Here is a 56737-nt window from a genome sequence, read left to right as displayed (position 1 = left end):
CCGGGAAGCCATCAGCCAGCCTTTTGTCTTTGAGGTGGAGCTGGTCAGTGAGCAGCCGTCGCTGGACCTCGAAACCCTGCTGCACAAACCGGCCTTTCTGCAGCTGTCGCCTGACGGCAGCGGCATCCATGGCCAGATCTACCGCGCCGCGCAAGGCGATTCCGGCAAGCGCCTGACCCGTTATTCGGTGACGCTGCGCCCACAACTGGCGTATCTGGCGCACCGCATCAACCAGCGCATCTTCCAGAACCTCAGCGTGCCGAAGATCATCGGCCAAGTGCTGGAAGAGCACGGCATTCAAGGCAACGCCTACGAATTCAAGACCGGCTCGATCTATCCCGAGCGCATCTACTGCGTGCAATACGACGAGTCTGATCTGCACTTCATCCAGCGCCTGTGTGAGGAAGAAGGCATTCACTTCCACTTCCAGCACAGCGCCAACGCGCACAAGCTGGTGTTCGGCGACGACCAGACGGTGTTCCCGAAGCTCAAGCCGGTGCCCTATCAGCAAGACTCCGGCATGGTCGCCAGCAACCCGGTGATCAAGCGTTTCGACCTGCGCCTGGAAACCCGCACCAGCCGCACCACCCGCCGCGACTACGACTTCGAAAAACCGCGCCTGACCCTGGAAAGCGAAAACCGTGGCGACGCCCTGCCCGACCTCGAAGACTACGATTACCCGGGCCGCTTCATCGACCGCGAGCGCGGCAAGCACCTGGCCAAACGCGCCCTCGAACGCCATCGCAGCGACTTCCAATTGGCCGAAGGCAAGAGTGATCAGCCACTGCTGGTCAGCGGCCATTTCCTCGCCCTGACCGAACACCCGAAAGCCAAGTGGAACGACCTCTGGCTGCTCACCGAAGTCCTGCATGAAGGCAAGCAGCCGCAAGTGCTCGAGGAGTCGGTGACCAGTGACACCACCGCGCTGAAAGACGATTTCCACCAGGGCTACCGCAACCGCTTCCAGGCCACGCCATGGGACGTACCCAACCGCCCGCCGCTGCGCCACCCGAAACCGCGAATCCTCGGCAGCCAGAGCGCGGTGGTCACCGGCCCGAAAGGCGAAGAAATCCACTGCGACGAATACGGCCGGGTCAAAGTCCAGTTCCATTGGGACCGCGAAGGACAGGCCGACGACAAGACCAGTTGCTGGCTGCGCGTCTCCAGCGCCTGGGCCGGCGCCCAGTACGGCGGCATCGCCATCCCGCGCATCGGCATGGAAGTGCTGGTCACCTTCCTTGAGGGCGACCCCGATCAACCGCTGATCAGCGGCTGCCTGTACCACAAGGAAAACACCGTCCCTTATGCGCTGCCAGCGAACAAGACCCGCAGCACCTTCAAGACCCTGAGCTCCATGGGCGGTGGCGGCTACAACGAACTGCGCATCGAAGACAAAAAAGGTCAGGAGCAGATCTACCTGCACGCCCAGCGCGACTGGGACGAAAACATCGAGCACGACCAGAAAATCCGCGTCGGCAACGAACGCCACGACACCGTTGAAAAGAACAGCTACACGGAATTCAAAGCCGAAGAGCACCACACCGTCTACGCCGACCGCAAAGTTGAGGCGCGGGCGAATGATCACCTCACCGTGGGCGTCAATCAGCACATAAAGATTGGGACTGGGCAGTTCATCGATGCGGGGCAGGAAATCCACCTGAGCAGCGGCATGAAAGTCGTGATGGAAGCCGGCGCCGAACTAACGCTGGTCGGTGGCGGCAGCTTCATCAAGATCGACGCCGGCGGCGTGACCATGAGCGGCCCGGTGATCAACATGAACTCCGGCGGCAGCCCGGGTAGCGGCACGGGCGCCGCCCCGCTGATACCCGGCATCCTGAAACAGGCCGACGCCGACAAGGCCGGCCAGGTCCTGACCCCGGCCCAGATCAACACCCTCAAACGTAACGCGCCGTTCTGTGAAGAATGCGAAAAATGCAAGGCAGGTGCCTGTGCCATCTGATCGAATTACGCCCAAGGATTGGCTGGCACAACAGCCGCTGCAGACTGGTGAACGCCTGTACCTGATCATCAGCGCGGCGAGTGATGCCGATGCGCTAAAAACCCTGTACCTCACCGAACCCACCGCCCAGCTCATCCCGATCTGGGGCGGCACGCCCTACTCCACCTGGCAACCGGTGATGCCCTACCTCACCGAACTCAAAGCCAACTCCGCCTTCCTGCCATGGATCGCCGACACCGACGCCCTCGACTGGGGCTGGCTGGCCGTATCGCGCTCAGAGCCAAACGAAGTGTTCGAGCATCTGCGCAGCCTGACGCAGGTGAAAATGCCGGATGGCACCGAGGTGTTTTTCCGGTTTTGGGATGGGCGGCATATTTATCCGATTCTGCGGGGGCTTGGGGAGAAGGCTGGTGAAGTGCTGCCGGTGTTTGAGCGGTATCTGATCAATGGGCAGGCGCTGGAAGTGGGCACGCGGGTGGTGCCGAAGGTGCGGGACTGGCCGTGGTGGGAAGTGCCGAAGCCGTTGCTGGACAGTTTGACCAAGGAAAACCCTTCGACACTGATTGGCAATCTCCTGCAATGGCTCGAAGAAGAACGTCCGGACATTTACAACGCTTGGCCAGAGAACAACCTGAAGCTGAAAGTCAGCCGTTTCGTGCGCCGCCCGGATGCGCCGAAAAACCTTAAAGAAGCACTGTTAAACCACCTGATTCTGGAGCAAGGCTGATGGATCGCGTTGCCACTATCGAAACACAATTGGACTCCTTCAAAAACAGCCTCAAGCTGTACCGCGAGGAAACCAAGAGCTGGTACGCACAGCTTGCTGACAAAGCCAGCCGAGCCGCAGACATGCCCTCCCTGCTTGGAATGGAGCGCGTGATAAAAGCCGGCGACTCTAGCAAGTCTGTCAGCATGACTGATGGTGATTTTTCATACGTCGCCAAGTGCCCGCTTGTAGGGCCGCTGCTGATTGAGAGCAAATTCGAATCGGTTTTCGACATTCCTATCGGCGATATCAAAGTCGATATCATTGCCGTGGATGGAGGCGCCAAGTCGACGATTACCTTGGATAAACAGGGTAAAGGCAGTTTTCAGGGACAGCCTGGAAAATCCTACAAGATCCACGTCCACGATCAGGTGACACCTGCGCAGATCGATACGCTGTTCAAATCCTACGACGGATTAGCTGCCGATCTAGAAGGATTCCTGCGCAAAGAATGGGCAGGCTTCAAACCGCAGTGGTCGAACCAGAGTGCATCAGCCAAAGCGATGGCAATTGGGGTCGGCATTCTCGAAGGCGGATGGGAAGCTATCAAAGGCGTTTGGGATGGCATCTCGAAGGCCTTGGACATCCTTCAAAACCCTAAAAAGTTCGCAGAGGATTTAGGGGCCGGTGCAGAGGAACTGATCAAGCTGGCCAAAGAGGCGCCAGATGTGATGAAACAGGCCATGTTGCTTGCCAGCGACGAGGCCGCGCTGTTCTTGATGGTGCATTGCGCTTCAATCTGGGTTTCAGCATTGCCACCGACGCAGGCGGCTGGCCAAACGGCGAAGATGACATCTGCAGCCGTTATCGGAATTCTCATCGACATCGTGATATCGGTCGTATTGACCGTCGCAGCCGAAGGCGCCGGGCTATTTTATCTGGCCGCACGTTTAGCGAAGTACGGCCAAATCATCGTCAAAGCTGTCACCGGATTCGTGAAGTCGTTATTCAGCATCATCAAGGGCTTCATGGGTTACGTCGGTAAATACGTCGCGGTCGCCGCTCGTGGAGTAGCGACGCGAGTAGAAAAAGGAGTCGCGCAGCTACGTTTTGATGGCAAACGTAACACGACCGTTGAACACGGCAAGCGCCCTGATGACGCCTCGAAACAATCGAAGAATCCTGACGACAAGAGTGCGGCGCCGGTGCAAGACACCTGCACCAATGGCTGCCCGGTCTCGATGGTCACGGGCGAAGAATTACTGACTCTCACCGATGGCCAACTCGATGGCCTGCTACCGTTTGAGTGGACGCGCCTTTATCGCACCAGTGCGGTCGAGATCAACAGCCGCCTTGGGTTTGGATGGAGCCACGCTCTTTCTCATCGACTGGATTTGGATGATGAGGGCGTCCTGTGGACGGATAACGAAAACCGAACCACTCGTTTTCCCATGCCGACGCAGCAACGCCCCGCCATTATCAACAGCCTGTCGAAAGCGGCCATCTACCTGGGATCGACACCAGGCGAACTCATCCTGACGCAGGCCGGGCAGAATCCGCGCTTTTATCATTTCCGTGCGGGCCGCTTGATCACCATCAGTGACGCGTACAACAACCAGTTACAGCTGAGTTACGACTTTGCTGACCGAATCCAACGCATCGACAACAACGCCGGACGCTCCCTTTTAGTCCGCCACGAAGACCGTCATATCGTTGCCGTGGATTATCAGCAGCGCCGTGCTGAGTACACGGATCAGGGTCAACGACAGGAGCCATGGATCACCGTTCAAACGCTGGTGACCTATCGGTACAACGCGCAAGGCCAGCTCATCAGCGCCACCAATGCTGCCGGTGAAACTGAACACTACCGTTACAACGACCATCACGTCATTTTGGAACGACAACTGGCCGGTGGTGCGAGCTTTTTCTGGGAGTGGGAAAACGAAGGCAAATCGTCACGCAGCATCCGTCACTGGGCCAGTTTTTCGCAGATGGACTCGCAGTACGCCTGGGACGATGCCGGCAAGGTTACCGTTACAAACGCTGATGGTAGCGAGCAAGTTTATGTGCATGACGAAAATGCTCGACTCATCAGCGAGACCGCTGCGGACGGCGCTGAGACTCAGAAGGCCTATGACGACAAAGGTCGGCTGATTGCAGAAAAGGATCCTCTCGGAGCAATTACCGAATACCGTTACAACGATGCCGGCCTGCTTGCCGTTGTTATTCCTCCTGAAGATGCGCCGACGTTCTACGAATATCGACATGGCTTTGTGAGTGAGATTCACCGAGGTAAAGCGAGCTGGAAATACCAGCGAAATAGCCAAGGCGATATCACCCGCCAGACAGATCCTGACGGCAACGAAACACACTACAGCTACGATGCCCAAGGTCGTGTGCTAGAGATCGTTCATCCAGACGGCGGACGGCATCAGCTCGCCTGGAATGGACTGGGTCAATTGCTCGAAGAAGCATTGTCCGATGGTGGTCGTCGTAAATACCGCTACGACGCACTGGGTCGTCAAATCACCCGCCAGGACGAACACGGCTCGATCACCCATTACCAATGGGATGCGGCTGGCCGCTTGACGCAGACCACAAAGCCTGGCGGTGCGACCCGCACTTATACCTATAACGCCTACGGCAAGGTCACAGCCGAGCGCGATGAACTAGGCCGTATCACACGCTACGAATACGCCGACAATCTGCAACTTGTCAGCCGCCGCATTAACCCGGACGGCAGTGAGCTGCGCTATCGCTACGACAACTCACGCCTGCTGCTGACTGAGATCGAAAACGAGCGCGGCGAACATTATCAGCTCGACTATTACTCAAACGGGCTCATACAGCAGGAAACTGGATTTGATGGTCGCCGTACTGCCTACGAATACGACCTGAATAGCAACCTGCTGAAGAAAACTGAATACGGCGACGACGGTAGCGAACTGATCACCGAATATCAGCGTGACTCCGCTGGCCGCCTGCTCGTGAAAACACTGGCTGATGGTGAGGAAATACACTACAGCTATGACGCGCTCGGTCGCCTGGTCAATGTCGATGACGGTCACTGGCCACTGGCTTATGAATACGACTCCCAAGATCGGCTGATCACCGAGCATCAGGGTTGGGGGACCCTGCGCTACGAGTACGACAGCGTCGGCCAACTCAAACATTGCCGTCTACCGGACGGTAGCAAGCTCGACTATCGCCGATTGTCCGGAGGTAATCTCAGCAGCATTGACCTCAACGGTTCTCGCCTCACATCTCACCAGTTCAAGGCTGGTCGTGAACAGCAACGTCAACAAGGCTTGTTGTTGAGTGAGTATCAATACGACGATCAGGGGCGCTTGCAGGCTCACAGCGTCAGCCAACGCGACAGCATCGTGCTGCAGCGCCGATATAACTACGACGCGGCAGGTAACCTCGCAGGCATCAATGACAGCCTTAAAGGTGCACGCAACTTTCACTACGATCCACTGGATCGCCTGATCAACGTTCGGGGTGCAACACCGGAGAGCTTCGCGCACGACCCAGCCGGCAATCTGCTGGGCCAGAATAACGAAGGCACCGCCAATCTTGCGAACGTCCAAGGCAACCGGCTGCTCATGCAGGGCGACCGTCACTACGACTACGATGCCTATGGAAATCTGATTCGCGAGCGCCGAGGTACCGGGCAGAAGCTCGTCACTGAATACCGCTATGACTGCCAGCATCGCTTGATCGGCGTCAGCCTACCCGGCGGGAGTATCGCGATCTACAGGTACGATGCCTTCGGTCGCCGTATCGAGAAAACAGTCGATGGCCACACCACCGAATTCCTCTGGCAAGGCGAACGGCTGATTGTAGAGAGTGGTGAAAATCGATATCGCACCTATGTCTATGAGCCGGACAGCTTTCGCCCCTTGGCGATGCTCGACGGTGAAGGCCCACTGAAAGCCACGCCCTTCTATTATCAGCTCGATCACTTGGGCACGCCGCAGGAGCTTACCGATTACAGCGGCGCGATCATGTGGTCGGCCAAATATCGGGCCTATGGAAACCTGGCTGCGCTGGATGTCGCGGAGATCGACAACCCGCTACGGTTTCAAGGCCAGTATTTCGACGCAGAGAGTGGACTTCATTACAACCGCCACCGGTACTACAACCCGAGCACAGGACGGTTTCTAACTCCCGACCCGGTAAAGCTTGCAGGTGGCCTGAACAACTACCAGTACGCCCCCAACCCTACCGGCTGGGTAGACCCGCTCGGCCTAATGTTCAGGGCGATTACTAAAGCGATTTCTGGTGTTGCGAAAAAGGCACCACTGAAGCCCGCTGCGAACTGCCCCAAGCCTGGAGGATCATCTTCTCCGAGCACTACCCCTACCCTTGCAGACTCCAGCGTAAAGACTGGAGACGTCACCCCGCCGACGGTCGTCGAGTCAAAGCCCGATTTTTATGTTGGCCCATCCGGACCGGACTCGACCTTACCTTCGACGGCATATCGATACATGGGATACAAGGACGCAGACGGAACCGTAAATACTCACGCGCAGAATACGATCAACTCAGGCGACGCACGGCTGTCGTATTTCGGGTTCGATAAATTTGAGACTGGAGACGCGGCTACGGAAGCATTGCAAATGAGGGCGCCGAAGCACATCACTCCTGCTGACCCTGACCCTGCATGGAGTGATGGTCGCCTGCGATTAAAGTTCGACACGCTGCAACTCTATAAGGACGGCGTGCCAACCGTTACAGTGCCATATGAGCTTGGTGGTAAAGGTCCGAACCTGGAGCCCTTCACAAAAGCGTACCCTGGCTACGGTACGGGTGGTGCGCGACAACTTATTCCGAAACCGGGTACCACCACCATCATCAAAGCAGATGAAGTCACGATTTTGCCGGAGAAGTAACAGTGCTAACCGATCTAGAGGCGCGCGTAGCGCTCAAAGAACTGATTGAAAAATACCTCAAGGGAAGAGATCCGGATTTCGACCGTCTGATCGAAATCGTTCAGGACCCTTCGCGTCAAGTCCCGATCAGAGGTGTGCTTGAGGACATTAGACGGTACAACAAAGTCCAGTACACACAGCAGGACCTAGAGCTGATCGACGACCTTTTATACATGTATGGGTAAAGCGCGCTCGGCGCTAAGAACTGCCGCGTATGGAGCGGAAGTAGCTATCAAGCAGTGGTGCAGCCTCCAGCAGCCATCCAACAACGGGAGCCTGGCGAGTGTTGATAGCCCTGTCGTCGAGACCTGACCTGTAAAAGCCCAGCCGAAGCTGGGCCTTATTTTTTTACTATCGCAGCGCCCAGTTGGTCTGGCCGCGTGCAATCACGCCAGGAGTACGACCGTAGCGCTGCGCAAGAGAGGGAGCCAATTCAGGAAAAAGCTCTTCCATATACGGGACCATCATGGCCACGTATACCTCGAAGGAAGGGTGCTTACGCCATTGTCCTCCTTCGATAGTATTGTGGTATGAACGATCAAACCATCCGCGCAAAACTAGCAGCGCCCCCTCAATACGATCTTCCAAGAGATCGGCACTGCGCGCCTTGGTGTGGCCTTCCTTTTTCAAGGTTTCTCGCTCCACGTAAGTTCCTGGGCGATAGCCAGTGATCTCGTGAACCTCCATGATCCGCTCATGAATCTCGCGATGCTCCTTTTGATCGCTTCTAAGATCAGCAGCAAATCGGAAGTCACAGTAAAGGCAATGTGCGACAGCATTCGGACCACCTGGTGAATCCAGGTAATGATCGATCACTGCCTGGAACCGGCTGTTCAGCTCTTTATAATTGCGAACACCGAGAAGCTCCGCCGCGGCAAGGTCTAATCGCTTACCGTGAGGCATTTCTGGATGCGCTTGTTTGAGTTGCTTCGCGAGGCGCTTGACGCTTTGTACGTCAGCGAAAGTAAGGGCGTGTTGCATATCAGCCTCCAAGGGCTGGGCCTGTTGTCCACTACGAGAACCCAATACAGGGCTTGTCTGAAACGGGTGAAATCACGATAGCGCTATTGCTTTGCTAAGAGTGGACGGCGGGCACCTACCGAATGTGCCTATTAATAGGTTACTGGAATCCTAACGAACGCCGCAAGGTAACCAAAAAAGAAATTAGTCTCGTGCTCCTACGGAGGTTGTAGAGTCGGCGAGCGACTAAAAGCGCGGGGGCACTGACGATGCGGTTATCGATTTCCCTCAGAAGATTTCACGACACGTTGGGCGAAAGGAGTTTTCTGAATGGAGTTTCATGAGCGTGAGCCGACTATCACCCATAGTTTCAGCGTTAAGTCTGGGCAACCAGACTTAACGCTGCGGTTGAAATTCTCTAGAAAGCTTTATCCCTAAACTCCAACGCAGCACGTTACTCCTCCGGCTGCTCTTGAACTCCGAGATCCCGATACCTTTGCTTACCCCAAACGTTAGGATCGGGTATCACCTCGATCACCTTAGTTGGCGGAGTGTTTATACGAAAGCCTGGCTCCATCTTTTCACGCATTTCGAGGTACTGACCCAGAAAGGCATCGTAAGCCAGGCGAGGCGCGTACTGAACGTTTCCTTTTTGGTCTACCGCTTCTCCATGGTAGAAGAAGTCCACGCCCTGGCTAAGTGGCACTAGAACGCTGGCGGCAGCTTTGTAGTCGCCTTCATAAAGCGTGAGCCGCAACTGGGCTTTTTCGCCGTACAGCAGGCTCATCTGCTCAGCGAACCAATTGACGTATCGGTCGCCGTTGATCCGCATGGGGTTCCCAGGCAATGTGTAAGCAGTATCTATATCTCGGTTCTTACGAATGCGGCTCGCCATCCCATTCAGTTCCAGTCCCTCCGCGAACTCGACATCAACCTGCTCTCCAGGATCGATTTTGATCGGTTTACTCTTCGAAATCACGGGCCACAACAAATTCTTGGAGAAGAACGAGGCGCCGCCCTTCGACAAGTTTCTCGCTTGCACAATCTCCCATTTAGCTGCAGTCAGGAGCATTGGCGCCGCCGTAATGTTTGTGACACGGACTGTAATGTAGACCTGCTCATTCACTTTTTGCCCATCGCTGCTTTGTCCGAACATCACAGTTGGACTGAGCCAAGCCTCTTTAACAACAAGCCCGCGCCCCTTGCTCACGGCTGTGGGTTCGCTAAGACGCTTTAGCACTTCTTCCGGGATGCCAATACACGTGCTGCTAACGGATGCACCCGCACCAGTAACGATCGACGAGCAAGGTCCCGTGGTTTGCATATTCTGGGATTGCGCCAGAGCAAACTGAGGTAATGCAAGCACCGAAATCATCATCACCGCCCAGCGAACTTTGTCCTTCATCATGGTCGTGTATCAACAGTGGATTTAACCACCGCGCCTTCCCCGGTCACAATTGGTGAGGCCGCACCGTGGGTAGACATCCCGCTGTTCGGAGTGGTACCAGTAGCCTGCGACATGTTCGGTCCTTTGGCTTCAGTTACGACATGAGCACCAGGTCCGGTAACGATAGGAGAGGAAGGATTGTAAGTGGACGTAAAGGGGCTAGGTTGCTCTGCTGGTTGCAACGTTAAGCCTATCTGTTTGGGATTCACTTCAACACGAAACCCTCGATTTTGAACGATTGCTGAGACGGCAACCACCGCAATCAAAACAACGAGTGTGAACGTCACTAATGTAATCTTCCGGACACTCTTCCGTCTTGCGGGCGTCTTACGCGAACGTCTATTCAATTTTGAACTCCTGTAATTATTGCTTGGCAATATCCCCACGGCCGCTGCAGACAGTTGCTGATTCATCTAGGCGAGTGCGAGGAGAGTATCCTAGTTCGCACATGAGACGCGACAGGCTCACTACTCATTCGTTTTCATGCACCAAGACCGACGATATCCATACCCTCGCGGCACAGCTCATCCACATCCCCCCTACGCTTCCAACACCGAACAAAGCATCTTCGAATCATGAATGTGGGCCCAGCGCAGGCTCGTACGACAGTCGGAGAGCGGTCATGCGTTTGACTCAGACGGCACTGTTTAATGTGCATAGGTCGTATGCATACCGGACGCACATGTAGACTCAACGTCCGAGGGTAAAAGGACCAGCACATTTGCTTTTATGATCATCAACGGAGCCGAACGCCCAATGGAAAACCTGTCATCAGCGCGGCTAAAGCCCGGCGCGATCTACACAAGAAACGATCTCAGCGAACTTTTCGGAATCAAAGACGCCACCCTCAAAACCGGCATCTTTCGGCCCAAGGGATACGATTCGGTTTGGTTGTTTGTGACTGAGCAGAAGACACCTGACCGAACCCAGTACGTTGATACCCTTACGGATGACACGCTGCGCATGGAAGGTCAATCCAAGGGACGCACTGACCATCTCATTTTCCAGCATAAGCAACTAGGGTTGGAGTTGTTAGTCTTCCATCGTCGGTCGAGAAAAGAGTACTCCGGCGCGGGTTTCCGATACGAAGGAGCTTTTTGCTACGAAGACGCTTCTGGCTCTAAACCTACCTCATTCGTTTTAAAACGCGAAGGCGCAGATAGTTACGACGTCGATCTGAATGAGATGGAAAGGAAGCTTGGCACTCAAGGGGCATTCGATCCTTCAGACGTCACAGACTCACGCGAGCGGACCTTCGCCGCAATCGTGCAGCGTCGTGGCCAGACTCGTTTTAGGGCCATGTTGTTGAAAGCCTACAAGGGAAGGTGTGCCATAACAGGATGCGATGTTGAACCGGCGCTTGAGGCCGCTCACATCCACCCCTACCAGGGTGATCAGACAGATATGATCTCGAACGGACTGCTCCTACGAGCTGACATTCATACGCTGTTCGATCTGGGACTGGTTTGGATCGACCCAAAGAATTTGTCGATTCAGATCTCGGAGCGCATTCGGAAAAGTAGCGAGTATGCTTCGCTGGATCAAAGACTCCTTACTCTTCCCGAAAACGTGTCAGACCATCCAAGTAAAGCAGCTCTGGAATTCAGAATGAGTTCTAAAAAATGAGGCCACTGGCGCACAACCGCGATGTCAATCGAGTGACCTCAAGTCAGCACGCATATCGTTAAACTTCGCTCAATGCGAATCCGAAGTCGTCACTGGACACTTGAGCTGCTTCGTTAAGCCGCTGGCGCAGCGCAGCCGTTAGGTGCCTCTCCACCTCCCACGGATCCGACAGCGCGGCGAGTTGTGGCGCCAATTGCGGCGACAGGCTCATTAGCGAATGATTAAGCGATCGCGCCGTTTCAAAAGCGGCTTTCTGCACAAAGCTGATTTCCACCAGCTCCCCCTGCGCCTTGCGAAACTCCATCTCAGCCATCCGCGCCAAGTAGTGCTCGCGATGTGCACGCGCTTTCTGAAAGTCTGGGGTCTGCCCTTGCGCAGGATCAGCGGGCGGCGGCGCAGCCATGTTAGTCGGTTCAGATTGTGCAGCGACGTGGCTGTACACATCACGCTGAAGCCGCTCCTGTTGGTGGCGAGCAGCGACGGCAGCCTTGCTCGGGTCAGCGGTATCGCGGATCAATGCTTCGGTGGCCAGAACGTCGACCTGCTTGCCATTGGGGGACAGGACCAGTCGACCGTTTTCCTTCAGCCAGGTGATGTAACTCGGCGACCGTCCGATGTGCGCAGCAAAGGCGCTCTTTGACAGGTACGTAGCTGTGCTCATAAGCCCTCCTTTTCAGCGGCTTTTCAATGAATCCTTTCAAGATTTCAGTGGATTGAAATTTCAGTAAGCTGGCGGACCTCCCACTAACACGATCCCGCGGGTTTCCGACCCCGTACTCTTCGAAAGTCCCCAGGGTCCCCGGCGGTTTTCTGCCCGGGCCGGTCGGTCGACTCGACATCCGAGTGCCATGCCATACCCCATCCCTTTGGAAAGACGGACATCCCTGCGAAGGTTTCAGCTAGAGAGATTCCGCGAGTTCGATAACCCGTGTAGGGGGCGGCCCTCAGGGAGGACCCGTAAAAATCGGCGCCCTACCCGGCCTGCCCTGCTCATGCCTTCGGCTCGGCCTCGCTCAGGTCCAGACGCTTGGCCACCCAGCGTTCGTACAAGCCGATGGCGACATCCGCGCCGGCCATTGCGGTCAGGCAACCGAGGGCGCCGGCTGTCCAGATCGACAGGCCTGCACCGAACAGCAACATCATCGCTGACACGCCGCACACGATACAGGCACCGGACCGAAGTGCGAGGCGACGCAATAATGCCCAGCCTCTCGCCCCGTCTTTGTCGGCGCGCCACATCTCGCCGGACACACCGCCCACCAATGACAGGACAATCACCAACCAGATCGGCATCTCTGCCAGTGCCTGTTGCTCGTTCGTCATTGCCCTGCCCCTTAAACAAAAAAACCCGGCGCAATGGCCGGGTCAGGTGGTGGATGGCCTGCCGCGCTTTGCGGTCGCACCCATCGAAGATGGCCCCTTTTTACAGGTCGATTCTGGTGGCAGCAAGACCGTTTTAATGCCATCCGGTGAATGTGTGGGTGACGCCCGGTGAACGGCTGGCGAATGTCGGTGAATATCTATCCCGGCTGTCTTTTGCTTTTACGGCGTCCCATGCGTCCCACCTCTCTAAAACTAGGTGGGACGTCTGAAAGCCCCGTAGATCGGGGCTTTGCCCCACCGTCCTACTTTTATCTCTCTTTTCTCGTGTATAGAAAGAATATTTAAAACACGCGTGCGCGTGAACACGCGCATTGATGCCCGCTACGCATACACGGGCGGGAGGCATGAAAAAGGTGGGACGGTGGGACAGCCCAACAACGACGGGGCCTGCGCCCGTCCCACCACCGCAAAAAGCAGTGGGACGGAGGCAGGCCAGTGGGACGGCGTGAGCCAGAGTAATGCCCACGATCAAGCCGCTTCCCCCAGGAGGAAGTGCTCAACCACGATGTGAGCGTCATGCAGGCGCTGGTAGTAGAGGTTGCGTGTGCAGCCACTCTCGGCCAGACGCGCAGTCAAGGGTGCATCAGGCTGGAAGTAATGCACCTTGACCACCGTCATCAACTCGGGATCGAGGCGTTTCTTGACGATCCGCTCGATGTCCAGTGAGGCTTCCAGCGGCACCCTGCTCCCACGCCTGCCGCGCACGAGCTGGCCACCGCTCTTCATCATCATGGCGACCATGTTGCCGCCCGAGTAACCGGCGGCCACCTCGTCGCTGTGCAGCTCCTGCGCCCATTGTTTGAGAGCCATATCGATCGCTTTAATCATCGAAGCACGGCTCCTCAAACTCCGGTTGTTCCAGCGCAGGCGCCCTGCCCCATCCCTCCGGTTTCTTGTAGGCCCAAGGCCGCTGGCCGCTCTTGCTTAAAGCGCCCAAACGGAACCGTCGCCAGCCCAGTCGATGCAGAATCGCACCAACGCGCATCTGCTCGGGTTTGCCCCAATGACCGGGATCGAGCTTGAGCGCCTGGCTCATCACCTCACTGCCGGTGGTGGTCTCGCCGATCTGCGACTCTTCGAGCCAGGTCAGGATGGGCGTTTCCCATTCGTCCACCACAAAGCGTTCGTCCTGTTCCTCGCTGAACATCGGCGCTTCCTCTCGCGTTACCCACCAGAGATCGCCGGCCTCAAAACAGAACATCGCTTCGGCCCACAGCTGGTCGCGGATCTCGCGCAGCAACGCCACGTCGACCTTGGTACAGGCCACCGGCCAATAGCGACGGTTGCCGGTGGCGTCCTTGAGGTACTCGTCCTGGTTGGTGGTACCGACGAAAACACACTGGCGTGGCACGTCCAACGTTCTGCGGCCATAGCTTTCGCGGTAGGTGTCGGTCGACGCTGAGAAGAACTGCTTGGCCTTGGTGCTCTCGGCCTTGTTGAAGCTGTCCAGCTCGCCGAGCTCAACAATCCACTTGCCACGAATCGCCTGAAAGCCGTCCTTGTCGCCGAGTGCAAACGGCGTGTCCATGAACCACTCACCGCCGAGTACGCTCATGGCGGTCGACTTACCGGCGCCCTGCACGCCTTCGAGGATCATCACCGAGTCAGCCTTGCAGCCGGGCTTCATCACCCGCGCCACGGCCGAGATCATCCAGCGCTTGCCGACCTTGGAGGTGTAATCCGTTGCCTTCACCCCCATGACATCCGTCAGCCAACGCTCCAGGCGCGGCACACGATCCCATTCCAGTTTCTTCAGGTACTCGCGCACCGGGTGAAAGGCGTGGTCGTGGGCCACGACGCTAACGGCCTCAATCACATGTGAGGACTTCACGCGAAGGTTGTACTGCTGCGCGAGCCACTTCATCACCCGCACATCATCAATGTCGGCCCACTCCCCGGTGCCACCGCCATAGGGCGCCGCACGCAGCTTGACGATCTTCGAGCTGAAGGCGCAGTAGCTGATCACCCCGGCCCAGCGTTCATCATGGGCGAGGATCAGTTCGACGTTCTGCATGTGCGCGATCAAGGCTCCGCTTTCACTGCGGGCGAGTTGATCCTTCCAGCCACCAGCCGCCGGTGGACGGACCACGGCCAGCACCTGACGGCGAACCGCGTCGAGGCCTTCGGCGACTTGCAGGTCGTTGAAGTCGGTCCACTTGTTGTGACGCTCAATCGAGAAGATAGGCGAGACCACTTGGGCTCCGACGATCAGAGCGGCGTTGCTCGCTTTCTCCTCACCCGGGTTCCACGCATCGCCGTTGGGCTTGGTGGTCTTCCAGTCGTCATCGCGGCAGATGATCAGCGGGCAACCGGCGAAGCGCTCGCGCATGACCTTGCACACGGCCAACAGGTTGCCCGCATCGAAAGCCACCGCCACAGCGAGCGACGTCGCCATGTGCAGGCTGGCGCCGGTGGCGTAACCCTCACAGACCAGCACCGGTTCGCCCGGTACTGGGTGCGGACCGAGCAGGTGGAAAGTGCCCTCCTTCGCCATCCCGTAAGGCCAGTAGGATTTGTCGCGGCCGGTGTCTTCCTGCTTGTTTGGGAAGATCACCTGAAGGCCCATGATCTGATCACGGGCATTGTTCATCGGCACCAGTACCGCACCGGTGCGCGGCGCGTAACGCACTTTGATACCAACGATCTGCTTACGGTCCAGGTAGTCGCTGCGGCCGGTGGTCGGCATGCGCTCGAACAAACCCTGCGCCCTTTTCGCGGCCCGCCGCGCAGCGTTACTCGCGATTTCGGCAGCGCGGCGCTTGGCTTCCTCCTGGCGGGCGCGCATCACTTCACGCTCTTCAGGCGACATGCGGCCGGCCTTGACCTTGATCTTCTGCGTCTCGCCCGAACGCCAGTCACCGAAGGCGCCAAAGATCAGGGTGTCGCCCTTCTCCGTGCGCTGCTCGTGCACCACGTACCAGCCGTTCTTTTCCTTGCCCTTGTCCTGCGATGTCTTGCAGCGGGTCAGCTTGCCGAACACCAGCGGTTGCGCTGGCTCCAGACCGTAATCGGCGAATTGGCCCAATACCTCATCGAGCATGCTGAATCCCCCGCTCATAGAGTGACTGACAGCTGATGCAGTGCGAGCAACCCGGCTGGGCCAGTCGGCGTGCTTCCGGAATCGGATCGTCACAGGCTTCACAGAACAGCAAAGAATGGGCAGCGCTTTCTGCTTTGGCAGCGCTGCGCGCGGCCATGGCCTGATCGATGCGTTCCTGCACCAGATCATTAGCGAAATCGGCGATGTCAGCCACGGTCAGCACCTCGCGTCGTCTGGTTGACGTAGGTGGCGCGGTTGAACAAACCCAGCAGACCTTGAATACCCCGGAACACCTGCAGACGAATCGCCGCGAGCTCCTGATCAGTCACCACACCGTCGCCGATGCTCTTGGCCCAGGTCTCGGCCAGGTCCGCGACCTGGCGGAAGTATGCGGCGATACCCGTGGTCAGGGTTTCGGGCATGTCGTTGGTGTAGGTGTCCGCCAGCTCCTGCCAGATCGTGTCACCGACCAGCGCATGCACCGCATCGAGAATGCGGCGATCCTTGGTCAGTTCGAGGATCTCACCGAATTCCTGAATGTTGATGGAGTGACTCGGGTGGGTTGGCGACAGCTTGTGCTGCAGCGTGGTCGGGTTGCGGCCCGTAGTCGCGGCGATGGCAGCGGCGCCGCCCGGGTAATCGCGAGCGGCGTGGTACAGCGCTAAATCGAGCGGCAGGATTTCCCGCTGCGCCCGTTCCACAGAACTGAGAGCAATTCGGCTCATGGCATTAATCCTAAAAGTTGCCAGTGCCGCGCGACAGAAGTTGGTGATACATTTGCCGCGTGGCTTGGTATGGCCCAAACGCCGGGAACCCTTGCAGGGGATAACCGGCACCGTGCCGGGGCGAACAATCCGTTGTTCACCCCTGGCGCAACAGCTGCCAGCTCTGTGGTAAGAACGGCAGCAACACCAAGGCTTCCGAGCCTTGGAAACGCGATGAAAGTCGGCGGCATGTGGTGTGCTCGCCTGCTGACATCGCGACCCGATAGCATTGTGGTGATGCTATCGGGAGAAACTGGGCGACCCTTGGGTCGCCTTTTTTCTATGCGGCTTGGGACTCTTCCATTTCCGGAGGAAATACGTCATCAAGACTGCACGGTGCTCCTAACTTATTGAGCGCTCTGACTATGGCTCTGCACTCCGTAAGCCCTGCGATTCGACGTCCTGCTTCGTAATTGCTTATACGTGCCTGAGTCCATCCAAGAGCTACAACGAGTTCCTTTTGCTTGATCCCAGCTTTCTCTCGATGTTCAGCGATCAGATTCATGATGCCCTCCAATTAGCCGGAGCCATCTTAATCACGAATCGTAGATATTTCAACACGCAAAGTGATGATAAATAATTTCAGAGCGTGGTAAAAAAAGCACATGAACACACTCGGCGAACGTATTAAGCAATACCGCAAAGCCAAGGGCATGAGCCAACAAGCCCTCGCTTTCGCTTGCGGTTGGGAATCCCAGTCTCGGATAGGCAATTACGAGAAAGGGGCTCGTCAGCCCAATCTCCACGACTTGCAAAAGATAGCGACAGCACTGGGAGTCTCTTTTCCAGACTTGGTAGCAGGAAAAAATCGTTCCGACGTTGAGTCGTACTCAGACGCCATTCAAGGTCGGATTCGGTCTGAAGACCGTCTTGTGAGGGACTACGGAAGATCGAAAGACAAAGACCAACCTGTTAGCAGCCTTGTAGGCTGGGCTAAGGATGGAAAGGTGCCTGTGCTATCAAACGCGCAGCTGGGGAATGAGGGCTTCTTCGACACGGTAGAACCGCCACCAGGGCAAGGTGACGGCTACCTAAACATACATAGCGATGACCCAGATGCCTATGGCATAAGAGTCATGGGCGATAGCCTGATGCCCCGCATAAAAAATGGCGAGTTCGTTCTAATAGAGCCGAACAAACGCTTCAGTAGCGGTGACGAGGTCATAGTTCGAACGTCCTCCGGCAAAGCGATGATCAGAGAGTTTATTTATCTCCGAGACGGAATGTACCGGTTGGATAGCGTCAATACCGATCACGAAACTCTTCACATTGCAGAACAAGAGGTGGAGGAAATCCATCTCGTAGGCGGAATATTGAAGTCATCACGTTTTCTACACAGTGCCGCGCTATTTTAATCACATTATGTGTTGACACAAACAAGCACATTGCGTGATATTTGCCTCACTCTTTACCACAGAGCGAGGCAACACCAATGCGTACCACCGCAACCTTGCATGTCCATCCGGCATGCGTCAGCAATCGCAAACTGATCGAACAGTTGCAGCTCGCCACGGGCTGTCTGGTCGTCATTCATAACAGCAAACCCAAGCTTGTTGCCAAGTCCTGCCAGCCCTCTCCTATCGATCCAAACGGTGGAGGGCACGCGGCATGACCAAGTACAAAATCGACAACCGCACCCTGCAGTTGCTCAACGCCCAGGTCAACCTGACCGAGACCTTCAACCACGTCCTGCGCACAGCACCGAAGCGTGAATGCCTGGCATTCCGTCTCAAGGCTGAGCGCGGCACAGTGGAAAGCACTTTTGTCGTCGAACTGGGCAGCGAACGCCACACGCTAACCCTGCCAAACGACAAGAAGATGCACCTCAAACTGGCCGATTTCATTGAAGAGATTGCCAACGGTCCGTTCGACGCGAGCAACTCCAGCGACCTGGTGCATCTCCCGCATGCCGATCGTCAATACGGTCGCTTTGAAGTCCAGGACAAGCAGCGCGTGTTCGAACTGGTGCACACCGGCGGCGTGTTGAGCCTCGACATGGGTTTCGAACTTCCCCTGCATGTGGCGCTGCATCGCACTCATACGCGCCGCGGCGTCACCGCCATCTTGAGCATCGGCAACAAGAGTCCGCATACGCGCTGCTTCACCCTGTACGACCCCGATGCCGAGATTTACGCAAGGCTCATTGAGTCCATCAACCACCTTGCTGCAGCGGCCACTCCTGCTGCGCACGCGACATGAGGAGGACGACATGGAACGCACCCTCGCCCAAGCAGCCACACAACTCGGCCTCACTCGCCCCAAACTGATCGCTCTCATGCGGGAAAAAGGTTTGCTCAAGGGAAACCTGCCGGCGGACCCGAAGCGCGACAGAGAGTACCTGCGGGTCAAGGACAGTCCCTGGTATGACGAGAAACACGGAATGCAGTACAGCCAGTCGACTCGGGTGAAGCAGGCCGGTGTCCGTTGGCTAGCCGAGCAGTTGGACATCGATCTTCCTGCCATCCCGGCAGATCGCCGTGACGTGGCCTAGGGAGTACGCCCGCCAGATCGTTGCCATGCGCACACGCGAGGAGCGTAACGCCGCGCTCCTCGATGTGCCCGAACATCTGCGCGAGCTGACCAGACGCCACTGCCTGAACGCCTGGAACCACCCGGCACGACAACAACGCAAGGAGGCTCGACAAGTCCATGAGTAACGCTGCACAGAACCCGCTTCGCCTGCATCCGGCGCCTGAATCGGCCACCGTCGAACTGCTCTATCGAATCTTCGGTGACGTCCTGATCCCGCTGGAAAAAGTCCGCGAGCAGTACTTTCGCAATCTCAACGAACAGTCGTTCGTGACGGAGATCAACAGCGGCCGGATCCAGCTTCCGATCACCACGCTGGACACCAGTCGCAAGGCGCTGAAGTACGCGCACATCCGCCACGTCGCCTCGCTGATCGACATCCGCGCCTACAAGGCTGATCAAGACATGCAGCGGCAGCAGGACGGCCAATGCCGTGTTGCCCCCACACCACTGACGGCCGTCACCACCGGCCAACGACAATTCCAGGAGCACACCACATGATGACCCCAATACAAATCGGTGCACTCGTCATCCTGATAGTTCTGGCCGCCCTGTTGCTTTGGGGCGGTTACATCATGGGCCGCAGTGATGGTCTGGAGACAGGTCTGCGCGAGGGTGAAGACATCCAGCGCGCCGCTAGCGCCAACACCATCCGCGAGCTTCAAGCCTCCCTGCAGTTCATCCGGGCCGATCACACGCGTCTGGCACACACCTGCAAACGACTTGAAGCAGGTCCGCTGTTCGGCCCGGCCGAGCACCAGACGCTAATCGCTATCGGCGAGCTGCTGCGGATCGCCGCTGAAACCTTCAGCGCCTTTCGTACTGGCAAGAAACTGGAGCGTGATGCTTGGTCCCTGCGCGAACAGGTGCTTGCAATGACTGCGCAACCGCAGCCAGAAATCGAAGACAGCCTGGCCGGAAAACCACTCGCCAGCGCCGAGAAAGTGACTGTGGAGGCTGCGTGAATGAGCTGGCTCTTTTCGCAGGCGCTGGTGGCGGAATACTCGGCGGCCACCTCCTCGGCTGGCGCACCGTCTGCGCCGTTGAGCGTGATGCCTACGCCGCACAGATTCTGGCGCAACGACAAACCGATGGACTGCTCCCGCCTTTCCCGATTTGGTCTGACGTGTGCAGTTTTGACGGACGCCCTTGGCGAGACCTTGTTGACGTGGTTTCGGGAGGATTTCCTTGCCAAGACATCTCGGTTGCAGGCAACGGCCTGGGTATCGCCGGCTCCCGCTCCGGACTGTGGAGGCAGATGGCACGAATTATCGATGAGGTACGACCGCGCTATGTCGAACTGGAGAACTCACCACTGCTTGTGGGAAGAGGACTTGCCGTGGTGCTCGGTGACCTTGCCGAAATGGGGTATGACGCGCGACGGGGTGTTATCGGAGCGGCTGACCTCGGCGCACCTCACCAGCGGGACCGGATCTGGCTCATCGCAGAAGACACCCGTCAGACGGTGGCCAACACCGGTGGCGAGCATGGCAAAGGGATCCTCCCCTGCCGCACTAACTCGCCGATCCGGGGCCGACCGCTCGAACGATCGTCTGGATCACGCCGTGATGGCACTGGATGGTGGTCATCTGAACCCGGAATGGGCCGAGTGGCTGATGGGGTGGCCCATCGGGTGGACCGGCTTAAAGCCATTGGCAACGGACAAGTTCCACTCGTGGCAGCAAGAGCATTCGAACAATTGTCAGGAACTGAAAATGTGTGAGGCCGCATGAAAACTTTATTTCTGCTCATGGCCCAATACAACGGGCTGACAATCATTCCACTCAATCAAGTGTGCAAAGACTATTTCACACATCTAACTACTGATATGTTTCAACGCAAAGTAATGGCCGGTCAAATTCGAATCCCCATCACTAGGCTTGAATCCAGCCAGAAAAGTGCGAAAGGTGTACATATCACAGACCTAGCAGCTTACTTAGATTCGCAGCGAGAGGCTGCGGTAAAGGAATGCAACCAGCTCAACGGAATTCGCCGAGCCAGCTAATTCACTGCTTACCCCAAGCGCCCAGCTTCACGGGCGCTTGAATGATCCTCTCTAACCATGGCCATTCGGCATAGTGATCCCCCTTCCCGCGAAGATGGGTATACCTACGCAACGAGTTCCAGTCACGGTGCCCGGAAACGCTGGCCACCCGCGGGATATCCCAATCCATCTCAAACAACCGACTAACTCCGTCGTGTCTCAGATCGTGGAAGTGAAGATCTTCAATCTCCAGAAACTTGCACGCCTTCGCCCAAGCCGTAGAGATCGACGAAGAGTTGTAGGGGAAAATTTCCGCACGCTCTTTTGGCATGCTTTGCAGAATTCTCCAGGCTTCGTCGGGTAGGTGGCACCAAACATCATTGCCAATTTTCTGCCCAGGGTTTTTCATATCTCTCACCAGCACCCGCTGATTCGACTCATCGACGTCGTCCCACACAATTCGACTTATCTCATCCTGCCGACGGGTGGAAAAAATCGCGAAGCCAATCACCTTCAGCATGTTGATCGAACTCGGTCGACGCTGCTGCATACTGACGAAGTGCTCCAAAAGTTTATCTAGCTCGTCTTTGGCTGGACGGCGATCGCGCTCCCGGCTCTTCATGTTGTAGCCGAGCTTCCTTAACACCTTCCGAGCGTCCGGCATCGCGTGAGGGTCGACCTCATACCCCCAAGCGGGACGTGCAATCGAAAGGACAGCCCCAAGGTGCGCCAGATCGTTACCAGCCGTTTGCGGCTGGACGCCGCCGCCCTCTTTACTCATTCGCCAGAGTGCAAAATCCACCAAGCGCTGACTGTTGATAGCCGAATCAACGGTTTGGCCAAACTCCGTCGCCGCGATAGCATTTAGAGTGGCTTCCTTGGTTTTACCCAACGGCCGGACTTTCTCCATTTCATCCAGATACTGCTTGATCATGTCCTGTACGGTGACGCCCTTGCGGTTCGCCCGCTCGATCGCACCAGGCTGATCTAGCTCCGCCTCACGTCGCCGCACCCACGCTTGTGCCGCCTGTTTCCGGGCGAAGGTCTGGCTCTCTTGGTAGACTTGCGCTCCATCGCGAAACAGGCGTATCTGTGCCGTGTAACTGACTGAGCCATCGGTGCGTTTTCGTGCTCTGATCGTTGCCATAGTCGACTGGTACAATTCCGAAAGTGATTGGTACATTGTACCAGCGACATCGGAAAAACGCCTGAAAACGCCTAAAAACACGCTATAAATACGTTGAGCCAAATGGTACAAAATACCCACTCCAGCCCAATAAACTCAAGCCCTGCGCTGTCTCGGCGGTTCTCCGTTGCGCCCATGATGGATTGGACGGACCGCCATTGCCGTTTCTTCCTGCGCCTCCTATCCAAGAACGCCCTGCTCTACACCGAAATGGTCACCACCGGTGCGCTGCTCAACGGCGATCACGAACGTTTCCTCCGTCACAACGACGCCGAGCACCCGCTCGCCCTGCAGCTCGGCGGTAGCGTTCCATTGGATCTGGCTGCCTGCGCCCGCATGGCCCAGGACCACGGTTACGACGAGGTAAACCTAAACGTCGGCTGCCCGAGCGATCGCGTGCAAAACAACATGATCGGCGCCTGCCTGATGGGCCACCCTCAACTGGTGGCGGATTGTGTCAAGGCGATGCGTGATGCGGTGTCGATTCCGGTGACGGTGAAACATCGTATCGGCATCAACGGTCGGGACAGTTATGCGGAGCTGTGTGATTTCGTCGGCACGGTGCGGGATGCCGGGTGTACCAGTTTTACCGTGCATGCGCGGATTGCGATTCTTGAGGGGTTGTCGCCGAAGGAGAATCGCGACATTCCGCCGTTGCGCTATGACGTGGCGGCGCAGTTGAAGGCGGACTTTCCTGAGCTGGAGATTGTGCTGAACGGCGGGATCAAGACGCTGGAGGCTTGCCATGAGCATTTGCAGACGTTTGACGGTGTGATGTTGGGGCGTGAGGCTTATCACAATCCGTATTTGCTGGCGGAGGTGGATCAGCAGTTGTTTGGCAGTGCGGCACCGGTGATCAGTCGGGCTGAGGCGTTGGCGCAGTTGCGTCCTTATATAGCTGAGCATTTGCTGGCCGGTGGTTCGATGCATCACATCACGCGGCATGTGCTGGGCTTGGGCACGGGCTTCCCGGGGGCGCGCAAGTTTCGTCAGTTGCTGTCGGTGGATATTCACAAGGCCAAGGATCCGCTGGCGTTGCTGGATCAGGCGGCTGAGTTGCTTGAAGGGCGTTGATGTCCTTCCCATCACTTTAGCCAGGCGGTAGATCCGCCTGGCTTGTTCTTCAGGCTGCCGCAGCCGCGGTCCAGTTCACCCAGCCAAACCCCCACGTCGCCAGAATTAACAACCCAAAACCGATCCGATACCAGGCGAACGCGGCGTAGCTGTGATTCGCAATAAACTTCAGCAAGCCACGCACGGCTATCATCGCGAAGATGAACGCGGTGACGAAGCCGAGGGCGAAGACTGGCAGGTCGTTGGGCTGGAACAGGTCGCGGTATTTGTAGCCGGAGTACACGGCGGCGCCGACCATGGTGGGCATGGCGAGGAAGAACGAGAATTCGGTGGCGGCTTTGCGCGACAGGCCGAACAGCAGGCCGCCGATGATTGTTGAGCCGGAGCGTGAGGTGCCGGGAATCATCGCCAGGCATTGTACGAAACCTATCTTCAGCGCGTCGGACCAGCGCATGTCGTCGACGTGTTCGACGCTGATCACATGGCTGCGTTGTTCGGCCCACAGCATCACGATGCCACCGACGACCAGTGCCACGGCGACGGTGATCGGGTTGAACAGGTATTCATGGATGGCGTCGGCGAACAGCACGCCCAGGACAACGGCCGGCAAAAACGCGATCAACAAGTTGAGGGTGAAGCGTTGTGCATTGCGTTCGGTGGGGAGGCCTTTGACGATGTCAAAGATTTTCGGCCGAAACTCCCAGACCACAGCGAGGATGGCGCCCAGTTGAATAATGATGTTGAACGCCATTGCGCGCTCACCGCCGAACTCCAGCAAGTCGGCGACGATGATCTGGTGGCCGGTGCTTGAAATCGGCAGGAACTCGGTCAGGCCTTCTACCGCGCCTAATATCAACACCTGGAAAAAAGTCCAGAAATCCATTAATCCTCCATCAGAGCGCTCCTTGAGAGCGACCGGTTAACTGCACTCAGGAATTGAGTATCGGAAATAAGATTGGCACGCCATTACCCATTGCCTGACGCGGCGCCGGCAGAATATGTCTTATCAAAAGCCACACTCAAGTCATGTTAGTAATCGTCGGCCGACGAACTACTCAAGAAAATATTTAGTGCTGGAGTGGAAAAAAGTTGGTGCGCACAATAAAGTGTGATCCAGCGCACATTCTATTGGATGGCAATACAGTGGCAAAGCGACATAAATAAAGCTGTCGCAATACGCTCAAAATAGTGGCACCATTGCATATCGCCATCATCTAAGCCGTAGTTCACTCTCTCGAGAAAATCAACTAAAAGCCTGAAAACCTTACTTATTGTTAGAAATCTCGCGAGACACGTCTAAAATCCGCGCAAATGTTACCAATTGTCAGTCACAGATGAGAACCGGTGCTTTAACATCCCGATGTCAGCACCTAATTCGAGTCAATGCACGATGCTCTCAGCGAACTTGGCGACTAGAAGCCCGCGCCCGACAAATGACGAACCCGGTGTTCTTACTCTGGGTCGTACCCGTGGCGTGGCCGAACATCTTAGAACGCTAATCGCCCAGCATGTCCGCAGCGATTTGGTGCTTGAAGCCAGTGCTTACGCTAGTTCACATAACTTTAATGAACACGTGGGATCGTACCGGGCAATATTCTTGATTATCGATAGCCCACAGGCTCTCGAGGACAATCTTGCGCTTGTGGAAAATCTACGCAGCGATAACTTGAAGCCAATTATTTGCGCGGTTATCACCGGTCGCGGCGCCTTCAACAAGATCAAGTACTATCTGGCGGGTGCTGATATTTGTATCAAACTCAACACGCTTTCCGACGACGGTACCGAGTTACTGGCGGAGTTCTTCACCAGTGAAGAATGGCAGCGCAACATCAGTCTTACGCTTGATCCGACGCGCATTTGCCTGATGGACAAGAGCAAGAAACTCGATATCTCGTTTGCAGAGATGAAGATTCTCGAAGCCTTTGCGCAAACCGGCAATCACATCCTGAGCCATGACGAAATCGCCGGCATCATGGGTCTCAATACCAATTTCTACGACCCTCGGGCGCTGGAAAAATCAATCAGTCGCTTGCGTGGAAAAATCAAGGACATGTATGGTACAAACGCGATTCAGAGCATTCGCGGTTATGGCTATCGCCTGCTGCGGGGTCTGATATCGACTGCCTGAGTCTCAGGCAGCCAATCCCTTTTGCAACGTACGAAGGATCGTCCAATGCAGCCATACAGCTCCTTTTCTGCTCCGCTTCTGTTTGAAATCAAGCAATTGAATGAGCGCGTCAACACGACCCATAACAATAAAACTCCATAACATAGCAGCAGTTCGAGTGGAATTTATCGAGGGCCAATCTTGGGCCCAGACCCTGCCTATCGATTACTTCCGAGGAAGCTATTGCTCGCCTGCCGATTTTCTTTTAGCCAATTTTGGTATGTATTCAGGAGAGAGACATGGAAACCAGTACAACCCTCCCAAGGAAATATTTTGTTGTCGTGACTCACAGTACAACGTCGCAACGTGAACTGGAGAGCATCCTGTCCAGTGAGCGCTTCAACTCGTTTGGCACGTCGCAGGCACAAATGTTTGTTGAAGGTGTTGCTTCGCCCTCCTCCGCGCCAATGGTGATGGAGTTCACATATCCGCACATCAGTCGAAAAAATGTCGCACGCAGTATCGAGCATGATACTCAGCGAATTCTGGCCACACTTGAATCGGAATGGCTGGCGGCGCAATCGGCAAATACGTTCCAGCACAACTCTGTCATCACCGGCGATATCAGTAACATGCCCCCTGCCGTTCAAAGCGATATGCCGGATAGCGCAACCTGGCATCTTGACCCTGATCAAGGCGCGCTGATCAAAGAAGACATAGAGATCAGTCTGACCGGGCTGGAAACAGCACTGGTGCGCAAAATGCTCAGCCATGAAGAGCGTGTTGTCAGCCGTGATGACTTGATCATCAGCATCGGTCGCGAACCGGAACAATACCGTGGCCTGGAAATGTGCCTGAGTCGTCTGCAAGACAAATTCAAAAGCGCCAGCAACGGTGAGCGTCTGTTTCGTGCGGTAAGAAATCGCGGTTATTGCCTTATCCAGGACATCGTCGCGTAAATAACGCCGACCTCCGTCAATAAAACAAACAGAACAAGTGCGATTACAAAAACAACAAGAGCACTCTGTTTGGCTTTATCCCTCCCTGAGCTGTACTTTCCTGCCTCCAACAGTAACAAAACCCACACCCTATAATCACCCCCCGCTCTACGACCTTTTCTAACACACTACTATTTAAATATTAAAATAGTTGGCACTGTGCCATCTTGTTAGAACTCGTCAGACACCATCCCCGGCAATAACTTAGTCTATTGACTGACGACAGTTCGGCATATCGACGTTGTTACCTCAGGACACTCGTTACAACAAAAACAATAAGTCTGCATAACAACTCGGATTTCAACTGTTGAAACCTGAATGGACGTCTTTTGGGGATATTCGTATGGATCTTTCTCTCAGTATCAATCGAAACACCGGCCTCAAGGGACTGACCTTTTGGGGCCAATGGGCACTCGCTCAGGCGTTCGTGGTAACGCTGCTGTTTATCCTGGCCGAGCAGCACACCGGTACGGTCGCGTTCTATTACCGGATGTGCGCAACGCTGGCGGTACTGGCCTCGGTTCCGGCCTACACGTTCAGCGGCGTGTATCGCAAACGCGACAACTACCTGACCGGGCTGGGCCGGCTGTTCATGGGCTGGACGATGACTATGGCGGCGCTGGCGTGCATTGCGTTTGTGTGCCAGGCCGATGAGCTGTTTTCGCGTCAGGTGATTCTGAGCTGGGCGGTGTATGGCTTCCTTGGTCAGGCGTTTCTCTACGCACCGTTGCATGCGTTTTCCAAGTACTACCAACGTTCGCGCAAGAGTGAACACAAGACGTTGATCGTCGGTACCGGTGAGCTGGCGCTGGGTCTGGCGAAGAAGCTCAGCCATCTGGAAAACCTGCCATTGGTGGGTCTGGTCAGCAACGGCGATGTGACCACGCTGGGTTCCGATGCGCCGAGAGTCGTCGGCGCACAGGAGCAACTGCTGGACCTGATCGCTGCCCACGACATTCGCCGTTTGTACATCACCCTGCCGCTGTGCGAAGCGGCGAAGATCGAAGCGATGTATGTCGATCTGCTGGGTGCCAACGTCGACGTGGTGTGGGTGCCGGATCTGAACAGCCTGACGCTGCTCAACCACTCGGTGAAAGTCGTGGACGGTCTGCCGGCGATCTACCTGAACGAAAGCCCGCTGACCAGCCGCCCTACCGCCGCACTGAGCAAGAGTCTGGTGGAAAAAGCTGTGGCGTTTCTGGCGATCATCGCACTGAGCCCGATCCTGCTGATCATTGCACTGGCGGTGAAGCTCAACTCCCCAGGTCCGGTGTTTTTCAAGCAGGATCGCCATGGCTGGAACGGCAAGGTGATCAAGGTCTGGAAATTCCGCTCGATGCGTGTTCACGATGATCGTGATGTGAAGCAGGCCAGCCGTAACGACTCGCGCATTACCGCCGTCGGCCGCTTTATCCGTCGCACCTCGCTGGACGAATTGCCGCAACTGTTCAACGTCCTGCAAGGGCACATGGCCCTGGTCGGCCCACGCCCGCATGCGGTCGCGCACAACAACTATTATTCGGGGAAAATCCTCGCGTACATGGCGCGCCACCGAATCAAACCGGGCATCACCGGCCTCGCCCAGATCAGCGGTTGCCGGGGTGAGACCGACACGATCGACAAAATGCAGAAACGTGTGGAGATCGACCTGCAGTACATCAACAGCTGGTCGTTGTGGCTGGATCTGAAGATTCTGGTGAAGACACCGTTTACGTTGCTGTCGAAGGATATTTATTGAGGTTCAGGGTTGTACATGCAAGGGGACGAAAGTCCCCTTTTTTGTGGGCGGGATTTGGGGACAGGTCGGGATTGTGGCCTGACGAATATCCCATTGCAGGAGTGAGCCTGCTCGCGATAGCGGTGTGTCAGGCGACATGAATGTTGGCCGCACTGACGCCTTCGCGAGCAAGCTCGCTCCCACAGGGATTTGGGGATGAGTCGGGATTTGTGGCTTGGCAAATACCCAAATGTAGGAGTTAGCCTGCTCGCGAAGGCGGTGTGTCAGTCAACATCAATGTTGACTGGGCTGACGCTATCGCGAGCAGGCTCGCTCCAGGGTATCTATGTTGTACCGCAGATCAGCGGCTACTCGGTTATCTTCTCAAAATTGCGATAGAACATATCCCCTTCCCGGCTATCGGTCATCGAATGCAATTGATAGCTGCGATTGAGTCTCGCGCCGCCGTCTCGGGTCAGGGGGGCCCAGACCAGGTTGGCGCGGCGCATGGTCGACATGCTCATCATTTCGTCGAACGGGATCGACAGGTACAGACCCTTGTCGAAGCTACCTTCGCCATATTCGGCGCTGCTGGCGGTGGTGATCGTCGCCCAGGCACCCACGCGCACACCGTTGAAAAACTCCCGCGAGATATCCACCGTCGTGCCCCAGTCGCCGGCCAGATAGCGACCGACACTGACCGCCGCCAGCGTGTCGAACGGCAGGTCGGTGTAGCCGGTGATGTGCCCGGTCACCACCGAATAATCGCGCAGGGCAAAACCCTGATCAAAATCGCGCTGACGCACCCAGTTCAGGTCCGCCCCCAGTGACCAGCGCTCGCCCGTCGGGCGGAACAGCACCTCGGCGCCGACACCGGCGAACATCGACTCCAGATAACCGCCGTAAACCATGCCATACAGGTCTTTGTCGAGTTGCTCGGCATGGCTGACCTGGAACAGCGGCATGGTCGTATTGGAGGTAGTCAGGTACTGACGCAAATCGGTTCGCACACGCGGCAATCCGCTTGGCGCGTCGTAGCTGAACTTGTCGAAGTTGTTCGCCAGGTTGGCGCTGAGCAAGCCGCTCCACCAGGTGTTGCGGTTGAAGCGATATTCAGCATCGGCATCGGCGCTGAATTGATAGAGCAAGCCATCCGGGCCACCGACGTTCTGTTTGAAACCCAGGCCCACGCCATAACTGAAATGCTGCGGCGCCTCGGTGTAGAGGGTGGTCTCGTTGTGCGGCATCGCCGGGTTGATTTCGGTGGTGCGGTGCAGCGACTCCAACGGCTCTTCGTTGTTGATCACTTCGCGGAAGGTCTGACGCGGCAGGCTGGTTTCTTCCAGCGGCAGGTCGTAGCGCTTGTTGACCACGGTGAACCAGTCGATGTCGTCGTTGACACTGTTATCGAGAATCCGGCTCGCCCGCCCTACAGCCTTGGACGAGTGAAAATAACGCTGCTGTTCGCCGTAGACGATCAGCTCGGAATCACGTTGGGCAATGCGCTCGACCTTGTAGCCGGCATTCTGCTGCAAACGCCTCGATACGTCGGCCCAGTTGACCTGTTCCATCGCCATCGGGGCTTTCGCCGGCAACGGTTCGGGAGTCGGGTCGTAGGTTTTCGCCGGGGCTTTGCGGCTGACGAAATTGGTGTGAAAGGTCACGCCGAACATCGCTGTGTTGCCGCGCTCCCACGCCGCGCTGACGTCGATCGAATCGGTGACCTTGAACACCGCACCGAAGTTGATCGGCGAGTCCTGCTTGATCTCGTTGTCCTTCGGTTCGTTTTTGTAGTCGTTGCCTTCGAACTCGAGTTTCAGGCTGAGGCGATCCCACGGCGTCTGATAGCTCACGCCACCGAACAACGAAGGCCGGCCACGGAAATACGAACCCGAGTTGACGTCACCGGTGCCCTCGAGCGCCGGCCGGGTATCGAAGCGACTGCTGGCATAGCCCAGCGGGTTATCGAAGTCGCCGCGATTGCCAATGTAGCCCCAAGCGATGCCGGCGCTGAAATCGAAATTGTCGAAGCGTTTGTTAGCGACGAAAAATTCACTGGAGAACAAACCGGTACCACCGATATCTCGGAAGCCCAGCGCCACTTCCGGCGCCCAATGGCTTTCCTGCCACAGCCGGACTTTGGCGTCGACCGCCTTGTCCTTGTAGCTTTGGCTGCCGCTCAGGGCCTCCGAGCCGTACGGCCGGTTGGTGATCGCGGTGTAGCGAAACGAGCCTTCGAGCCAGTCCAGCGGCTGCAACGACACGCTGTAGCGGCTGTACGGGTCGGTGCGGTTGGCGTTGACGCTCAACTCACCGGCCGGGGCCATGCGCGCGGTCGGCGTCTGCCACAGGCCGGTGCCACCGAAGTCATTCTGGGTGATGCGCGGCTCGGCGTGAGCCAGACCGCAGGGCAATAACAACACAGCTGCAAAACGTAACTTCAACGAACCACCTCGGCCAGCTGCGTGGCAATGAATTCGGCCAACTGCTGATTCAGTTCAGGAAGAGGCGGATCAAGATCATCATTTTTCAGCGGCACCAGAATCTTGCTGCCGGCCACCGGGAATTGCCCGGACTCGCGATTCCAGTGGGCAATGCCGACACGCCGCGATACGCCATTGGGCTGGATCAGCCACAGGTAATCGGCGTCGGCATCGTCGAGAATCGAACAGCCTTGCAGGTACTCACGCGCCTCCTGCAAGGGTTGATAAGGCAACTGGCACGGCGCGGCGACGGCGCCCAGCACTTGCACTTCATCGACCCGTTTCGGATAGACCAGACGATCACCATCCTCGAGACGGATGTTGCGCGCGAAGCCGGTTTCCACCGCGACCGGGTCGAGATCAGCGATCTGCCGACCGGTCACCGGCATCTGCCGCACGTCTTCAGCGACACGCTGTGCCAGCGCCACACGGCTCGGTTTGTCGAACAGCACGGCCATGCGCTGCAGCACGTCGAGATCGAACAGCACACCGACCTTGAGCCGGGTCTGCTGTTCGATCAGCGACTGACGCAGCAAGCCGCCGGCGAGCCAGTACCCTTCGGCATTCGGCACGGCCTCGCTGATCACATCGAGCAAGCGCCCGCCGGGCGGCAGCGGGATCGGCCCGGGATTGGCGACATCGCCCGATACGGTAACCGCTGCTTGGCTGACGCCGGTCATCAGGATCAGGCACGCGGACCACAATCTCAGGCGCTTCACGGCAAGTGCCTGCGAGCAGGCGTCAGCTGCACGACCTTGACGCGCAATTGCGTCGTCAGTTGCTGCTCGCTCTGCAGAATGAAACCGTCGCGCGGATCGACCCAATAATGATTGGTTGCGCGCAAGCCGATGGCCGGCGCGTCAATCTGCTCATCGACCCGCAGCACGGCGTATTCCTTGTCGAGAATATTCAGGGTTGTATCCGAGCGCCGGCTGAAGCGACTGTTGACGATCACCCCGACTTCCTGGCCCTTGTACAGATCGATCCAGCGGCGTGTGGTGAAACCATCAGCGACCTGATGCAGGCCGCGCTTGAACGGCGAGTCATCGGCCAGGCGCGTGCCGTCCAGATCCCCTTCCAGGCCCAGGCCGATGCTGCGCACGGCGAGGCCGTCGCGCAGTAGCAGGACTTGCTTGCCGGAGGCGACCCAGAACTGCAGGTCTTCGCGCTCGCGCATCAGCGCCAGCACGCCGGAGCCGGACGGCGTGGTCAGCTTCAGTTGCGGGTAATTGACCGCGGCCACTTCAGCGGCCGTCACGTCCACTTCGTCCGGGCCGACCACTGCGGCCTTGAGGTTGTTCAGCGACGCGCTCATCAGCGGATTACAGCCACTGAGCAACACCGCCGCGCACAGGCAGACGCCAACTTTCAACGTATTCACAGTCGGCGACCTTATTTGCTGTTGTTACTGTATTCGCTCCAGTTCTTCGCCGCGGAAGCCCCGGTGCCGACAATCGATGCCGACGGCACCAACTGGCTGATGAAGCGGTTCCAGCGCGTGACGTTGGCCGGGCCGACGTAGACCACGTCCTGCGGGCGCACCTGGAAATGCGAGGCCAGCGCCATGGCGGTCGGCGATTCGGCTTCCAGCTGATAGATCTTCGCGGGCTCGACATCGAGGTTTTCCACGCCACGAATCACGTACACCGCGTTGCCGTTGGAGCTGGTCTGGCTAAGGCCACCGACCGAACCGAGCACGTCGGAGAGGTTCATCGTCGCCGTCTTGAAGCTCAACGCGCGCGGCTGGTTGACCTCGCCCATCACGTAGATGCGCTTGTTGTCGTTGTACGGCAGATACAACTGGTCGCCGCCCTTGAGGAAGACGTTCTGCAACTCGGAATCCTGCTGGTTGAGCGCGTCGAGATTGAGCGGATACGTGCGCCCGTTGCGCGTTAGCAACAGCCCGGACAGATCGGCGTTGTTGGTGTCGATACCGGCCGAGCCGAGGGCTTCGACCACGCTCAGCGGATTGGTGGAAATCGCTTGCGGGCCGGCCTTGGTGACCGCGCCGGTGACCACGACTTTCTGACTGGCAAAACGCAGCACCGCGACGTCAACCTGCGGCTCGGCAATGAACGCCGACAAGCGCTGCTCAATGTCCGCGCGCAGTTGCTGGATGGTGCGGCCGGCGGCCTGCACTTCCTTGATGAACGGGTAATACAGCGTGCCATCGGAGCGCACCAGACGGCCGTTGGCATCGATCTGTTGCTGCGCGCCGGACGGGGCCGTCAGCTCCGGGTGATCCCACACTGTGATGTACAGCACGTCGTTGTTGCCGATGCGGTATTCGGCCGGGGTCGCCAACAGCTCGGCCGGCAGTGACTCGTGCTTTTGCGTCGCGCGGTTCATGGCGATCAGCTTCGGCGTGATCGGAATCAGCTCGACCCGGCTGCTTTCACTCGCGCCCTGGCGGGTGATGTCGCTGGTGCTGAGGTATTGACCGGGGGAAAACATGCAACCTTGCAAAGCGAGACTTGCCAACATTAAAAGATAAACACTACGAGTCATAATGGCACTACGCTATTCAAGGGCGAATCCAAAAACAAAGTCACCCGACTTGCGTCGGGCGACCCTGTACTGCACTAACAGAACTTCCTGTTAGTTATGCGTGCCGGTTGTACCGGTGGTACCCGTCGTACCGGTGGTACCGCCGTTGGCACTGCCACCGCTGTTGGACGCCGCTACAGCACTGGCAACCATTGCAGTACTGGCTGCTGGCGCTTGAGAAGCCGCCACACTGCCACCTACATTGGTTACCGCTGTCAACGGCGCTTCAGCGGCGGCAGCCCAGTTGCTCAACATCGTCAACAGGGCAACTGCCATCACTTTTTTCATATCAACTCCTTTCTAACATTCGGCCTGTTAAAAAACCGGCCTGTGTTAGCGGTGGTAGAGTTCAAGTCCGCAAAAAGCGCGAACAAGATCCGTTGTTCTTTCACAGTCAAACGCAACTGATAAAAGTCGAACGGCAGGCTTATATCTACGGACTTGCAAAAGGCATTGCCAGTGTAATTTCCCGACGTTATCTAACAACCTGACTGAAAATAACATTGGACTAATTGGCCATCATCCTGAGTATCCATTGGGATGATTGGATTGCCAGCGCCAGGTGTCGGCGACCATGTCCTGCAAGCTGCGTGTGGCTTTCCAGCCAAGTTCTTTCGCCGCTTTCGAAGCGTCGGCAAAACTTTCGGCAATATCACCGGCGCGACGCGGCATCATCCGGTACGGCACCGGGCGCCCACAGGCTTGTTCGAACGCCTGCAGCACTTGCAGCACGCTGTAGCCATCGCCGGTGCCGAGATTCCAGGTGTGAATGCCGGTGCGTTCGCCGATCGACTGCAACGCTTTCAAATGCCCGTCCGCCAGATCAACCACATGGATGTAATCGCGCACCCCAGTGCCGTCGACCGTGGGGTAGTCGTTGCCGAAGATCGACAATTCTTGCAGGCTGCCGACCGCGACCTGGCTGATGTACGGCACCAGATTGTTGGGGATGCCGTTGGGGTCTTCGCCCATGTGGCCGCTCTGGTGCGCGCCGATCGGGTTGAAGTAGCGCAGCAAGGCGATGCTCCAGCGCGGCTCGGCCCGGCTCAGATCGCGCAATACGTTTTCCACGATCAGCTTGGACTGGCCGTAGGGATTGGTCGGCGTGCCGGTCGGAAAATCTTCGCTGATCGGCATCTGCTCAGGCTCGCCATACACCGTGGCCGAGGAGCTGAACACCAACCGGAACACCCCCGCCGCCGCCATCGCCTGACACAGCGTGACGCTGCCGCCGACGTTGGTTTCGTAGTATTCGAGCGGCTTGCGCACGCTTTCGCCCACCGCTTTGAGCCCGGCGAAATGCAGCACCGCTTCGATCTTATGCTCTCGGAAGATCCGGTCGAGCAGCGCGCGGTCGCAGACATCGCCGCGAATCATCCAGGCACTCTTGCCGCAAATCGCTTCCACGGCGTGAAGTGCCGCATCGCTGCTGTTGCAAAGATTATCCAGAACCACAACTTCATAACCTGCTTCAAGCAATGCAAGTGTGGTATGCGAGCCGATATAGCCGGCGCCACCCGTTACCAGAATCTTCATAGCGCGGTCCGTCTTTTGGATAAGTGACAAGTAACGTGTCAAGCCTCATGTATCGAACCTGTGTCACAGTCGACACAAACAAGGCGACAACAACCGAAAACAAATTCAGTTCAATGACTGGCAATAAATATTTTTGCAGGTCACACTGTATTGCCGTTACTTATTAGCACTCCCCGCACATTCATCACTATCAACAGATGCCGACTAAAAATAACTAACAAGGCACTTACCGACATCCTCTAACATTGTCGGCTTTTAGCTGCCTGATCAATTGCAATGAATAACCTGACTCGGGTATTAAAGTAAGCCTTCAATCCTTATTGAAACTTGCCGCCTGCTCAGGTGCGCAACCGTCGCCTGTGTTCCATGACTGTCCAGGATACTTTTATGATTCGTAAATGTTTGTTCCCCGCTGCCGGTTATGGCACGCGTTTTCTGCCGGCCACCAAAGCCATGCCGAAAGAAATGCTGCCGATCGTCAACAAGCCGTTGATCGAATACGCCGTCGAGGAAGCGCGGGACGCCGGGCTGCAACACATGGCCATCGTTACCGGTCGCGGCAAGCGTGCGCTGGAAGACCATTTCGATATCAGCTACGAACTCGAACATCAGATTCGCGGCACTGAAAAAGAGAAATTTCTTGCTGGCACACGCGAGCTGATCGACACGTGCACCTTCTCCTACACCCGTCAGGTGGAAATGAAAGGCCTTGGCCACGCGATCCTCAGCGGCCGCCCGTTGATTGGCGACGAGCCGTTCGCCGTGGTGCTGGCCGATGACTTGTGCCTGAACCTGGAAGGCGACGGCGTGCTGTCGCAGATGATCCAGCTGTACAAGAAATTCCGCTGCTCGATCGTCGCCATCCAGGAAGTCCCGGCCGACCAGACCCACAAGTACGGGGTGATTGCCGGCGAGCTGATTTCCGACGGCATCTACCGGGTGAATAACATGGTGGAAAAACCGGCACCGCAAGACGCGCCGTCGAACCTGGCGATCATCGGTCGCTACATCCTCACACCGGACATTTTCGACCTGATCGCCGACACCCAACCGGGCAAGGGCGGCGAAATCCAGATCACCGACGCGCTGATGAAACAAGCGCAGAACGGCTGCGTGCTGGCCTACAAATTCAAAGGCCTGCGCTTCGACTGTGGTGACGCCGAGGGTTATTTGCAGGCAACCAACTTCTGCTACGAAAACGTTTACCTCAAGGGCCGCTGAGACGGCTCCAGCACCGCGGATTCGCTCATTATTTCAGGCAGGCAACCATGAACATTGCACACTATTCAGCAGAGATTGAACGTGAGGTGGACAACCTTGGAATGATGAGCTGGCTGTCGCGCCATCAGCCGTTGCCCAGCGCCAACGAAACCTGGCTGGGCACGATTCTGCTGGTGGAGCGGATCGGCGTGTTTCCGGCGTCCGGCGATATTCGCAGGCTAATGCGCGATCCTTATCCCCTGCTCGCGCATTTGAAAACGCTGTACGGCGAGCAGGCGCTGGAAATGGATGACCGCGATGGCCTGAAAGTGATCTTCAGCGACTGGCGCTTTCGCGTGCGGATCTGTTGCAACGACCCGGCGATCATCATTAACGTGGAAACCCGTTGTGATGCGCGGTTGATGCCGCAAAAACTCGATGAGTTACTGGGTATTATCGATTCCTTCAAGCAGCACCCCTGACCCTTTGTGGGAGCGAGCCTGCTCGCTCCCACACTCAGTTCTTCGCAGCAGCGTTGCAGTCAGTCTTGCCTCCCATGATCCAGCCATAAAAATAATCGGCAATCACCTTCCCGCCCGTGGCCGGCAGCGGATGAATCTTGTCCGGGCCGATCATCGCCGCGGCGTAGCGTTTGACGTCGGGGCCGAAGGCGCATTGCAGGTTGGCGAACCCCAGATGCTGCTCTCGCGCCCAAGGCTCGAGCACTTGCGCATACGCCGCCATCGGATAAGCGCTGGAACGCGTGGTGTCCTGACGCATGATCAAGTTGATGCTCGCCTCAGGCTGAATCTCACGAAGCATGCCGACCAGACCCTGCACGTTATGCAAATACTGCTCGGGCTTCACACCGAAACCCTGGTCGTTGCCGCCGAGCATGATCAGATAAACGTCGGCGGGGATTTTCGCTACCGCCGCTTTCCACTGCGCCTGCCATTGTCGGTCGGCGTGATAAAAATCCGCCGACGCCGCACCCGATGCCGCCAGTTTCGACACGCGAATGCCGGGCTGATCGTTGCGCATCCACAGCCCGAACAAAGTCGGCGCGCCTTTCTGCACTTCGAGCCTGAACGACCAGTCTTTCGCCGTCGACAGGCCGGCAAGCGGCACTTCCTGCACGCCTGAACCGGCCAGCCTCAACGGCTGCCAGTCTTGCGCTGGCGACCAGCGATAACGCAGTTCGCTCGGTTCGCCGTTGCCCAGGTAGAACAGTTTCGCCTGAGTCACCGCCGTATCGATGCGCGGCGTCGGGTTGGCATCCACCTGCAGCCATGCGCCGGCGCGACCAGTGACGGTGCGACTGTCGGGACTGGCCTGGCCCAGCTCGGAGACTTTCCAGCCGCCACCAAAGTATTTATCGCTGCTGCGGGTGTATTTGAAATGCGTACCGCCGAGCGCCGCACCGTGGTTGAAACCGACATAACCGGGGCCAGCGAAACCAACCTCGCCGGCCACCCGTTGCACTAGTTTGTTCAGGTAGAAATCCTGCCCGGCGGTGTAGCTGTCGCCGATCACCGAGACCGACAACACCTTGCCGGCCTTGCCCTCGCGCCACTGGGCAAAGCGCTCGCGAGCGTCGCCGACCTGAATCACCGATGCAGAAACGGGTTGGGCATTATCAACTGCCACCATGCAAAATTTCCTTCAATCTGGAATGGCCCCTTCGCGAGCAAGCTCGCTCCCACAGGGTTCTGAGTCATCCACAACATGTATCCATTTCATGAAACCTGTGGGAGCGAGCCTGCTCGCGAAGCTTTTAGCTGCTCTGGGTTTGCACCACTGGGGCGATGACCGCCGGCGGTTTCTTCCTGCCCGCCTTCTCACCGAGGAACAACACCGAGGTGAAATTGAACCGGCTGAAAACCATCGCCAACACCACCGGCCCGAGCAAGCCGACGCTCAACCCGCCCAGTACCAGCAGGCTCTCGTCCTTCACGCCGAGACGCCCCAGCACAAACCGCGACGTCGCCGCGAACAGCACATGAAACAGAAAAATCGCATAGGAATAGCCGCCCAGCCAGGTCAGCGCTTTCGAACGCATGTCGCTGGACAACAACGCTATGCACGATACACATCCCACCGCCAGGCCGATCAGGCTGCGCCGATCAACGATCAACTCGCGATCGATCGCCGCGACGTACAGCAGCGTCAGCGAGATCAGCACAAACAGCAGCGGCCCGATCACTTTGAAACGTTGTTTGAGAACATCGACATTCTCCTGCCCGATCATCCCCGCAACAAAAAACGGCAGCAGATAAATCGCACCGTTGATGCCGAACGCATCGAGCGGCAACGGTGGCAGCAGAAACAGCAGCGCGGCGAAGGCAAACAGGCCATACAGGCGCGTCGCCGAACGCAGCAGACCGCGCCACTCCAGCAGGCCGACGAAGATGAAAATGATGAACACCGCCTGCAAAAACCAGAAGTGGTTGATCGGCACCCAGAACGACAGTAACGCATCAATCACGCCGACATCCTTGTTCACCCCCGGCCCCACCGCTTGCAGCACCGAAAACGGCACGCCGACGCAAAACAGCGGCACGATCAAGCGGCGCACCTTGCCGCTGAAGAAGGCGGAAAAGTCATTGCCACGGATTTTGTAGATCGAATAGATATACCCGGAGATGAAGGTGAACAGCGGCATGCGCACGTACACCATCGAGTCGGCGATAACCCGGAACGGCGAGCCGATATCGATCTTCAAGCCGCCGCCCAATGGCCCGATGACGTGGTACAGCACCAGCAGCAGGCACGCCAGGCCACGCAGGGTTTCGATCTCCAGGGACTTTTTCTTGCTCGACATACAGCACCTGCCTCAATTCAGAATTCGGGATTCAACCTGCACCGGCTTGTTCGCGCGCAGCATCAAGCCGAGGCCGACGAACAACACCGGCACCACCATCGAAAAATGCCGGGCGAAGGAACCGAAGTCCGGCTCGAACAAGCCTTGCACCAGCAGGAACGCCAACGGAATCGCGATCAGTTCCTTGGGTTTGGTCTGGATCGGCGCGCCCTTGTAATCGGTCGAGGTGATGACTTTGAACAGCAGCAGCGCGGTCATGATCATCAGCGCAACGAAGATCACCTGACCCGGCCCGGACAGCAGGATCAGTTCCACCGGGAACGACAGCCGGAAGAAAATGATCATCGAGTCCAGCGCCTGCGAGACGAAATCACTGCCGCTGAGCCACGAGACGATCAACGACTTCGAGCCCTCCTCCCCCGCCGTGCGCAGTTCGTTGTTGCTGGCGCGAATCGACGACACCGGAAAGCCCAGCGCAACCTGAATGGCCATGGCTACCGCCAGATAAAACAGAAACAGCATCAGGAAGAAGGTGAAGCGCGACACGTACTTTTTCATCACGCAGACGCCGACCCACGACAGCGAAAACAGAATCCAGTACGGCCGGATCAGCACGCCGTAGATCACCGCCGAGAGGAAAAAACCGCCGCGATATTTGCGTGTCAACGAGCTGAGCAGAATGCTCAACACCGCCACCGAGACGATGATTTCCTTGGTCAGGTTCTCGAGGAAAAACGAACGCACGATGCCCCACAGACACAAGGTGCCGAAGATCGTCAACGGCATGCGCCGAAACACCACCACCGGAATCGCCGTGAGGAAAAAATTGCAGAACATGCCGTAGGCCCAGGCATTGGTCAGGTTGATCCCGGTGGGCCGCAGCAGGAACGCCGAGCACTCGTAGGACGAGCGATCGGGCGAGAACGGGTTCCAGAAATTGCAGTTGTCGGCGCGCGCGTAGGACGACCACAAGGTCATCGCATCCGGCCCCGGATCACGCGGGACCAACAGCGGCATTGCCACCGACAAAAACAGCCCGGTAAACAGGATCAGAAACGAAAGCGAAGAATCGAGTCGCTTGCCGCGAAACTCGATGCACGGCAACTTCAGGCCCATGACAACGCAGCCTTCTTCGCCGCGGTGACACGGGTCAACAGCGCAATCACTGCAAGCTGCACGACGATGGCGAAGACGTTGCCCCACGCCGCGCCGTAAATCGAGTAATGCTTGATCAGCACATAGCTGACCGGTACCGAGACCAGCAGGCAGATCGCCGCGCTGGCCAGCGACACCCGGCTGTTTTTCGAAGCAATCAAACCGCCCCAGACGATGTCGCCGATGGCCCGCAGCGCGAAGGAAAATATCAGCACACCAAGGATCGCGTTGTCGGGGCGCGGCACGCTGGTGGCGACGTAATCGAGCACCAGATTGAAAAACACATAGATCGCCACGGCGACAACGGCGGACACCACCAGCGAGCGCATCACCCACTTGTTCACGAACAGTTGCTTGACCGTGAACGCCTGTTGATCGGCCTGAAAGCGCTTGGCCAACACCGGAATCCCGACCACCGCCACCACTGCATACGACAACGCCTGCAAGGTGTTCGCCGCCGACCACGCGTACACGTATTTACCAAGGCTGGCGTAGGGCTCCAGATCGATGATCAGAAAGCGCTCGGCGTACTGACTCAGGGCGATCAAGCCCGTGCCGAGGTAGAACGGCAAACCGGCCTTCCACACGGTGGCGGTATCGAGCACCGCAGCCTCACGCCCCGTGTGTACCCGTGCGACGATCAGGTAACCGGCGACGATCACCAGCACGTTGGCAACGACCCACAGCCACAACACACTGGCGATGCCCGCGACCCAGCCGAGCATCATCCCGGCCACGGCCAACACTGCCCACAAACCGGTCTTGATGAAAAACAGCAAGGCCCCGGCGGTGGCTTTCTGTGCAGAAAACACGAACGAGTTGATCTCGAACGACAGGTGTTCTGTGAGCAATACCAACGTCACGCAAAGCACCAGCGCAGCGGTCGCTTCGACCTGCTGAAACAGCGAATAGATCAGCACCGTGACCACCGACAACAGCAGCCCTACTGCCAGATATAACAGCAGGACTTTGTCGACCACCCGGCGCGAACTGCCGCCCACACTGATCAAGCGATTGATCTCGGAACTGAAACCGACGCTGTAGAACTTCGAGGCAATCAGCGACGCTGCCACCGCCACGCCGTAAAAACCCAGTGCTTCATAGCCCAGGTAATGGGTAATCGCGAGCACCAGCAGAAACTTCGCGCCCAATGCCCCGCCGCGAAGCAACAGGCGAAATATCATCGAACGACACCCTTGATGATCTCGTCCATGGCCACGGTTTTTGCCTCGATCTCGCGGCAGGTGTCGGTCAGGCGTTTGCCGAAATCCGCCAAGGCATTCGGCGCGTACACCGTGTTGATGATGGTGTCGACGTCGATGTCACCGCCGTTGATCACCCAGTCTTCTACGCCCATGTCCTGATAAGCGCCAAAACCTTTGCGCTCGTAGCTGATGTGGTACGCCGGCACGCCGGACAGCAGCGATTCGATGGCGCCGTGCAAACGCACGGAAATCACCAGGTCCGGTTGATATTTGGCGATCGTGGCTTTCAGCGACAGCAGGTCTTCAGTGATGCCCAGTTCGCGATAGAACGCGCCGTCATCGTTGCCACGAACCGCGCTTTGCACGGCGCAGACCACTTTGCTTTTGTTCTTCAGCCGCTGCAGGAGCAATTTCAGGTTGGCGACGTAAGCGACTTTCTTCTCTTTGCTCCACTGCGGCGGCTTGCGCAGCACCACGCACACCGTGGCTGGCGACGCGGCGCAACGGGTGAACTTGGGCTGCTGGAGAATCTTGCTGGCCAGCGACTGCACCGCCAGATCCGGCGCGCGGTAGACGTTTTCGCAAGCGTCGAAAATCGCCGAGGAGCGATTGTCGCGGACGAACACCGCGTCGGCGCTGGCGTAGTGCTCGACGATCTTGCTGCTTTCGCCATGGAACGGGCCGATGCTCTGCGGCAGGTACACCGACGGCACCTTGCTGAGGATCGCGGTTTCCAGTTGCTTGGCGTGGCCGATTTTCAACTTGATGTGTTCGAAGGCACTTTTCGAGCGCATGTAACCGCCACCGACGCCAACGATCAGGTCGGTCTTTTTCAACAGATCCGCGAGCCCGGCGTAGGACTGGTTGAGAAACACCGCCTGCTTGACCCGGCCCAGGCCTTTGGCGGCCATCACCGGCGCGTCGAAACGCGGGTGCGGCAGGTAGTTGAAGGAGTCCGGGTCGGAGGCGACGACGCTGATCGCAGTGTCTTCACCAAAGTTGCGCTGCACCAGGGCAATCGCCAGGTCGACCAGCAAACCGTCACCGGAGTTGGAGGCACTGTAGCCGTGCAAAATCGTTACGTTCATAGCGTGAGTTCTACTTAATAAGTGGGAGCGCGATACAGGTCGTAGGTCTGGCGAATCATCAACGCGGCGCTGAAACGCTCGCGGACGATGCTCCGGCCTTCGTTGCCGAGGTCGAGCAGGCGCGGTTTCTGGATGATCGTCAGCACATCGGCGAGTGCCTGGTGATCGCCGCTGGGGAAGACGTAGCCGGACACTTCGTTGGTGACCAGTTCTGGCAGCGAGGTGCAGTTGCTGGCAATCACCGGCAAGCCCATGGCCATGCCTTCCAGCGGCACCATGGCAAACCCTTCCCAGCGACTGGGCACGATCAGCGCATCGGCTTTCTGATACAGCGCCTGCACTTCACTGGGCGTTACCCACGGCAGGTATTCGACCGAGTCCATCGGCGGGCAATCCACCGAATCTTCGTTCACCGCACTGCCGACCACCGTCAGCTTGAGGTCCTTGCGCTGGACTTTGGCGAAGGCCTTGAGCAGCACGTCGAAGCCTTTCTGATAATCGAGACGGCCGACGAACAGCAAATGGATCGGCTCGGTACCCGCGGCTTTCGGCGCGTCATCCTTGTGGTGGATGCCGTTGTAGATCAGTTTCATGCGCTTGCGCTCGATGCCGAACCGCGCGGCTTTGTCGAGCTCGTACTGGCTGACGCAGATGATCACATCGGTGACTTTTTGCAGCACCCGCTCGATCCACGCATAGACCTTCTGCTTGGTCGGCGAGCTTTCCATCAGGAACGAAAACGCGTGCGGGCAATAGACGATCTGCGGCTTGCGCCACGGTCGCAACAGCACGCACACACAGCGGCCGATCACCCCGGAAAACGTGCTGTGCAGATGCACCACATCGGGTTTTTCCTTGATCAGCACCTGGCTCAGGCGCCAGGCGAAACGCAACAACGACGGCACATTGCGGCCGGTGCGGGCGAAGGTGCGAATCTGCGGCGGCGCGATGCCGTGCAGTTCCTTTTCCTGATCCTCGGGGACCAGGTACACCAGTTCGTAGTTTGCCGCGTCGCCTTCGGGGGAAGCCGAAATCGTGCGGATGACCGTCGCGACGCCACCTTTGATCGTCTCTGCCACGTGCAGTATTTTCTTCACAACTCACCCACTTCAAACAGGAAAGGACAATCGCCAGATTTCAGGATTTGTCGGACGCGTATTCGTAGTTGTAATAGCCGTAGCCACCGTTGCCGTAGTAGCTGGCGGCACGCTTCTCGACGCCGTTGAACACCGCACCTTTGAGCTCGATGCCGTTCTGCGCGAAACGGCGGATGGTCAGTTCGATTTCCTTCGCCGGGTTCACCCCGAAGCGCGTGACGATCAGGCTGATCCCGGCTTCACGGCCGACAATCGCCGCGTCGGTGACCGCCAGCAGCGGCGGCGTATCGATGATCACCAGGTCGTAGCGCTCGCTCAGTTCCGCCAGCAAGTCGCGGAAATTGGCGTGCATCAACAGTTCGGAAGGATTCGGCGGCACTTGGCCGCGACTGATGAAATGCAGGTTGTCGACTTCGACGGTGTGGATCGCCTCATCGAGGCTGCAGCGCTTGACCAGCAGGTCGGACAAGCCGTTGCTGATCGGCGTGTTGAGGGTCTTGTGCAGGTGACCTTTGCGCATGTCGGCATCGATCAGCACCACGCGCTGGCCGCTCAAGGCCATGACCGCGGCGAGGTTGGACGAGACGAAGGTCTTGCCGACCTGCGGGCTTGGCCCGGAAATCATGATGCGGTTGTTGGTCGAATCGAGCCCGGCGAAGTGCAGGCAGGTGCGCAGGCTGCGTATCGATTCGATCGACAGGTCAGTCGGATTGCGCAGCGCCAGTAGATACGCCGGTTTGTCGACGCCGTCGCGGGCACGCCCTTTTCTGCCGTCTTCTTCCTCTTGCAGCGCGCTGTAGGGAATCGACGCGTACACCGGCAAACCCAATTGCTCGATCGCCTCAGGACCTTCAAGGCCTCGGCTCAGGGATTTGCGCAGCAGCACCAGCGCCACGCCGACGAAGGCGCCAAGGAATGTGGCGATCAGCACGATCAGTGGCTTCTTCGGTTTGACCGGGCTGGTCAGATCGACGTCGGCGGTGTCGACCAGGCGCACGTTACCTACCGCACCAGCGCGGACGATGTCCAGCTCCTGGGATTTGTTCAGCAACTGCGTGTAGATCTGCGAAGCGACTTCGACGTCGCGGGTCAGGTTGAGCAGTTCCTGCTGGGTCGCCGGCAAGTCCTGGACTTTGCCTTCCAGCGACTTCTGTTGCTGGGTCAACTCGCCGATCTGGCTCATCAAGGCGCGATAGGCCGGATGCTGTTTGGTGAACTTGCGATCCAGTTCCGCCTGCTGCATTTTCAGTTCGGAGATGCGCGTTTCCAGCGCCACCGACTGGCCCAGCACCGATTGGGTTTCCAGGGAGATGTTCACGGTCTTGCCGTGGGTCTGGTAAGCGTTAAGCGCATCGCTGGCCTTGGCCAGATCACGCTTGACCTGCGGCAACTGACTCTGCAGAAACGCCAGACTTTGCGCCGCCTCCGCCGAAGTACGCCGCACGTTTTGCTCGACGTAGAGCGCGGCGATCTTGTTGAGAATCTTCACCGCTTCAGCCGCATCGGAACTGGCCAGCGCCAGACGGATGATCCCCGACTCCTTGCCCTGCTCGGAAATATCCAGCGCGTCCTGATAGCCCTGAATCGTCACGATCCGCGGATTGCGCACCACTTCGAAGTTCGTACCGGGGTTGGCCGACAATTGTGTGATCAGGCCTTCGACGTCATCCTGAGCGAACGCTTCGCCGGCGCGACCTTCAACCAGCAGATTGTCGTTGTCATCGAACAGCTGGAAGCGTTGCTGCTCGCCGGCAATCAGCGTGAGTTTCTTGCCGAGCAATTCCTTGGGCAGATTGAGCCGGGCGAATTCCAGGCGCTCACCGCCCCAGGCGTAGCTGTTCAGGCCGAAGCGTGGCGCGGCGACGCGGGTCTCGGTTTCGCCGCGATAACGGCGGGCGAGAAAGCCGCCAATCATCGGGAAGGTTTTCGGCGTGACGTCGATGTCCAGACGCAGGTCGTCGACCGTTTTGCCGATCACCGCGCGGGATTTGATGATGCCGATTTCGGTCACCGACGGCGATTGCCCGCCGAGCATGCTGTTGAGGTCGGAGAAACCGAGCATGTCGTTCTTTTTCGGCTCGACCTGCACCAGCGCATTCGCCAGGTACACCGGCGTGGCCAACACTGCATAAGCCACGCCGGCGACCATGAAGGCGCCGGTCAATGCGCCGATCAACCACTTCTGATCGATCAGGCTGCCGAATATGCCGAGCAGATCAATACTGTCTTGATCATTGTCACGGGTGCCGATTACTGACGGTAACTGCATAAGTCTGTTCTTACCATTGACTGTTCTGAAGAATATGGGTCATTGCCCGAGGCGCTTTGCCCATGAACTAACTGCGTCTTCAATCAATGCGTGAGCATGAATAAAAGCGGCCTTGCCTTGACGATACGGATCCTGTATTTCGCGCTCGCTCTGCCACTTGCCAAGCAAAAACACTTTGCCTCGGGCGTGGGAGGCAATCTTCAGTACTTGATTGACGTGCTGTTTTTCCATGACCAGGATCAGGTCCGAGTCATTGACGATATCCGCAGTCAATTGCCGCGCCTTGAAACTCTCGGCGCTGTGCCCGTGCTCTTCCAGAACCTGCCGCGCAGACGCCTCGACGCCCTCGCCAACCCGTGCCGAGAGGCCTGCGGAGGCCACGCTGATGGCCGAGGAGCCCAGCGCATTGCGCAACAAAAGTTCTGCCGTCGGACTCCGGCAAATATTGCCCACGCAGACAACGAGGATCTTTTTGAACAAGGTTTTACTTTCCTGTGTAATGTCAAACGGCCAATATCCCGAGAGCATTGGATTGAACCCTCAAGAACTTCCTGCACTCGGAAATAGATTCGCCCTGTTAGTCCCGAAGTATTAAGTACCACAGCGTTTAAAAGCGCCCCAACCACAATTAGCGGACTAAAAATAACTGTGATTTTCGAGCGTTTGTTTTCTGACAAAAAATAACATTCGTGCACTAAGTGCCAGCACTCCGTTCGAAAATTCAGTAACACGCTGATTAATTCGCAGTTGTCATTTCTCTTCGGGAGAGCAGACATGAAACCGACCCATTTCCAACGCGCCGGCGCCTTGACCCTGATGCTGCTGGGCGCGACTACTCAGGCCCAGGCCAGCGAACTGTTTCCCAACCTGCCCACGAGGACCATTGGTGTTCAGGTAAAAATCCAGAGTTTCACCGCGGCAGACGCTGAGCAGATCAAAGCCGCCGGTTTCAGCTTCGTGCGCTTCGGCGTCTGGAGCGACAGCCTCAGCGCCAAGGCTTATCAGCAACAAGTCAGCAATGCCTTCGCTGCCGCCAAGTCAGCCGGGCTGCCGGTGCTGCTGACCGTGCGCGCGATCAAGGCGCTGCCGGCCACCACGCCCGCCGAGCTGACAAGCGCCGGCGAGACCTTCGCCAAAGCCGTCAACGGCCTGCAACAGTCGTACAGCAGCCAACTGGTGGCGATCGAGCTGTGGAACGAGCCGGACCTGGAAACCTATTGGCCGACGCGCAATTTCTCCACGACCTTTGTGCCGTTCATGAGCGGCGTGTGCAAAACCCTGCAGGCACAACCACAGCTGACCCCAGTGGTCGGTTTCGGCTTCGCCCGGCCACCGAGCGCCGGTTCGGCGTCGACCACGGCCCTGAGCCGCATCGTCAGTGACTACCCGCAGTGCCTCGACGCGGTGTCCTATCACCCTTACGGCATGACTGCGACGCAGATCAGCAACGCACAAACGTTCATTCAACAGAATTTCAATCTGCCGGGCGTGATCAGTGAATGGGGGGTTTCGGCGCTCGCCTCGAACGGGGGCGCGGAAGGCCAAGCGAGCAAGATCAGCGCGTTTATCACGGACGTAAAACGCCTCAATATCCCGCTGAGCTCCATTTATGAATGGCGAAACAGTGACACCGGCAGTAATGATCGCGAGAAGAACTTCGGCCTGCTGACGTCGGACGGTCAGGCCAAACCGGCGCGGCTGTCGGTGGAAACCCAGCTCAACGCCGAGTAGACCATGGGCGACCGATCTGTTCGCAGGTCGGTTGCTTTGAACCTGTGCGCGGTTTTGGCATCGTATTCATCGGTACCACGCCCCGCCATTCAAACAATCGTTTTCAGGTTGTTGCCGCAGGGGCCATCGAGACACGCAACCGCCCTTGAGTGGCTGTCAGCGCTCGGGTAATGTCACCAGACCCACAGGACAGAGCACGCCCATGACTTCCAAGCTGGAACAACTCAAACAATTCACCACCGTGGTTGCCGACACCGGCGACTTCGAAGCGATCGCCCGGGTCAAACCGGTCGACGCCACCACCAACCCTTCCCTGCTGCTCAAAGCGGCGGCCATTCCGGCCTACGCCGAGCTGCTCAACGCCTGCGTCAGCGACTGCAAGGGCGATGTCGGCCTGGCCAGCGACCGCTTCGGCGTTGCCGTAGGCCAGGAAATCCTCAAGGTCATTCCGGGCCGTATTTCCACCGAAGTGGATGCGCGCCTGTCGTTCGACAAGGATGCCGTACTCAAACGCGCCCATCGCCTGATCGAGCTGTACGACAAGGCCGGCATCGGCCGTGACCGCGTGCTGATCAAGATCGCCTCGACCTGGGAAGGTATCCGCGCCGCTGAAGTGCTGGAAAAAGAAGGCATTCAGACCAACCTGACCCTGCTGTTCTCCTTCGCCCAGGCCGCCGCCTGCGCCGACGCAGGGGTATTCCTGATTTCGCCGTTCGTGGGCCGCATCTACGACTGGTACAAGAAAGCCAACGGCAACGACTACACTGGCGCCGATGATCCGGGCGTGCAGTCGGTCACCCGCATCTACAACTACTACAAGGCCAATGACTACAAGACCGTGGTCATGGGCGCGAGCTTCCGCAACCTCAGCCAGATCGAACAACTGGCCGGTTGCGACCGCCTGACCATCAGCCCGGACCTGATCGACAAGCTGGCCGCCGACACCGGCAAGCTGGAGCGCAAACTGGCCCCAGGCAATGCCGGCGAAGCCCGTCTGAGCCTCAACGAAGCGCAGTTCCGCTGGTTGTCCAACGAGGACGCCATGGCCACCGAAAAACTGGCTGAAGGCATTCGTCAGTTCGCCCGCGATCAGGAGAAGCTCGAGGCGCTGTTGCAGGCCAAGCTGTGAACTGAGTTGGCGTAATGCAAAAAGGGCGAACCCTCACGGGTTCGCCCTTTTTGTGTCTGCCGGAAAATTTCAGTTTTCTTGAGGGAGCTATCGCGAGCAGGCTCACTCCTACAGGGGATCTGTGGTTTTATCGCGAATATGTGTCGAGTAGAGAACCTGTAGGAGTGAGCCTGCTCGCGATAGGGCCAGCAGACCTTACCCTTAATCTCAAACCATCAATGCCGCTCGAGGGCATTCACCAGGTCATGAAACGCTTCCCGATTGGAATCGTTCAGGCCCATGAGGATCTTGTGCGCTTCGAGCACCTTGATCCGCACCACTTCTTCGGACTGGTCCTGATCTGGCAGGTCGTCCAGGCACTCCGGGCATGGCACCGGGTGGTTGACGATGTTGAACACCTGCTCGAAACCCATCGACTGCAGCAGCCGGGTGATGTCTTCGTGGGTGGTAACGACAGTCGGCAACAGGCCAACCTTTTGCCGCGACAGGATCGACAGTTTGGCCAACAGGCCAAGGGTCGTGCTGTCGATGCTGCGGGTTTCGGTCAAATCGATCACGATCGCGTTGAAATTCAACGCCGTGAAGATTTTCTCAATAGTCGCATCCAACGCCGAACACAGGGTCAGGCGAACTTCACCGACGAACTTCAGGACGAAGGTGCCGTCCTGCTCGGCGAACTGGATTCTACCGGTACTCATTGAAGATTCCTGCTCAACACCAACAGGGCGATATCATCCGGCATCTCCCCTAGCGTGGCCAATCCAAACACTTGCCGCAGACCATCCAGGCTGCCGCCCGCCGACTTCACCCGTTGAGGCAAAGCGGCTTCTTTTTCTTTGAGCGTCGGTTCTGGCAAAAGGTCCAGAATGCCATCCGACATCAGCGTCAGGCTGAATGTCGGCGGCAGCTCAAGCACGTGGTCTTCGTAGGTGGCTTCATTGAACAGCCCCACCGGCAGACCACGGCCTTCGAGATAACGAACACTGTCAGGCGTGTACAACACAGGCAACGGCAGATGGCCGCCGATGCTATAGGTCAACAAACCGGTCTCCTCGTCGATGACTCCACCGACCATTGTGACGTGTTTACCCAGCTTACAACTGATCAACCCCCGGTTGATATGACCGAGCACTTCCGAAGGCTTGAATTCCGGCAACGTGCCGTTGCGCTTGGATTCGAACAGCAAGCGCGTGGTCATGAACTTCAACAGCACGGTGACGAACGCTGAAGACGCGCCATGCCCGGAAACGTCCGCCAGATAAAACGCAACGCGGCGCTCGTCGACGCGGAAATAGTCGACAAAATCACCCGACAGGTACAACGACGGAATGATCTGGTGGGCAAACTGGAACTCGTCAATGCTCCACGGGCTTTCCGGCAGCATGTTCATCTGCACCTGGCGACCGGCGTTCTGGTCTTCCTGGAGCAGATTGAGGCTGGCCTCAAGCTCGCGGTTGGCCTTTTCCAGCTTCTCGCGGTAGCGCTGGTTTTCCAGCAGCAGGCGCGCACGATCCAGGGCTCGACGCACGGAATGCTCGAGCACCGCCAGATCTTCGAGAGGCTTGATCAGGTAATCCGCCGCGCCCAGGCGCAGGGCTTCGACCGCGTCGTTCATCACGCCTGCACCCGAGACGACAATCACCGGCGTTTGCGGTGAACGCTCGGTAACCTGACGAATCAGTTCGAGACCGCCCATCTGCGGCATGCGCAGATCGCAGATGACCAGGTCGGGCGTTTCTTGCTCGAATACCTGAAGACCCTGTTGACCGTTGCCGGCCTGCAGGACGCTGAAACCACTGTCTTCCAAATAGGCCGCGAGACTCGCGCGTACTACTTCGTCATCATCGATTATCAGCAGCGTGGCACTGGTTTTTGGCATGTGGGCAAACGGCGCCAGAATTAGGTTGGCGTAGGTGGCGAGGCCTCGGGCCTGGCACAGACTACTGGATTCGCTTTCTAGCCTCTCTGCAGCAGCGGTTTCAAGCATTTGCTTTGCACGCGATTTTGAACAGAGGTGCCCTTCTAAGGCGCAGACGGTACTCCCATCCGCAGAGCGTTTCAAGCGTGCGCCGATGGTCGCTTGACGACTTTGTTTGTCAAAGCACCGAGAGTTATAAGAACGGCCGGAAGCGTAACCGGATGGAAGGTCGCCTGCCGGGCCGCCCCTGCTCCACAGACAAAAAAGGCGACCCTGAGGTCGCCTTCCTGTTTAGCGATCGAAATCAGAAATCGTCTTCGACCTGGCCATCCTTCACCTTGAACTCGCGGTTCTGCAAGTAGGCGTTGCGGATGAACGTGTACTTGTCGCCGCTGATCAGCTTCTCGCTCGACAGCAAGCTGGCGCGGGTGTCGACGATGTTCAGGCCGAAGATCGAGTTGCGGGTCGGCACATGGTCGATGTAGCGGTACATGCCGGTGTAGCTGTCGACGTACTTGGACGGCGCATCACGCAGGGTGCTCGGGCCCATCAGCGGCAGCATCACGTACGGACCGCTGCCCACGCCCCAGTAACCGAGGGTCTGACCGAAGTCTTCGTCGCTGCGGTTCAGGCCCATTTTGGTGCCGACGTCGAAGAAGCCGAGCAGACCGAAAGTGGTGTTGAAGATCAGCCTTGCCGTATCGACGCCAGCGGCCGCCGGCTTGGCCTGCAGAATGTTGTTGGCCAGGTTGGTCACGTCGCCGACGTTGCGAAACATATTGTGAATGCCGTCTTCGAGAAACTGCGGCGTGACGAATTCATAACCCTGTGCCAGCGGCTTGAGCGCGTAGGTGTCAACGAAATCGTTGAACTGGAAAATCGGACGGTTGACGCTTTCCCAAGGATCTTCTTCCGTGGCCGCCTGGCTGGCCAACGGCGCCAGCGACAGGCCGGCATAGACACAAAGCTGAGCGAGCGGATGGCTCAAGCGCATAGAAAAAACTCCTTGGATTGTAGCGTCGCGGACGTCGGAGTCCGGGCATTAAGGCCGCTAGTATAAGCGTAAACGCCGGTTTGGACAGTCTGGCCGATGCAGCAGTCTGTAGGATTTTTCCGCGCAGGTCGTTCACGTCGCTGTCATCCAACTGTCACCGACGCGCCCTAGCCTGAGCGTTATTTCAGGGATGTTGCCATGACTCACGCCGAAACCTTGCCCCTCGCCGCCTCGAGCCTGACTGCCGTGCTGTTTGGCCTGAGCGGTTGCCTGGTGGATTTCGGCGCTCGCGCACGACAACAGACCAACGCCCTGCCCGAGCACGCCGAGGCCACGCCGGGTGCGCTCGACAGTTTGCGCAGCTTGCAGCGCGAGCAGATTCCCTGCGCCTGGCTGGATGAACTGCCAGCCGCCCTGACGCAATCCTTGTCAGCCGCGCTGCCATCCTGGATAAAACCGGCGCAACATTCGGCAACAACAATTCCATGGCCAGCGCCCAATGCTTGTTGGCAGGCGCTGATGGCGTTGAACGTCGGCAGCCTTGATGGATGCGTACTGGTCAGTGGCGAACCTCGATTGCTGCAATCAGGCCTCAACGCCGGTCTCTGGACCATCGGCCTCGCCTCCTGCGGTTCACTCTGCGGGCTGACGCCAGTGGAATGGCAGGCCCTGGGCCAAAAAGAGCGCGAACTGTTGCGTGGCAAGGCGACGATGCAACTGTTCGCACTGGGCGTGCATTCGGTGATCGATCATCTGGGCGAGCTCGACACGTGTCTGGCGGACATCAACCTGCGCCGCCTCAAAGGCGAAAAGCCCTGATCGGGATCATGCAGGTTTGGCGGGAGTGGATTAATCTAAAGGTCAGTCACCGACCTTTGGCGCGCGGCTGCGGTCAATGCCAGTGCCTATTGATAAAAGGAAACCACCATGCCCGCCCGCGAATTGCAAGATCAACTCAACACCCTGCGCGAGCAACTGGACCAGAATCCTCCGCTCTCTGAAGAAGAACGCACACATCTGCATGAACTGATGGTGCAGATCGAATCGGAAATCCAATTGGAAACTGCCACACAGGACGCGAGTATCGCCGATGGCGTGAATCTGGCGGTCGAGCGCTTCGAAGTCGAACACCCCGCCATCGCCGGCACCCTGCGCAACATCATGAACACCCTGGGCAGCATGGGCATCTGAATCCCTGCCGCACAAAAAAGCCCTGCCAGCGATGGCAGGGCTTTTTCATGTCTACGATTTGCAACGCAGCCCTTTGTGGGAGCGAGCCTGCTCGCGAAGGCGTCGTGTCAGTCGACATCGTCGTTGAATGACACACCGCATTCGCGAGCAGGCTCGCTCCCACATTGGATCTGTTACATCCTGACGTTATTGCCGCACCAGCCGATGGTTCGGCAACTGCGCCGCTTCAGTGCTGCGATACGGATTGATATCCAGACCACCACGACGCACATACCGCGCAAACACTGTCAGCTTCTGCGGCTTCAACAACCGCTGCAGGTCGAGGAAAATCCGCTCGACACACTGCTCATGAAAATCCGAATGCTGGCGGAAGCTGACGATGTACTCGAGCAGGCTGGCGTGATCCAGCGCCGAGCCACGGTACTCCACCACCACGCTGCCCCAGTCCGGCTGGCTGGTCACCGGGCAGTTCGACTTGAGCAGATGGCTGTGCACGCTCTCCTCGACGACGCGCGAATCATCGCAACGCAGCAGTTCCGGGCGCGGATGTTCATAGTTGCTGACGCTGATATCCAGATCATCGATGCACACGCCCGGCAACGCCACGACGCCCTCCGTTTCAACCTCTTTGAGACTGCGAACACGCACGCCCACCGGTTTGCCGGCCGCGGCGGACAAGTCCTTGACCAGCGTTGCCTCGAGCGTGGCGATGTCAGCGAACGGCGTCTGGTTCAGCGAATTCAGATACAGCTTGAATGACTTCGATTCGATGATGTTCGACGAATCGGCCGGGATGCTGAATTCACCGATCGCTACCACCGGTTTGCCCGAAGGCAGCAGCCACGACAGTTCGAAGCAGTTCCAGAAATCCACGCCTTTATACGGCAGGGTTTCGGCGGTCAAACCCAGCTCGGCCCATTTCGCGGTGCGCGGGATCGGGAACAGCAGGGACGGCGTGTACGTGGCGATGTATTCGCTGGACTTGCCCAGCGGCGAATGTTCGGCTGCGGGATGCATGGCGGAAACCTGACTGAAGAATCAGCGGATTCTACCAGCCTTTGCCCGCGCCTTTGAGTGCTTACTGACTGACAGCCAATTTGCCGACCATGCCAGCCTGATAATGCCCGGGAATGTTGCAGGCAAACTCCAGACTTGTCGCTTTGTTAAAGGTCCAGGTCAGTTCGGCAGTCTTGCCCGGCTCGACCAGCACGCTGTTGGGATCGTCGTGCTTCATGCCGTGGCCCATTGCTGCGTGGTCCATGCCGGTCATGTCGTGGGACATGTCTTTGATGCCGGTAGGCGTGAGCATGCCGCTTTGCTGCATCTGCAACATTTCCTGCTGGTGGCTGGCATGCATCGCGGCGTCACCGAGGTTGAATTCATGCAGCAACTGGCCCTTGTTCACCAGCACAAAACGAACCGTCTCACCGGGCTTGATCTGGATAGTCTCGGGATCGAACGACATATCACCCATGACCACCTCAACGCTGCGAGAAGCCTGGGCGGCCGACGCGGGTTGGCCGAAATCGTACGTGTGCGCTGGCGCCGCCCACACCGGTGCGCTCAGCGCCAGCAGACCGGCGGCCAACATCAGGGTTTTACGCAAAAACATGCTCATGCTCCAACAAGATAAGGTTCAGCCTGTGGGACACTCTAGCCGCCGTGCGCTGGCACTCACCTGACAGGCAGATTACAACTTTGTCAGGTTGGCGCCTGCCGCGTGCGCCCAAGGTATAACGCTATCGTTCGAACACCGGAAAACACCCGAGCCGCCATGAAACTGTTGATCGTCGAAGACCAAGCGAAAACCGGCCAATACCTGCGCCAGGGCCTGACCGAGGCCGGGTTCAACACGGAGCTGGTGGCTGACGGCAACAGCGGTCAGCAATTGGCGCTGAGCGGTGAATACGCCTTGCTGATCCTCGACGTGATGCTGCCGGGGCGCAGTGGCTGGCAGATTGTCCAGGCGGTGCGCAGTGCCGGACTGGATACGCCGGTACTTTTTCTGACCGCCAAAGACGCCGTAGAGGACCGGGTACACGGCCTTGAGCTCGGCGCCGATGATTATCTGGTCAAGCCCTTCGCCTTTTCCGAACTGCTCGCGCGGGTGCGCAGCCTGTTGCGCCGCGGCAGCGCTGCACCACAGGAAACCAGCCTGCAACTGGCCGATCTGCGTCTGGACCTGATCCGCCGCCGCGTCGAGCGCAACGGCCAGCGCATCGACTTGACCGCCAAGGAGTTCGCCCTGCTGGAAATGCTCCTGCGCCGTCAGGGCGAAGTGTTGCCGAAATCGCTGATCGCTTCGCAGGTCTGGGACATGAATTTCGACAGCGACACCAATGTCATCGAAGTGGCGATCCGCCGTTTGCGCCTGAAGATCGACGACGACTTCCCAGACAAGCTGATCCACACCGTGCGCGGCATGGGCTATGTGCTCGAAGAGCGCGGCGCCTGATGCGCAGGCTGTCGTTGAGTTCGCGTCTGGCCCTGCTGTTTGCTGCCTGCACTGCGGTGGTATCGCTGTTCGCCGGGGTGCTGTTCGATCGCGCCAGCGAGGCGCATTTTATTGAACTCGACCAGCAGCAACTGGAGACGAAATTGGTCGCTCTGCGTCGCGCCTTGCAGGATATTCAGCCCGCTCAACGCGACGCGCGCCTGGCCGATGAACTGAGCCGGCAGGTCGATCTCTCGCTGCGGATCACCAGCGGCGATGGTCAGCATTGGTATGACAGCTCGGCACAAATTCCGAAAAACCTGCCGCTGCAACCGGGCCTGTCGACGATCAGCGCTGACGGCACCGATTACCGCGTCCTGCGCGCGCCGCTCTACCCGGACACAGCGGATTCAGCGCAATTGACCCTGCTGCTGGACATCACCCACCACCAGCATTTTCTGCAACGCATGCAGCGCCTGATCTGGCTGACCATGGGTTTGTCGGCGCTGGCCACCGCGCTGCTTGGCGCCTGGGCGGCACGCAGTGGCTTGCGCCCGTTACGGCGCATGAGCGTGGTGGCTCGGGGGATTTCCGCACAGTCGCTCGATGCCCGCCTGCCGGAAACGCAAATGCCGCCCGAGCTTGCCGAAATGGCCCACAGCTTCAACGCCATGCTCGTACGCCTCGACGACTCGTTTCAGCGGCTCTCGGCGTTCTCGGCCGACATCGCCCATGAGCTGCGCACGCCGCTGTCGAACCTGCTGACCCACACCCAGGTCACCCTCACCCGCCCTCGCCCGCTCGAGGACTATCGCGAAGCGCTGCACAGCAACCTCGAAGAACTGCAATGGATGGCGCAACTGGTCAACGACATGTTGTACCTGGCTAAAGCCGATCACGGCTTGCTGGTGCCCAAACGTGAAGCGCTGGAATTGGCAGATGAAAGCGATGCGCTGCTGGAGTTTTTTGCGCCGTTGGCAGAGGACGCCGGGATTGAATTGAGCCGAGAAGGCCAAGCGCGAATCGACGGTGATCGCGGCATGTTGCGCCGAGCGTTGTCGAACCTGCTGGACAACGCGCTGCGGTTTACCCCGACTGAAGGTTATGTGCGTTTGAGCATTGTCGATCAGGCGAAGACTGTCCGCGTATGCGTCGAGAACAGTGGCGAGGGCATTTCAGCGCAGTTGCTGCCACGTTTGTTTGATCGCTTCTACCGGGCTGATCCGGCGCGGCAGGAAGGCAGCAGTGAACATGCGGGGTTGGGATTGTCGATTACCCAATCGATCGTTCGCGCCCATGGCGGGCAGATACATTGCGAATCGGAAGCCGGGGAGACGCGGTTCGTGATCGAGTTGCCTCGAACCTGAGGGCAGCAGGTCAGGCCCCTTCGTGAGCAGGCTCGCTTGTATGGTAGGACTTGAAGGGAGGAGGAGGGACAAGGCTCGATTCTGACTGTTAGCGCAGTGCAGACCGTGGGAGATTTTCACCCTCCTCCTTTCACCCAAGCGCCGATAAAGAATGCAT

The 56737-nt window shown here is 57.8% G+C and carries 54 protein-coding genes (1 of these 54 cut by a window edge); 24 read left to right on the top strand and 30 right to left on the bottom strand.

Annotation, left to right across the window (positions count from 1 at the left end):
* The 3 genes in view from tssI to V6F91_RS24575 are tightly spaced (each overlapping or abutting the next) and all read left to right on the top strand, a layout consistent with a single transcriptional unit that may run on beyond the window.
* Positions 1-1960, top strand: partial view of a type VI secretion system tip protein TssI/VgrG gene (tssI, locus tag V6F91_RS24585; RefSeq protein WP_332769051.1) — the 3' portion only. Its footprint begins 83 nt before the window's first position; 1960 of the gene's 2043 nt are visible here — the last part of the coding sequence; its start codon lies beyond the left edge, outside the window; the stop codon is at positions 1958-1960.
* Positions 1950-2687, top strand: coding sequence for a DUF4123 domain-containing protein (locus V6F91_RS24580; RefSeq protein WP_332769049.1), 738 nt, complete (start codon positions 1950-1952; stop codon positions 2685-2687). The genes tssI and V6F91_RS24580 overlap by 11 nt, the downstream gene beginning before the upstream one ends.
* On the top strand, positions 2687-7561 hold the full coding sequence (locus V6F91_RS24575) for an RHS repeat-associated core domain-containing protein (protein ID WP_332769046.1): 4875 nt from the start codon (positions 2687-2689) through the stop codon (positions 7559-7561). The genes V6F91_RS24580 and V6F91_RS24575 overlap by 1 nt, the downstream gene beginning before the upstream one ends.
* A gap of 390 nt (positions 7562-7951) precedes the next feature.
* Here the strand turns inward: V6F91_RS24575 and V6F91_RS24570 are convergent, their stop codons facing one another.
* Positions 7952-8581, bottom strand: a complete 630-nt coding sequence (locus V6F91_RS24570) for a hypothetical protein (protein WP_223027017.1) — start codon at positions 8579-8581, stop codon at positions 7952-7954.
* A 433-nt stretch (positions 8582-9014) separates the two neighbouring features.
* Entirely contained in the window at positions 9015-9968 is a 954-nt protein-coding gene (locus V6F91_RS24565; protein WP_332769024.1) for a hypothetical protein, read from the bottom strand.
* 768 nt (positions 9969-10736) lie between these two features.
* Between V6F91_RS24565 and V6F91_RS24560 the strand changes: the two genes are divergently transcribed.
* Complete coding sequence (locus tag V6F91_RS24560; RefSeq protein ID WP_332769022.1) at positions 10737-11633, top strand: HNH endonuclease signature motif containing protein; 897 nt, start codon at positions 10737-10739, stop codon at positions 11631-11633.
* A 58-nt stretch (positions 11634-11691) separates the two neighbouring features.
* Here the strand turns inward: V6F91_RS24560 and V6F91_RS24555 are convergent, their stop codons facing one another.
* The 7 genes from V6F91_RS24555 to V6F91_RS24525 form a co-directional block, all read right to left on the bottom strand.
* Entirely contained in the window at positions 11692-12294 is a 603-nt protein-coding gene (locus tag V6F91_RS24555) for a terminase small subunit (RefSeq protein WP_332769020.1), read from the bottom strand.
* 329 nt (positions 12295-12623) lie between these two features.
* Positions 12624-12956, bottom strand: a complete 333-nt coding sequence (locus V6F91_RS24550) for a phage holin family protein (RefSeq protein WP_098963871.1) — start codon at positions 12954-12956, stop codon at positions 12624-12626.
* A gap of 528 nt (positions 12957-13484) precedes the next feature.
* Entirely contained in the window at positions 13485-13844 is a 360-nt protein-coding gene (locus V6F91_RS24545; RefSeq protein WP_332769017.1) for a hypothetical protein, read from the bottom strand.
* Entirely contained in the window at positions 13837-16056 is a 2220-nt protein-coding gene (locus V6F91_RS24540) for a VapE domain-containing protein (protein ID WP_332769015.1), read from the bottom strand. Before V6F91_RS24540 ends, V6F91_RS24545 begins: the two co-directional genes overlap by 8 nt.
* Positions 16046-16270 (bottom strand): TraR/DksA family transcriptional regulator, encoded by a 225-nt coding sequence (locus V6F91_RS24535; RefSeq protein WP_332769013.1) that lies wholly within the window; start codon positions 16268-16270, stop codon positions 16046-16048. The genes V6F91_RS24540 and V6F91_RS24535 overlap by 11 nt, the downstream gene beginning before the upstream one ends.
* A complete protein-coding gene (locus V6F91_RS24530) occupies positions 16263-16781 on the bottom strand; it encodes a phage regulatory CII family protein (protein ID WP_332769011.1) in 519 nt (172 codons plus the stop codon). The genes V6F91_RS24535 and V6F91_RS24530 overlap by 8 nt, the downstream gene beginning before the upstream one ends.
* A gap of 319 nt (positions 16782-17100) precedes the next feature.
* Positions 17101-17325, bottom strand: coding sequence for a helix-turn-helix transcriptional regulator (locus tag V6F91_RS24525; protein ID WP_045123078.1), 225 nt, complete (start codon positions 17323-17325; stop codon positions 17101-17103).
* A 100-nt stretch (positions 17326-17425) separates the two neighbouring features.
* Here V6F91_RS24525 and V6F91_RS24520 point away from each other — a divergent pair, with 100 nt between their 5' ends.
* From V6F91_RS24520 to V6F91_RS24485, 8 genes are all read left to right on the top strand, one after another.
* Positions 17426-18175 carry an XRE family transcriptional regulator gene (locus tag V6F91_RS24520; protein WP_056785489.1) on the top strand — a complete coding sequence of 250 codons (750 nt, stop codon included), beginning with the start codon at positions 17426-17428 and terminating at the stop codon, positions 18173-18175.
* 77 nt (positions 18176-18252) lie between these two features.
* Positions 18253-18432, top strand: coding sequence for a hypothetical protein (locus V6F91_RS24515; RefSeq protein ID WP_134827538.1), 180 nt, complete (start codon positions 18253-18255; stop codon positions 18430-18432).
* A complete protein-coding gene (locus V6F91_RS24510; protein ID WP_332769007.1) occupies positions 18429-19019 on the top strand; it encodes a hypothetical protein in 591 nt (196 codons plus the stop codon). The genes V6F91_RS24515 and V6F91_RS24510 overlap by 4 nt, the downstream gene beginning before the upstream one ends.
* 10 nt (positions 19020-19029) lie before the next feature.
* A complete protein-coding gene (locus tag V6F91_RS24505) occupies positions 19030-19311 on the top strand; it encodes a phage antirepressor KilAC domain-containing protein (protein ID WP_332769005.1) in 282 nt (93 codons plus the stop codon).
* 158 nt (positions 19312-19469) lie between these two features.
* A complete protein-coding gene (locus V6F91_RS24500; RefSeq protein WP_332769003.1) occupies positions 19470-19850 on the top strand; it encodes a pyocin activator PrtN family protein in 381 nt (126 codons plus the stop codon).
* Positions 19847-20314 carry a hypothetical protein gene (locus V6F91_RS24495; RefSeq protein ID WP_332769001.1) on the top strand — a complete coding sequence of 156 codons (468 nt, stop codon included), beginning with the start codon at positions 19847-19849 and terminating at the stop codon, positions 20312-20314. The genes V6F91_RS24500 and V6F91_RS24495 overlap by 4 nt, the downstream gene beginning before the upstream one ends.
* Positions 20311-21072, top strand: a complete 762-nt coding sequence (locus V6F91_RS24490) for a DNA cytosine methyltransferase (RefSeq protein ID WP_332769000.1) — start codon at positions 20311-20313, stop codon at positions 21070-21072. Before V6F91_RS24495 ends, V6F91_RS24490 begins: the two co-directional genes overlap by 4 nt.
* A gap of 6 nt (positions 21073-21078) precedes the next feature.
* A complete protein-coding gene (locus V6F91_RS24485) occupies positions 21079-21354 on the top strand; it encodes a pyocin activator PrtN family protein (RefSeq protein ID WP_134827544.1) in 276 nt (91 codons plus the stop codon).
* 1 nt (position 21355) lies between these two features.
* On the opposite strand, the gene V6F91_RS24480 is transcribed toward V6F91_RS24485, so the two are convergent.
* Positions 21356-22480, bottom strand: a complete 1125-nt coding sequence (locus V6F91_RS24480; RefSeq protein WP_201193149.1) for a site-specific integrase — start codon at positions 22478-22480, stop codon at positions 21356-21358.
* A 102-nt stretch (positions 22481-22582) separates the two neighbouring features.
* On the opposite strand from V6F91_RS24480, the gene dusA reads away from it, so the two are divergent.
* Positions 22583-23593, top strand: a complete 1011-nt coding sequence (gene dusA, locus V6F91_RS24475; RefSeq protein ID WP_332768996.1) for a tRNA dihydrouridine(20/20a) synthase DusA — start codon at positions 22583-22585, stop codon at positions 23591-23593.
* Between the two features lie 49 nt (positions 23594-23642).
* Here the strand turns inward: dusA and V6F91_RS24470 are convergent, their stop codons facing one another.
* Positions 23643-24476, bottom strand: a complete 834-nt coding sequence (locus tag V6F91_RS24470) for an undecaprenyl-diphosphate phosphatase (RefSeq protein WP_332768994.1) — start codon at positions 24474-24476, stop codon at positions 23643-23645.
* A gap of 507 nt (positions 24477-24983) precedes the next feature.
* Between V6F91_RS24470 and V6F91_RS24465 the strand changes: the two genes are divergently transcribed.
* From V6F91_RS24465 to V6F91_RS24455, 3 genes are all read left to right on the top strand, one after another.
* A complete protein-coding gene (locus V6F91_RS24465; RefSeq protein WP_332768992.1) occupies positions 24984-25721 on the top strand; it encodes a winged helix-turn-helix domain-containing protein in 738 nt (245 codons plus the stop codon).
* Positions 25722-25999: 278 nt separating this feature from the next.
* Entirely contained in the window at positions 26000-26659 is a 660-nt protein-coding gene (locus tag V6F91_RS24460; protein WP_258448558.1) for a winged helix-turn-helix domain-containing protein, read from the top strand.
* Positions 26660-27041: 382 nt separating this feature from the next.
* Entirely contained in the window at positions 27042-28436 is a 1395-nt protein-coding gene (locus tag V6F91_RS24455) for an undecaprenyl-phosphate glucose phosphotransferase (protein WP_332768989.1), read from the top strand.
* A gap of 347 nt (positions 28437-28783) precedes the next feature.
* Here the strand turns inward: V6F91_RS24455 and V6F91_RS24450 are convergent, their stop codons facing one another.
* The 6 genes from V6F91_RS24450 to galE all read right to left on the bottom strand — a co-directional run bounded on the left by V6F91_RS24450 (position 28784) and on the right by galE (position 34981).
* On the bottom strand, positions 28784-30859 hold the full coding sequence (locus V6F91_RS24450) for a YjbH domain-containing protein (RefSeq protein WP_332768987.1): 2076 nt from the start codon (positions 30857-30859) through the stop codon (positions 28784-28786).
* Entirely contained in the window at positions 30856-31578 is a 723-nt protein-coding gene (locus V6F91_RS24445; protein WP_332769145.1) for a capsule biosynthesis GfcC family protein, read from the bottom strand. The genes V6F91_RS24450 and V6F91_RS24445 overlap by 4 nt, the downstream gene beginning before the upstream one ends.
* Positions 31579-31613: 35 nt before the next feature.
* On the bottom strand, positions 31614-32279 hold the full coding sequence (locus tag V6F91_RS24440; protein ID WP_332768985.1) for a YjbF family lipoprotein: 666 nt from the start codon (positions 32277-32279) through the stop codon (positions 31614-31616).
* An 11-nt stretch (positions 32280-32290) separates the two neighbouring features.
* Positions 32291-33352 (bottom strand): polysaccharide biosynthesis/export family protein, encoded by a 1062-nt coding sequence (locus V6F91_RS24435; protein ID WP_093099929.1) that lies wholly within the window; start codon positions 33350-33352, stop codon positions 32291-32293.
* Positions 33353-33496: 144 nt separating this feature from the next.
* Positions 33497-33733 (bottom strand): hypothetical protein, encoded by a 237-nt coding sequence (locus V6F91_RS24430; protein ID WP_016775457.1) that lies wholly within the window; start codon positions 33731-33733, stop codon positions 33497-33499.
* A 231-nt stretch (positions 33734-33964) separates the two neighbouring features.
* Complete coding sequence (gene galE, locus V6F91_RS24425) at positions 33965-34981, bottom strand: UDP-glucose 4-epimerase GalE (protein ID WP_332768981.1); 1017 nt, start codon at positions 34979-34981, stop codon at positions 33965-33967.
* 387 nt (positions 34982-35368) lie between these two features.
* Here galE and galU point away from each other — a divergent pair, with 387 nt between their 5' ends.
* On the top strand, positions 35369-36202 hold the full coding sequence (gene galU / locus V6F91_RS24420; protein ID WP_126364920.1) for a UTP--glucose-1-phosphate uridylyltransferase GalU: 834 nt from the start codon (positions 35369-35371) through the stop codon (positions 36200-36202).
* Between the two features lie 47 nt (positions 36203-36249).
* A complete protein-coding gene (locus V6F91_RS24415; RefSeq protein ID WP_332768974.1) occupies positions 36250-36663 on the top strand; it encodes a mannose-1-phosphate guanylyltransferase in 414 nt (137 codons plus the stop codon).
* 34 nt (positions 36664-36697) lie between these two features.
* Here the strand turns inward: V6F91_RS24415 and V6F91_RS24410 are convergent, their stop codons facing one another.
* From V6F91_RS24410 to V6F91_RS24375, 8 genes are all read right to left on the bottom strand, one after another.
* Complete coding sequence (locus tag V6F91_RS24410; RefSeq protein ID WP_332768972.1) at positions 36698-37831, bottom strand: SGNH/GDSL hydrolase family protein; 1134 nt, start codon at positions 37829-37831, stop codon at positions 36698-36700.
* A 124-nt stretch (positions 37832-37955) separates the two neighbouring features.
* A complete protein-coding gene (locus tag V6F91_RS24405; RefSeq protein WP_332768970.1) occupies positions 37956-39002 on the bottom strand; it encodes an acyltransferase in 1047 nt (348 codons plus the stop codon).
* A gap of 12 nt (positions 39003-39014) precedes the next feature.
* Positions 39015-40118: a hypothetical protein gene (locus V6F91_RS24400; protein WP_332768968.1), complete on the bottom strand. Its 1104-nt coding sequence runs from the start codon at positions 40116-40118 to the stop codon at positions 39015-39017.
* On the bottom strand, positions 40109-41341 hold the full coding sequence (locus V6F91_RS24395; protein ID WP_332768966.1) for a phosphoribosylaminoimidazole carboxylase: 1233 nt from the start codon (positions 41339-41341) through the stop codon (positions 40109-40111). The genes V6F91_RS24400 and V6F91_RS24395 overlap by 10 nt, the downstream gene beginning before the upstream one ends.
* Complete coding sequence (locus V6F91_RS24390; RefSeq protein ID WP_332768964.1) at positions 41338-42450, bottom strand: polysaccharide pyruvyl transferase family protein; 1113 nt, start codon at positions 42448-42450, stop codon at positions 41338-41340. Before V6F91_RS24390 ends, V6F91_RS24395 begins: the two co-directional genes overlap by 4 nt.
* Positions 42451-42464: 14 nt before the next feature.
* Positions 42465-43547: a glycosyltransferase gene (locus V6F91_RS24385; protein ID WP_090284689.1), complete on the bottom strand. Its 1083-nt coding sequence runs from the start codon at positions 43545-43547 to the stop codon at positions 42465-42467.
* A gap of 40 nt (positions 43548-43587) precedes the next feature.
* Positions 43588-45816, bottom strand: a complete 2229-nt coding sequence (locus tag V6F91_RS24380; protein WP_332768960.1) for a polysaccharide biosynthesis tyrosine autokinase — start codon at positions 45814-45816, stop codon at positions 43588-43590.
* Positions 45817-45855: 39 nt separating this feature from the next.
* Positions 45856-46296, bottom strand: coding sequence for a low molecular weight protein-tyrosine-phosphatase (locus V6F91_RS24375; RefSeq protein ID WP_208940419.1), 441 nt, complete (start codon positions 46294-46296; stop codon positions 45856-45858).
* A 294-nt stretch (positions 46297-46590) separates the two neighbouring features.
* Here V6F91_RS24375 and V6F91_RS24370 point away from each other — a divergent pair, with 294 nt between their 5' ends.
* Complete coding sequence (locus tag V6F91_RS24370; RefSeq protein ID WP_332768958.1) at positions 46591-47547, top strand: cellulase family glycosylhydrolase; 957 nt, start codon at positions 46591-46593, stop codon at positions 47545-47547.
* 202 nt (positions 47548-47749) lie between these two features.
* Positions 47750-48676 (top strand): transaldolase, encoded by a 927-nt coding sequence (gene tal, locus V6F91_RS24365; RefSeq protein WP_093099902.1) that lies wholly within the window; start codon positions 47750-47752, stop codon positions 48674-48676.
* A gap of 215 nt (positions 48677-48891) precedes the next feature.
* On the opposite strand, the gene rssC is transcribed toward tal, so the two are convergent.
* The 3 genes from rssC to V6F91_RS24350 all read right to left on the bottom strand — a co-directional run bounded on the left by rssC (position 48892) and on the right by V6F91_RS24350 (position 51588).
* Complete coding sequence (rssC, locus tag V6F91_RS24360) at positions 48892-49374, bottom strand: anti-sigma factor antagonist RssC (protein ID WP_003226553.1); 483 nt, start codon at positions 49372-49374, stop codon at positions 48892-48894.
* Entirely contained in the window at positions 49371-50555 is a 1185-nt protein-coding gene (rssB, locus tag V6F91_RS24355) for a two-component system response regulator RssB (protein WP_332768953.1), read from the bottom strand. Before rssB ends, rssC begins: the two co-directional genes overlap by 4 nt.
* A 343-nt stretch (positions 50556-50898) precedes the next feature.
* A complete protein-coding gene (locus V6F91_RS24350; protein ID WP_208940416.1) occupies positions 50899-51588 on the bottom strand; it encodes an MlaA family lipoprotein in 690 nt (229 codons plus the stop codon).
* Between the two features lie 198 nt (positions 51589-51786).
* On the opposite strand from V6F91_RS24350, the gene V6F91_RS24345 reads away from it, so the two are divergent.
* Both V6F91_RS24345 and V6F91_RS24340 read left to right on the top strand, forming a co-directional pair.
* Positions 51787-52407 carry an HAD family phosphatase gene (locus tag V6F91_RS24345; RefSeq protein WP_332768951.1) on the top strand — a complete coding sequence of 207 codons (621 nt, stop codon included), beginning with the start codon at positions 51787-51789 and terminating at the stop codon, positions 52405-52407.
* A gap of 108 nt (positions 52408-52515) precedes the next feature.
* Positions 52516-52779: a DUF4404 family protein gene (locus V6F91_RS24340; protein ID WP_332768949.1), complete on the top strand. Its 264-nt coding sequence runs from the start codon at positions 52516-52518 to the stop codon at positions 52777-52779.
* Positions 52780-52965: 186 nt separating this feature from the next.
* Here V6F91_RS24340 and queF read toward each other — a convergent pair whose 3' ends face one another.
* Positions 52966-53796 (bottom strand): NADPH-dependent 7-cyano-7-deazaguanine reductase QueF, encoded by an 831-nt coding sequence (gene queF / locus V6F91_RS24330; protein ID WP_332768947.1) that lies wholly within the window; start codon positions 53794-53796, stop codon positions 52966-52968.
* Between the two features lie 61 nt (positions 53797-53857).
* A complete protein-coding gene (locus V6F91_RS24325; protein ID WP_332768945.1) occupies positions 53858-54391 on the bottom strand; it encodes a cupredoxin family protein in 534 nt (177 codons plus the stop codon).
* Positions 54392-54553: 162 nt separating this feature from the next.
* On the opposite strand from V6F91_RS24325, the gene V6F91_RS24320 reads away from it, so the two are divergent.
* Positions 54554-55234, top strand: a complete 681-nt coding sequence (locus V6F91_RS24320; RefSeq protein WP_332768943.1) for a heavy metal response regulator transcription factor — start codon at positions 54554-54556, stop codon at positions 55232-55234.
* Positions 55234-56580 carry a heavy metal sensor histidine kinase gene (locus tag V6F91_RS24315; protein WP_332768941.1) on the top strand — a complete coding sequence of 449 codons (1347 nt, stop codon included), beginning with the start codon at positions 55234-55236 and terminating at the stop codon, positions 56578-56580. The genes V6F91_RS24320 and V6F91_RS24315 overlap by 1 nt, the downstream gene beginning before the upstream one ends.
* Positions 56581-56737: the final 157 nt, after the last annotated feature.

Origin of the sequence: Pseudomonas koreensis (assembly GCF_036668835.1) — a bacterium.
In the GTDB taxonomy this organism is placed as follows: Bacteria; Pseudomonadota; Gammaproteobacteria; order Pseudomonadales; family Pseudomonadaceae; genus Aquipseudomonas; species Aquipseudomonas koreensis_I.
The sequence above is the reverse complement of the archived record's forward strand: the minus strand, read 5'-3'. Positions and strand labels throughout refer to the sequence as shown.

Excerpts from the sequence above, each read along its gene's own strand:
- V6F91_RS24495 (WP_332769001.1), top strand. The coding sequence starts at position 19,847 with ATGATGACCCCAATACAAATCGGTGCACTCGTCATCCTGATAGTTCTG.
- V6F91_RS24480 (WP_201193149.1), bottom strand. The coding sequence starts at position 22,480 with ATGGCAACGATCAGAGCACGAAAACGCACCGATGGCTCAGTCAGTTAC.
- V6F91_RS24400 (WP_332768968.1), bottom strand. The coding sequence starts at position 40,118 with ATGGGCCTGAAGTTGCCGTGCATCGAGTTTCGCGGCAAGCGACTCGAT.
- dusA (WP_332768996.1), top strand. The coding sequence starts at position 22,583 with ATGGTACAAAATACCCACTCCAGCCCAATAAACTCAAGCCCTGCGCTG.
- V6F91_RS24445 (WP_332769145.1), bottom strand. The coding sequence starts at position 31,578 with ATGACCGGCGTCAGCCAAGCAGCGGTTACCGTATCGGGCGATGTCGCC.
- V6F91_RS24525 (WP_045123078.1), bottom strand. The coding sequence starts at position 17,325 with ATGAATCTGATCGCTGAACATCGAGAGAAAGCTGGGATCAAGCAAAAG.
- V6F91_RS24565 (WP_332769024.1), bottom strand. The coding sequence starts at position 9,968 with ATGATGAAGGACAAAGTTCGCTGGGCGGTGATGATGATTTCGGTGCTT.
- V6F91_RS24470 (WP_332768994.1), bottom strand. The coding sequence starts at position 24,476 with ATGGATTTCTGGACTTTTTTCCAGGTGTTGATATTAGGCGCGGTAGAA.
- V6F91_RS24555 (WP_332769020.1), bottom strand. The coding sequence starts at position 12,294 with ATGAGCACAGCTACGTACCTGTCAAAGAGCGCCTTTGCTGCGCACATC.
- V6F91_RS24380 (WP_332768960.1), bottom strand. The coding sequence starts at position 45,816 with ATGCAGTTACCGTCAGTAATCGGCACCCGTGACAATGATCAAGACAGT.
- V6F91_RS24570 (WP_223027017.1), bottom strand. The coding sequence starts at position 8,581 with ATGCAACACGCCCTTACTTTCGCTGACGTACAAAGCGTCAAGCGCCTC.
- V6F91_RS24405 (WP_332768970.1), bottom strand. The coding sequence starts at position 39,002 with ATGTCGAGCAAGAAAAAGTCCCTGGAGATCGAAACCCTGCGTGGCCTG.
- rssC (WP_003226553.1), bottom strand. The coding sequence starts at position 49,374 with ATGAGTACCGGTAGAATCCAGTTCGCCGAGCAGGACGGCACCTTCGTC.
- V6F91_RS24395 (WP_332768966.1), bottom strand. The coding sequence starts at position 41,341 with ATGATATTTCGCCTGTTGCTTCGCGGCGGGGCATTGGGCGCGAAGTTT.
- V6F91_RS24315 (WP_332768941.1), top strand. The coding sequence starts at position 55,234 with ATGCGCAGGCTGTCGTTGAGTTCGCGTCTGGCCCTGCTGTTTGCTGCC.
- V6F91_RS24350 (WP_208940416.1), bottom strand. The coding sequence starts at position 51,588 with ATGCGCTTGAGCCATCCGCTCGCTCAGCTTTGTGTCTATGCCGGCCTG.
- V6F91_RS24370 (WP_332768958.1), top strand. The coding sequence starts at position 46,591 with ATGAAACCGACCCATTTCCAACGCGCCGGCGCCTTGACCCTGATGCTG.
- V6F91_RS24575 (WP_332769046.1), top strand. The coding sequence starts at position 2,687 with ATGGATCGCGTTGCCACTATCGAAACACAATTGGACTCCTTCAAAAAC.
- V6F91_RS24320 (WP_332768943.1), top strand. The coding sequence starts at position 54,554 with ATGAAACTGTTGATCGTCGAAGACCAAGCGAAAACCGGCCAATACCTG.
- V6F91_RS24325 (WP_332768945.1), bottom strand. The coding sequence starts at position 54,391 with ATGTTTTTGCGTAAAACCCTGATGTTGGCCGCCGGTCTGCTGGCGCTG.
- V6F91_RS24540 (WP_332769015.1), bottom strand. The coding sequence starts at position 16,056 with ATGCTCGATGAGGTATTGGGCCAATTCGCCGATTACGGTCTGGAGCCA.
- V6F91_RS24550 (WP_098963871.1), bottom strand. The coding sequence starts at position 12,956 with ATGACGAACGAGCAACAGGCACTGGCAGAGATGCCGATCTGGTTGGTG.
- V6F91_RS24390 (WP_332768964.1), bottom strand. The coding sequence starts at position 42,450 with ATGAACGTAACGATTTTGCACGGCTACAGTGCCTCCAACTCCGGTGAC.
- tal (WP_093099902.1), top strand. The coding sequence starts at position 47,750 with ATGACTTCCAAGCTGGAACAACTCAAACAATTCACCACCGTGGTTGCC.
- V6F91_RS24410 (WP_332768972.1), bottom strand. The coding sequence starts at position 37,831 with ATGGTGGCAGTTGATAATGCCCAACCCGTTTCTGCATCGGTGATTCAG.
- rssB (WP_332768953.1), bottom strand. The coding sequence starts at position 50,555 with ATGCCAAAAACCAGTGCCACGCTGCTGATAATCGATGATGACGAAGTA.
- V6F91_RS24465 (WP_332768992.1), top strand. The coding sequence starts at position 24,984 with ATGCTCTCAGCGAACTTGGCGACTAGAAGCCCGCGCCCGACAAATGAC.
- V6F91_RS24500 (WP_332769003.1), top strand. The coding sequence starts at position 19,470 with ATGAGTAACGCTGCACAGAACCCGCTTCGCCTGCATCCGGCGCCTGAA.
- V6F91_RS24340 (WP_332768949.1), top strand. The coding sequence starts at position 52,516 with ATGCCCGCCCGCGAATTGCAAGATCAACTCAACACCCTGCGCGAGCAA.
- V6F91_RS24430 (WP_016775457.1), bottom strand. The coding sequence starts at position 33,733 with ATGAAAAAAGTGATGGCAGTTGCCCTGTTGACGATGTTGAGCAACTGG.
- V6F91_RS24455 (WP_332768989.1), top strand. The coding sequence starts at position 27,042 with ATGGATCTTTCTCTCAGTATCAATCGAAACACCGGCCTCAAGGGACTG.
- V6F91_RS24515 (WP_134827538.1), top strand. The coding sequence starts at position 18,253 with ATGCGTACCACCGCAACCTTGCATGTCCATCCGGCATGCGTCAGCAAT.
- V6F91_RS24460 (WP_258448558.1), top strand. The coding sequence starts at position 26,000 with ATGGAAACCAGTACAACCCTCCCAAGGAAATATTTTGTTGTCGTGACT.
- V6F91_RS24345 (WP_332768951.1), top strand. The coding sequence starts at position 51,787 with ATGACTCACGCCGAAACCTTGCCCCTCGCCGCCTCGAGCCTGACTGCC.
- galE (WP_332768981.1), bottom strand. The coding sequence starts at position 34,981 with ATGAAGATTCTGGTAACGGGTGGCGCCGGCTATATCGGCTCGCATACC.
- V6F91_RS24435 (WP_093099929.1), bottom strand. The coding sequence starts at position 33,352 with ATGTTTTCCCCCGGTCAATACCTCAGCACCAGCGACATCACCCGCCAG.
- V6F91_RS24505 (WP_332769005.1), top strand. The coding sequence starts at position 19,030 with ATGGAACGCACCCTCGCCCAAGCAGCCACACAACTCGGCCTCACTCGC.
- V6F91_RS24520 (WP_056785489.1), top strand. The coding sequence starts at position 17,426 with ATGAACACACTCGGCGAACGTATTAAGCAATACCGCAAAGCCAAGGGC.
- V6F91_RS24485 (WP_134827544.1), top strand. The coding sequence starts at position 21,079 with ATGAAAACTTTATTTCTGCTCATGGCCCAATACAACGGGCTGACAATC.
- V6F91_RS24560 (WP_332769022.1), top strand. The coding sequence starts at position 10,737 with ATGATCATCAACGGAGCCGAACGCCCAATGGAAAACCTGTCATCAGCG.
- V6F91_RS24545 (WP_332769017.1), bottom strand. The coding sequence starts at position 13,844 with ATGATTAAAGCGATCGATATGGCTCTCAAACAATGGGCGCAGGAGCTG.
- queF (WP_332768947.1), bottom strand. The coding sequence starts at position 53,796 with ATGCATCCCGCAGCCGAACATTCGCCGCTGGGCAAGTCCAGCGAATAC.
- V6F91_RS24530 (WP_332769011.1), bottom strand. The coding sequence starts at position 16,781 with ATGAGCCGAATTGCTCTCAGTTCTGTGGAACGGGCGCAGCGGGAAATC.
- V6F91_RS24415 (WP_332768974.1), top strand. The coding sequence starts at position 36,250 with ATGAACATTGCACACTATTCAGCAGAGATTGAACGTGAGGTGGACAAC.
- V6F91_RS24510 (WP_332769007.1), top strand. The coding sequence starts at position 18,429 with ATGACCAAGTACAAAATCGACAACCGCACCCTGCAGTTGCTCAACGCC.
- galU (WP_126364920.1), top strand. The coding sequence starts at position 35,369 with ATGATTCGTAAATGTTTGTTCCCCGCTGCCGGTTATGGCACGCGTTTT.